Annotated in this window: 49 protein-coding genes, 4 tRNA genes, 3 rRNA genes and 1 riboswitch (1 of these 57 only partly in view); of the genes, 27 read left to right on the forward strand and 29 right to left on the reverse strand. The window is 66.0% G+C overall.

What is annotated here, in order from left to right; all coding sequences use genetic code 11:
* Positions 1 to 154: 154 nt before the first annotated feature.
* The 6 genes from RBB34_RS12080 to RBB34_RS12105 form a co-directional block, all read right to left on the reverse strand.
* Positions 155 to 231, reverse strand: a tRNA-Met gene (locus RBB34_RS12080).
* Between the two features lie 126 nt (positions 232 to 357).
* Positions 358 to 472 (reverse strand): 5S ribosomal RNA (rrf, locus tag RBB34_RS12085).
* Between the two features lie 118 nt (positions 473 to 590).
* Positions 591 to 3,434: ribosomal RNA gene (locus RBB34_RS12090) — 23S ribosomal RNA — on the reverse strand.
* Positions 3,435 to 3,753: 319 nt separating this feature from the next.
* Positions 3,754 to 3,829, reverse strand: a tRNA-Ala gene (locus RBB34_RS12095).
* Positions 3,830 to 3,915: 86 nt separating this feature from the next.
* Positions 3,916 to 3,992, reverse strand: a tRNA-Ile gene (locus tag RBB34_RS12100).
* 178 nt (positions 3,993 to 4,170) lie between these two features.
* Positions 4,171 to 5,657 (reverse strand): 16S ribosomal RNA (locus RBB34_RS12105).
* The 16S, 23S and 5S rRNA genes sit together here with 3 tRNA genes alongside, the layout of an rRNA operon.
* Before the next feature lie 562 nt (positions 5,658 to 6,219).
* Between RBB34_RS12105 and RBB34_RS12110 the strand changes: the two genes are divergently transcribed.
* Entirely contained in the window at positions 6,220 to 8,193 is a 1,974-nt protein-coding gene (locus RBB34_RS12110; protein ID WP_306119484.1) for a M23 family metallopeptidase, read from the forward strand.
* Positions 8,194 to 8,292: 99 nt separating this feature from the next.
* Here the strand turns inward: RBB34_RS12110 and RBB34_RS12115 are convergent, their stop codons facing one another.
* The 7 genes from RBB34_RS12115 to RBB34_RS12145 form a co-directional block, all read right to left on the reverse strand.
* A complete protein-coding gene (locus RBB34_RS12115; protein WP_306119485.1) occupies positions 8,293 to 9,816 on the reverse strand; it encodes an MFS transporter in 1,524 nt (507 codons plus the stop codon).
* Between the two features lie 86 nt (positions 9,817 to 9,902).
* Positions 9,903 to 10,832 carry an electron transfer flavoprotein subunit alpha/FixB family protein gene (locus RBB34_RS12120; protein ID WP_306119486.1) on the reverse strand — a complete coding sequence of 310 codons (930 nt, stop codon included), beginning with the start codon at positions 10,830 to 10,832 and terminating at the stop codon, positions 9,903 to 9,905.
* A gap of 15 nt (positions 10,833 to 10,847) precedes the next feature.
* Complete coding sequence (locus tag RBB34_RS12125) at positions 10,848 to 11,597, reverse strand: electron transfer flavoprotein subunit beta/FixA family protein (RefSeq protein WP_306119487.1); 750 nt, start codon at positions 11,595 to 11,597, stop codon at positions 10,848 to 10,850.
* 181 nt (positions 11,598 to 11,778) lie between these two features.
* Positions 11,779 to 12,543 carry a rhomboid family intramembrane serine protease gene (locus tag RBB34_RS12130; RefSeq protein ID WP_306119488.1) on the reverse strand — a complete coding sequence of 255 codons (765 nt, stop codon included), beginning with the start codon at positions 12,541 to 12,543 and terminating at the stop codon, positions 11,779 to 11,781.
* Between the two features lie 42 nt (positions 12,544 to 12,585).
* On the reverse strand, positions 12,586 to 13,164 hold the full coding sequence (locus tag RBB34_RS12135; protein WP_306119489.1) for a cob(I)yrinic acid a,c-diamide adenosyltransferase: 579 nt from the start codon (positions 13,162 to 13,164) through the stop codon (positions 12,586 to 12,588).
* Between the two features lie 14 nt (positions 13,165 to 13,178).
* Positions 13,179 to 13,376, reverse strand: a complete 198-nt coding sequence (locus RBB34_RS12140) for a twin transmembrane helix small protein (protein WP_306119490.1) — start codon at positions 13,374 to 13,376, stop codon at positions 13,179 to 13,181.
* 50 nt (positions 13,377 to 13,426) lie between these two features.
* Complete coding sequence (locus RBB34_RS12145) at positions 13,427 to 14,260, reverse strand: SDR family NAD(P)-dependent oxidoreductase (protein ID WP_306119491.1); 834 nt, start codon at positions 14,258 to 14,260, stop codon at positions 13,427 to 13,429.
* Positions 14,261 to 14,337: 77 nt separating this feature from the next.
* Between RBB34_RS12145 and RBB34_RS12150 the strand changes: the two genes are divergently transcribed.
* Positions 14,338 to 15,210: a YihY/virulence factor BrkB family protein gene (locus RBB34_RS12150; protein ID WP_306119492.1), complete on the forward strand. Its 873-nt coding sequence runs from the start codon at positions 14,338 to 14,340 to the stop codon at positions 15,208 to 15,210.
* A 126-nt stretch (positions 15,211 to 15,336) separates the two neighbouring features.
* Positions 15,337 to 15,630 carry a hypothetical protein gene (locus tag RBB34_RS12155; RefSeq protein WP_306119493.1) on the forward strand — a complete coding sequence of 98 codons (294 nt, stop codon included), beginning with the start codon at positions 15,337 to 15,339 and terminating at the stop codon, positions 15,628 to 15,630.
* 15 nt (positions 15,631 to 15,645) lie between these two features.
* Here RBB34_RS12155 and gluQRS read toward each other — a convergent pair whose 3' ends face one another.
* Positions 15,646 to 16,542 carry a tRNA glutamyl-Q(34) synthetase GluQRS gene (gluQRS, locus tag RBB34_RS12160; protein ID WP_306119494.1) on the reverse strand — a complete coding sequence of 299 codons (897 nt, stop codon included), beginning with the start codon at positions 16,540 to 16,542 and terminating at the stop codon, positions 15,646 to 15,648.
* A 65-nt stretch (positions 16,543 to 16,607) separates the two neighbouring features.
* On the opposite strand from gluQRS, the gene RBB34_RS12165 reads away from it, so the two are divergent.
* The gene (locus RBB34_RS12165) at positions 16,608 to 17,258 is read left to right on the forward strand and encodes a DNA-3-methyladenine glycosylase 2 family protein (RefSeq protein ID WP_306119495.1); all 651 of its coding nucleotides are present in this window, start codon (positions 16,608 to 16,610) and stop codon (positions 17,256 to 17,258) included.
* Between the two features lie 134 nt (positions 17,259 to 17,392).
* Positions 17,393 to 17,950: an HNH endonuclease gene (locus RBB34_RS12170; RefSeq protein ID WP_306119496.1), complete on the forward strand. Its 558-nt coding sequence runs from the start codon at positions 17,393 to 17,395 to the stop codon at positions 17,948 to 17,950.
* A gap of 9 nt (positions 17,951 to 17,959) precedes the next feature.
* On the opposite strand, the gene RBB34_RS12175 is transcribed toward RBB34_RS12170, so the two are convergent.
* A complete protein-coding gene (locus RBB34_RS12175; RefSeq protein WP_306119497.1) occupies positions 17,960 to 18,475 on the reverse strand; it encodes a disulfide bond formation protein B in 516 nt (171 codons plus the stop codon).
* Between the two features lie 39 nt (positions 18,476 to 18,514).
* The gene (locus RBB34_RS12180; RefSeq protein ID WP_306119498.1) at positions 18,515 to 19,156 is read right to left on the reverse strand and encodes an exopolysaccharide biosynthesis protein; all 642 of its coding nucleotides are present in this window, start codon (positions 19,154 to 19,156) and stop codon (positions 18,515 to 18,517) included.
* Positions 19,157 to 19,345: 189 nt separating this feature from the next.
* Between RBB34_RS12180 and RBB34_RS12185 the strand changes: the two genes are divergently transcribed.
* Both RBB34_RS12185 and RBB34_RS12190 read left to right on the forward strand, forming a co-directional pair.
* Positions 19,346 to 19,430, forward strand: a tRNA-Leu gene (locus RBB34_RS12185).
* Positions 19,431 to 19,484: 54 nt separating this feature from the next.
* Positions 19,485 to 21,098: an AMP-binding protein gene (locus tag RBB34_RS12190; protein WP_306119499.1), complete on the forward strand. Its 1,614-nt coding sequence runs from the start codon at positions 19,485 to 19,487 to the stop codon at positions 21,096 to 21,098.
* A 9-nt stretch (positions 21,099 to 21,107) separates the two neighbouring features.
* Here RBB34_RS12190 and RBB34_RS12195 read toward each other — a convergent pair whose 3' ends face one another.
* The 3 genes from RBB34_RS12195 to secA all read right to left on the reverse strand — a co-directional run bounded on the left by RBB34_RS12195 (position 21,108) and on the right by secA (position 26,801).
* On the reverse strand, positions 21,108 to 22,382 hold the full coding sequence (locus tag RBB34_RS12195; protein WP_306119500.1) for a GNAT family N-acetyltransferase: 1,275 nt from the start codon (positions 22,380 to 22,382) through the stop codon (positions 21,108 to 21,110).
* 4 nt (positions 22,383 to 22,386) lie between these two features.
* A complete protein-coding gene (locus RBB34_RS12200; RefSeq protein WP_306119501.1) occupies positions 22,387 to 23,793 on the reverse strand; it encodes a lipopolysaccharide biosynthesis protein in 1,407 nt (468 codons plus the stop codon).
* A 137-nt stretch (positions 23,794 to 23,930) separates the two neighbouring features.
* Complete coding sequence (secA, locus tag RBB34_RS12205; RefSeq protein ID WP_306119502.1) at positions 23,931 to 26,801, reverse strand: preprotein translocase subunit SecA; 2,871 nt, start codon at positions 26,799 to 26,801, stop codon at positions 23,931 to 23,933.
* Between the two features lie 254 nt (positions 26,802 to 27,055).
* On the opposite strand from secA, the gene RBB34_RS12210 reads away from it, so the two are divergent.
* The 6 genes from RBB34_RS12210 (at position 27,056) to RBB34_RS12235 (ending at position 31,155) form a co-directional block, all read left to right on the forward strand.
* The gene (locus RBB34_RS12210) at positions 27,056 to 27,985 is read left to right on the forward strand and encodes a peptidylprolyl isomerase (protein ID WP_306119503.1); all 930 of its coding nucleotides are present in this window, start codon (positions 27,056 to 27,058) and stop codon (positions 27,983 to 27,985) included.
* A gap of 12 nt (positions 27,986 to 27,997) precedes the next feature.
* Positions 27,998 to 29,230, forward strand: coding sequence for a bifunctional glutamate N-acetyltransferase/amino-acid acetyltransferase ArgJ (argJ, locus tag RBB34_RS12215; protein ID WP_306119504.1), 1,233 nt, complete (start codon positions 27,998 to 28,000; stop codon positions 29,228 to 29,230).
* 10 nt (positions 29,231 to 29,240) lie between these two features.
* Complete coding sequence (locus RBB34_RS12220; protein ID WP_306119505.1) at positions 29,241 to 30,002, forward strand: GNAT family N-acetyltransferase; 762 nt, start codon at positions 29,241 to 29,243, stop codon at positions 30,000 to 30,002.
* Positions 29,968 to 30,420: a (deoxy)nucleoside triphosphate pyrophosphohydrolase gene (locus RBB34_RS12225; RefSeq protein WP_306119506.1), complete on the forward strand. Its 453-nt coding sequence runs from the start codon at positions 29,968 to 29,970 to the stop codon at positions 30,418 to 30,420. Before RBB34_RS12220 ends, RBB34_RS12225 begins: the two co-directional genes overlap by 35 nt.
* Positions 30,421 to 30,560: 140 nt before the next feature.
* On the forward strand, positions 30,561 to 30,866 hold the full coding sequence (locus RBB34_RS12230; RefSeq protein ID WP_306119507.1) for a hypothetical protein: 306 nt from the start codon (positions 30,561 to 30,563) through the stop codon (positions 30,864 to 30,866).
* A 121-nt stretch (positions 30,867 to 30,987) separates the two neighbouring features.
* On the forward strand, positions 30,988 to 31,155 hold the full coding sequence (locus RBB34_RS12235) for a Flp family type IVb pilin (protein ID WP_306119508.1): 168 nt from the start codon (positions 30,988 to 30,990) through the stop codon (positions 31,153 to 31,155).
* A 38-nt stretch (positions 31,156 to 31,193) separates the two neighbouring features.
* On the opposite strand, the gene RBB34_RS12240 is transcribed toward RBB34_RS12235, so the two are convergent.
* A complete protein-coding gene (locus tag RBB34_RS12240) occupies positions 31,194 to 32,033 on the reverse strand; it encodes a methyltransferase domain-containing protein (RefSeq protein ID WP_306119509.1) in 840 nt (279 codons plus the stop codon).
* 45 nt (positions 32,034 to 32,078) lie between these two features.
* Between RBB34_RS12240 and RBB34_RS12245 the strand changes: the two genes are divergently transcribed.
* The 4 genes from RBB34_RS12245 to RBB34_RS12260 all read left to right on the forward strand — a co-directional run bounded on the left by RBB34_RS12245 (position 32,079) and on the right by RBB34_RS12260 (position 34,453).
* Entirely contained in the window at positions 32,079 to 32,822 is a 744-nt protein-coding gene (locus RBB34_RS12245) for a ComF family protein (RefSeq protein ID WP_306119573.1), read from the forward strand.
* Positions 32,823 to 32,912: 90 nt separating this feature from the next.
* On the forward strand, positions 32,913 to 33,170 hold the full coding sequence (grxC, locus tag RBB34_RS12250; protein WP_306119510.1) for a glutaredoxin 3: 258 nt from the start codon (positions 32,913 to 32,915) through the stop codon (positions 33,168 to 33,170).
* Positions 33,171 to 33,176: 6 nt separating this feature from the next.
* Entirely contained in the window at positions 33,177 to 34,019 is an 843-nt protein-coding gene (locus tag RBB34_RS12255) for a carbon-nitrogen hydrolase family protein (protein ID WP_306119511.1), read from the forward strand.
* Entirely contained in the window at positions 34,016 to 34,453 is a 438-nt protein-coding gene (locus RBB34_RS12260) for a DUF1178 family protein (RefSeq protein WP_306119512.1), read from the forward strand. Before RBB34_RS12255 ends, RBB34_RS12260 begins: the two co-directional genes overlap by 4 nt.
* Before the next feature lie 65 nt (positions 34,454 to 34,518).
* Here RBB34_RS12260 and ubiG read toward each other — a convergent pair whose 3' ends face one another.
* The gene (gene ubiG / locus RBB34_RS12265) at positions 34,519 to 35,256 is read right to left on the reverse strand and encodes a bifunctional 2-polyprenyl-6-hydroxyphenol methylase/3-demethylubiquinol 3-O-methyltransferase UbiG (RefSeq protein WP_306119513.1); all 738 of its coding nucleotides are present in this window, start codon (positions 35,254 to 35,256) and stop codon (positions 34,519 to 34,521) included.
* Positions 35,257 to 35,412: 156 nt separating this feature from the next.
* On the opposite strand from ubiG, the gene RBB34_RS12270 reads away from it, so the two are divergent.
* The 7 genes from RBB34_RS12270 (at position 35,413) to RBB34_RS12300 (ending at position 45,977) form a co-directional block, all read left to right on the forward strand.
* Positions 35,413 to 36,687 (forward strand): aspartate kinase, encoded by a 1,275-nt coding sequence (locus RBB34_RS12270; protein WP_306119514.1) that lies wholly within the window; start codon positions 35,413 to 35,415, stop codon positions 36,685 to 36,687.
* A gap of 56 nt (positions 36,688 to 36,743) precedes the next feature.
* Positions 36,744 to 39,026 (forward strand): phosphoenolpyruvate--protein phosphotransferase, encoded by a 2,283-nt coding sequence (gene ptsP / locus RBB34_RS12275; RefSeq protein WP_306119515.1) that lies wholly within the window; start codon positions 36,744 to 36,746, stop codon positions 39,024 to 39,026.
* 33 nt (positions 39,027 to 39,059) lie between these two features.
* Positions 39,060 to 40,133, forward strand: a complete 1,074-nt coding sequence (prfA, locus tag RBB34_RS12280) for a peptide chain release factor 1 (protein WP_306119516.1) — start codon at positions 39,060 to 39,062, stop codon at positions 40,131 to 40,133.
* Positions 40,134 to 40,136: 3 nt separating this feature from the next.
* Entirely contained in the window at positions 40,137 to 41,000 is an 864-nt protein-coding gene (gene prmC / locus RBB34_RS12285) for a peptide chain release factor N(5)-glutamine methyltransferase (protein WP_306119517.1), read from the forward strand.
* A gap of 280 nt (positions 41,001 to 41,280) precedes the next feature.
* Positions 41,281 to 42,066: a DUF4167 domain-containing protein gene (locus RBB34_RS12290; protein WP_306119518.1), complete on the forward strand. Its 786-nt coding sequence runs from the start codon at positions 41,281 to 41,283 to the stop codon at positions 42,064 to 42,066.
* Between the two features lie 219 nt (positions 42,067 to 42,285).
* Positions 42,286 to 44,901, forward strand: a complete 2,616-nt coding sequence (gene clpB, locus RBB34_RS12295) for an ATP-dependent chaperone ClpB (RefSeq protein WP_306119519.1) — start codon at positions 42,286 to 42,288, stop codon at positions 44,899 to 44,901.
* Positions 44,902 to 45,095: 194 nt separating this feature from the next.
* The gene (locus RBB34_RS12300; protein ID WP_306119520.1) at positions 45,096 to 45,977 is read left to right on the forward strand and encodes a 3-hydroxybutyryl-CoA dehydrogenase; all 882 of its coding nucleotides are present in this window, start codon (positions 45,096 to 45,098) and stop codon (positions 45,975 to 45,977) included.
* Between the two features lie 6 nt (positions 45,978 to 45,983).
* On the opposite strand, the gene RBB34_RS12305 is transcribed toward RBB34_RS12300, so the two are convergent.
* Positions 45,984 to 46,190, reverse strand: a complete 207-nt coding sequence (locus tag RBB34_RS12305; protein WP_306119521.1) for a hypothetical protein — start codon at positions 46,188 to 46,190, stop codon at positions 45,984 to 45,986.
* A gap of 311 nt (positions 46,191 to 46,501) precedes the next feature.
* Positions 46,502 to 46,579: riboswitch (SAM riboswitch) on the forward strand.
* A 49-nt stretch (positions 46,580 to 46,628) separates the two neighbouring features.
* On the opposite strand from RBB34_RS12305, the gene metA reads away from it, so the two are divergent.
* Both metA and RBB34_RS12315 read left to right on the forward strand, forming a co-directional pair.
* Complete coding sequence (gene metA / locus RBB34_RS12310) at positions 46,629 to 47,558, forward strand: homoserine O-succinyltransferase (RefSeq protein ID WP_306119522.1); 930 nt, start codon at positions 46,629 to 46,631, stop codon at positions 47,556 to 47,558.
* A complete protein-coding gene (locus tag RBB34_RS12315) occupies positions 47,555 to 48,001 on the forward strand; it encodes a GNAT family N-acetyltransferase (RefSeq protein WP_306119523.1) in 447 nt (148 codons plus the stop codon). Before metA ends, RBB34_RS12315 begins: the two co-directional genes overlap by 4 nt.
* Here the strand turns inward: RBB34_RS12315 and RBB34_RS12320 are convergent.
* Complete coding sequence (locus tag RBB34_RS12320) at positions 47,985 to 49,310, reverse strand: DUF4147 domain-containing protein (RefSeq protein WP_306119524.1); 1,326 nt, start codon at positions 49,308 to 49,310, stop codon at positions 47,985 to 47,987. The genes RBB34_RS12315 and RBB34_RS12320 overlap by 17 nt on opposite strands.
* Before the next feature lie 97 nt (positions 49,311 to 49,407).
* Between RBB34_RS12320 and RBB34_RS12325 the strand changes: the two genes are divergently transcribed.
* Positions 49,408 to 50,565: an Mrp/NBP35 family ATP-binding protein gene (locus RBB34_RS12325; RefSeq protein WP_306119525.1), complete on the forward strand. Its 1,158-nt coding sequence runs from the start codon at positions 49,408 to 49,410 to the stop codon at positions 50,563 to 50,565.
* Positions 50,566 to 50,603: 38 nt separating this feature from the next.
* Here the strand turns inward: RBB34_RS12325 and RBB34_RS12330 are convergent, their stop codons facing one another.
* The 6 genes from RBB34_RS12330 to RBB34_RS12355 all read right to left on the reverse strand — a co-directional run.
* Positions 50,604 to 51,794: an amino acid permease gene (locus RBB34_RS12330; RefSeq protein WP_306119526.1), complete on the reverse strand. Its 1,191-nt coding sequence runs from the start codon at positions 51,792 to 51,794 to the stop codon at positions 50,604 to 50,606.
* 559 nt (positions 51,795 to 52,353) lie between these two features.
* Complete coding sequence (gene ugpC / locus RBB34_RS12335; RefSeq protein ID WP_306119527.1) at positions 52,354 to 53,424, reverse strand: sn-glycerol-3-phosphate ABC transporter ATP-binding protein UgpC; 1,071 nt, start codon at positions 53,422 to 53,424, stop codon at positions 52,354 to 52,356.
* Positions 53,425 to 53,434: 10 nt separating this feature from the next.
* A complete protein-coding gene (locus tag RBB34_RS12340) occupies positions 53,435 to 54,430 on the reverse strand; it encodes a hypothetical protein (RefSeq protein WP_306119528.1) in 996 nt (331 codons plus the stop codon).
* Positions 54,431 to 54,453: 23 nt separating this feature from the next.
* Positions 54,454 to 55,332, reverse strand: a complete 879-nt coding sequence (locus RBB34_RS12345) for a carbohydrate ABC transporter permease (RefSeq protein ID WP_306119529.1) — start codon at positions 55,330 to 55,332, stop codon at positions 54,454 to 54,456.
* Position 55,333: 1 nt separating this feature from the next.
* On the reverse strand, positions 55,334 to 56,401 hold the full coding sequence (locus tag RBB34_RS12350; protein ID WP_306119530.1) for a sugar ABC transporter permease: 1,068 nt from the start codon (positions 56,399 to 56,401) through the stop codon (positions 55,334 to 55,336).
* Between the two features lie 84 nt (positions 56,402 to 56,485).
* On the reverse strand, positions 56,486 to 56,775 hold the final stretch of the coding sequence (locus RBB34_RS12355) for an extracellular solute-binding protein (protein WP_306119531.1). Its footprint extends 976 nt past the window's final position; the window shows 290 of its 1,266 coding nt (coding positions 977-1,266); the start codon falls outside the window, past its right edge; it ends in the stop codon at positions 56,486 to 56,488.

Raw genomic sequence — 56,775 nt, forward strand, 5'->3', positions numbered from 1 at the left:
GAAATTGATTGCGAAATCAGCTTCGAAATCTGCACAAAGACCACGATCGCTCAAAGAAGGCTTGGCCGGACGCTTACAGTGCTTCCACGGGTGCCTCAAACGCAAACGCCGCCCCGGAGGGCGGCGCGTAAGCGCTTGATGACGCGTGAAGATTTGGTTGCGGGGGTAGGATTTGAACCTACGACCTTCAGGTTATGAGCCTGACGAGCTACCGGGCTGCTCCACCCCGCGCCATGACCAAGGAAGCGGTATTTACCGGCGGTGAGGCCGGCGCGGGCTACCATGGTCGTATCGAGGTGCTGTGCCAATGCGCGCGAATGCACGCATCCGATCGAGAAGCTGTCATGCGTTCGGCAGACCTGGCAGCGACCTACTCTCCCGCGTCTTGAGACGAAGTACCATCGGCGCTGGGGCGTTTCACGGCCGTGTTCGGAATGGGAACGGGTGCAGCCGCCCCGCAATAACCACCAGGTCGGCAAAACGCATGACAACCGAGAAGCTGGAAAAATGTCGATCCGCACGCGCCATCAAGCGCGTAACGGACCGTGCCCGTTCGGCCATGGCGGCGCCATGGACATGAGCAATGAGAACGAATCAAGCCGATCGAGCTATTAGTACTGGTAAGCTTCATGCGTTGCCGCACTTCCACACCCAGCCTATCAACGTGGTCGTCTTCCACGGCTCTCAGGGACTACTCGTTTCTAGGCCGGTTTCCCGCTTAGATGCCTTCAGCGGTTATCCATCCCACACATAGCTACCCTGCAATGCCCTTGGCAGGACAACAGGTCCACCAGCGGTGTGTCCATCCCGGTCCTCTCGTACTAGGGACAGATCCTATCAATAGTCCTACACCCACGGCAGATAGGGACCGAACTGTCTCACGACGTTCTGAACCCAACTCACGTACCGCTTTAAATGGCGAACAGCCATACCCTTGGGACCTGCTCCAGCCCCAGGATGCGATGAGTCGACATCGAGGTGCCAAACAACCCCGTCGATATGGACTCTTGGGGGTCATCAGCCTGTTATCCCCGGCGTACCTTTTATCCGTTGAGCGATGGCCCTTCCACGCGGGACCACCGGATCACTATGACCGACTTTCGTCTCTGCTCGACTTGTCAGTCTCGCAGTCAGGCAGGCTTATGCCATTGCACTCAACGAGCGATTTCCGACCGCTCTGAGCCCACCATCGCGCGCCTCCGTTACTCTTTAGGAGGCGACCGCCCCAGTCAAACTACCCACCACACACTGTCCCGGACCCGGATGACGGGCCGCGGTTAGATATCCATGGCAACAAGGGTGGTATTTCAAGGATGGCTCCGCCCGAGCTGGCGCCCGGGTTTCAAAGCCTACCACCTATCCTACACATGTCGTCACGAATACCAGTGTGAAGCTATAGTAAAGGTGCACGGGGTCTTTCCGTCTAACCGCAGGAACCCCGCATCTTCACGGGGAATTCAATTTCACTGAGTCTATGTTGGAGACAGCGGGGAAGTCGTTACGCCATTCGTGCAGGTCGGAACTTACCCGACAAGGAATTTCGCTACCTTAGGACCGTTATAGTTACGGCCGCCGTTTACCGGGGCTTCAATTCAAGGCTTGCACCTCTCCTCTTAACCTTCCGGCACCGGGCAGGCGTCAGACCCTATACGTCGTCTTGCGACTTCGCAGAGCCCTGTGTTTTTGATAAACAGTCGCTACCCCCTGGTCTGTGCCACCCTCCCGCGGTTGCCCGCAAAAGGGTCACGCTTCTTCCGAAGTTACGCGTGCATTTTGCCGAGTTCCTTCAACATAGTTCTCTCAAGCGCCTTGGTATACTCTACCTGTCCACCTGTGTCGGTTTCGGGTACGGTCTTCACGGAGGAGCTATTTCCCGGAACACCATCACCGCCGCCCCAATCCGATAAGGGACAACGATTTACGGCATTCGTCACTACCTCCAGGTTGAGGAATATTAACCTCATTCCCATCGACTACGCTTTTCAGCCTCGCCTTAGGGGCCGACTAACCCTGCTCAGATTAACTTTAAGCAGGAACCCTTGGACTTTCGGCGAGGGGGTCTCTCACCCCCTTTGTCGTTACTCATGTCAACATTCGCACTTCCGGTATCTCCAGCAGTCCTCGCGGATCTGCCTTCACTGACTTGCGGAACGCTCTGCTACCGCTCTTGCGAGCCCGCGATTTCGGTGCATGGCTTTAGCCCCGTTACATTTTCGGCGCAGGAACCCTTATTTAGACCAGTGAGCTGTTACGCTTTCTTTAAATGATGGCTGCTTCTAAGCCAACATCCTGGTTGTTTTGGGGTTCCCACTTCCTTTCCCACTTAGCCATGACTTGGGGACCTTAATCGGCGGTCAGGGTTGTTTCCCTCTTCACGACGGACGTTAGCACCCGCCGTGTGTCTGCCAGCTATTACTTCCCGGTATTCGGAGTTTGGTTAGGATCAGTAAGACGGTGAGTCCCCATTACCCATCCAGTGCTCTACCCCCGGGAGTATTCGGCTGACGCTCTACCTAAATAGATTTCGCAGAGAACCAGCTATTTCCGAGTTTGATTGGCCTTTCACCCCTAGCCACACCTCATCCCAACCTATTGCAACAGGTACGGGTTCGGCCCTTCAGTTGGTGTTACCCAACCTTCAGCCTGGACATGGCTAGATCACTCGGGTTCGGGTCTAATGCGACGAACTGAACGCCCTGTTCAGACTCGCTTTCGCTACGCCTACACCTATCGGCTTAAGCTTGCTCGCCACATTAAGTCGTTGACCCATTATACAAAAGGTACGCCGTCACGCTTGCGCGCTCCGACTGTTTGTAGGCATTCGGTTTCAGGTACTCTTTCACTCCCCTTGTCGGGGTGCTTTTCACCTTTCCCTCACGGTACTGGTTCACTATCGGTCATGCACGAGTACTTAGGCTTGGAGGGTGGTCCCCCCACGTTCAGACAGGATTTCACGTGTCCCGTCCTACTCAAGGACGATTGATTGACTTACGCGTACGGGGCTGTCACCCACTATGGCCATCCTTTCCAGAATGTTCCGCTTTTCTTTCAATCGCCACTGGCCTGGTCCGCGTTCGCTCGCCACTACTAACGGAGTCTCGGTTGATGTCCTTTCCTACGGGTACTTAGATGTTTCAGTTCCCCGCGTTCCCTTCTTGACCCTATGGATTCAGGTCAAGATACCTTGTTTCGATACTTGGAAACCGGAGGAGTCGGTCGTTGGTCGCCGTTCGCCGGTCCGGATCATGCGACCCAACGCCTTCGAACAGCGAACGACTCATCCGATTTTCCAAGTATCTAAGGTGGGTTTCCCCATTCGGAAATCCACGGATCAAAGCGTATTCGCAGCTCCCCGTGGCTTTTCGCAGCGTATCACGTCCTTCATCGGCTGTGCATGCCAAGGCATCCACCAAATGCCCTTAAGACACTTGATCGTTCTCATTGCCAATGCCCACGCACGCGCGGACCTTGGCAGAAAAGACCAGCTTCTCGAGACCTGTCCGATGGCGCGGTTAGGCAACCAATCATGATGCCTGCCAGTTGGAGCATGGCAGGCGACCCCCGCCGGCAATCCGGGCCCGGCGCCGTTGCAATTGCAATCGACGAACCTGGCGCGGTGGCGGGGTCGGACAAATCTTCTCTTTACGATGTAGGCACAACAGGCGGCACGCGAACGCGCCGCAAACTCATTCCTCTTCAAGCAGATGACCATGATGCCCAACGACGCGCCGGGCATCGGGCCGGCGCGGAAATTGGTGGAGCGTATCGGGATCGAACCGATGACCCCCTGCTTGCAAAGCAGGTGCTCTCCCAGCTGAGCTAACGCCCCGTCGGCGCGAACGCCTGAAACACGAAAAGGCGGGCCCGGCGGGCTCGCATACCAAACGGCGACGCTATTTGCGTCGGCACAGGATTTGGTGGGCCGAGGAGGACTCGAACCTCCGACCTCACGATTATCAGTCGTGCGCTCTAACCACCTGAGCTACCAGCCCGGAATGTTCCACACCTTCGCCGGCGGTCGGCGCAAAGTGCACGGCATTTGTCATCTGCGAAGAAAGAGAAACGAAGACGGCGGTACGCGCGCTTTGTCTTGGTGACCGGACCCGAAGGCTCCGATCGTGTTTCCAGAAAGCTCCGATAAGGCGTGAGCCGATAAGGGAGCAGCCTTAGAAAGGAGGTGATCCAGCCGCAGGTTCCCCTACGGCTACCTTGTTACGACTTCACCCCAGTCGCTGACCCTACCGTGGCCCGCTGCCTCCTTGCGGTTAGCGCACGGTCTTCGGGTAGAGCCAACTCCCATGGTGTGACGGGCGGTGTGTACAAGGCCCGGGAACGTATTCACCGTGGCATGCTGATCCACGATTACTAGCGATTCCAACTTCATGCACTCGAGTTGCAGAGTGCAATCCGAACTGAGATGGTTTTTGGAGATTAGCTCGGCCTTGCGACCTCGCTGCCCACTGTCACCACCATTGTAGCACGTGTGTAGCCCAGCCCGTAAGGGCCATGAGGACTTGACGTCATCCCCACCTTCCTCTCGGCTTATCACCGGCAGTCCCCTTAGAGTGCCCAACTGAATGCTGGCAACTAAGGGCGAGGGTTGCGCTCGTTGCGGGACTTAACCCAACATCTCACGACACGAGCTGACGACAGCCATGCAGCACCTGTCACCGGTCCAGCCTAACTGAAGGTTACCATCTCTGGAAACCGCGACCGGGATGTCAAGGGCTGGTAAGGTTCTGCGCGTTGCTTCGAATTAAACCACATGCTCCACCGCTTGTGCGGGCCCCCGTCAATTCCTTTGAGTTTTAATCTTGCGACCGTACTCCCCAGGCGGGAAGCTTAATGCGTTAACTGCGCCACCGAACAGTAAACTGTCCGACGGCTAGCTTCCATCGTTTACGGTGTGGACTACCAGGGTATCTAATCCTGTTTGCTCCCCACACTTTCGCACCTCAGCGTCAGGTTCGAGCCAGTGAGCCGCCTTCGCCACTGGTGTTCCTCCGAATATCTACGAATTTCACCTCTACACTCGGAATTCCACTCACCTCTCTCGACCTCGAGACTGGCAGTATTGGAGGCAGTTCCGGGGTTGAGCCCCGGGATTTCACCCCCAACTGACCAATCCGCCTACGCGCGCTTTACGCCCAGTAATTCCGAACAACGCTAGCCCCCTTCGTATTACCGCGGCTGCTGGCACGAAGTTAGCCGGGGCTTCTTCTGTGGGTACCGTCATTATCTTCCCCACTGAAAGTGCTTTACAACCCTAGGGCCTTCATCACACACGCGGCATGGCTGGATCAGGCTTGCGCCCATTGTCCAATATTCCCGACTGCTGCCTCCCGTAGGAGTTTGGGCCGTGTCTCAGTCCCAATGTGGCTGATCATCCTCTCAGACCAGCTATGGATCGTCGCCTTGGTAGGCCATTACCCCACCAACAAGCTAATCCAACGCGGGCTCATCCAACTCCGATAAATCTTTCTCCCGAAGGACGTATACGGTATTAGCTGAAGTTTCCCTCAGTTATTCCGTAGAGCTGGGTAAATTCCCACGCGTTACTCACCCGTCTGCCACTCACCCCGAAGGGTGCGTTCGACTTGCATGTCTTAAGCCTGCCGCCAGCGTTCGTTCTGAGCCAGGATCAAACTCTCAAGTTGAATGAGAATTTGCCCGGCGTCGCTGACACGCTCGAATTGACGAGAACATATTTGTACACCGCTGCTTTCGCAGCGATTATGTCTCTGTCAGAAACGTGCTCGACACCGGTTGTCTCGTAACGTCGCAGCACCTTGGTGCCCGACGTTCCGCGCGAAACCGCCGTCCACGTTTCTCTTTCTTCTGTCTTCAATTGTCAAAGATCAGACAAGCCATAAGGCCTGTCCCGGCTCTCCACATGGAAGCTTTGAACCGTAGTCGAGGGTCGCGAAAGCGGCTCTCTGTGATAATCCCGAGAGCAAGGCTGTTCGCCGCCAGCGGCGAGACCGCCCTCGTTGGTGAGCGGTATATAGGCTCCGGCCCGTCGAACTGTCAATCATCCAAGGCGCATTTTTTTGCATTTTTTTGACAGCGCCGAACACGGCTTCCAGCCTGTGGAAATCGTCGCCTTGACGCCGCAATGACGCCTGCTTTCGGACCCGATCGCGCCGGGGCCTTGCGATTGACACATTCGCCCGCACAAGGCATTGACGGACGGGGATTAATAACGGTGTCATTGCCCGCATGAAGTCAGCCAAGCGAGGACCCAACGGGCTTGTCGGTGACGAACCGGCCATAGCGAGCGTCGGCGAACGCACGCCGGACCGTCGCGAGATTTCCCTGCGCTGGCTCGGCGGCACGTTCCTGACCGGGCTGACCTCCACCTCGCTGATGGGCTTTGCCCTTTTTGCGGCACTCGACGGCAAGCAGCTTCTGGCGACGCCGCCCGAGGTCATCTCCCGCGAGGCCGAGGACAACGGCCCCTCTGGCGACGCCGCCAAGGCGGGTCGCATCGTCACGGCCAGCATTCCGCCGACAACCGCCGACGACAATGGCCGGCGCCGCATGAGCGTTTCGACGGTCACGCGCACCGGCGATGCCGACGTCGTGCGCACCCGCCCGTTCGAGCATCTGACGATCGCGCTGGCGGCGCCCCATCAGGTGGATGCCGACTATCCGTCTTTCAACCCGCTGACGATCTTTGCCGACACCGATGCGGCCGAAACCGAGACCGCCGCTGCGAGCTCGGTTTCCGGCCTCATTTACGGGGCCAGCGTGGAGACCGGCGCGGCCATCCGCATGAGCGAACTGGTCTATGAGAGCGGCGGCGCCGACCAGGGCCGGTTCGAGATCAGCGAGTGGGAGGCCGAACAGGCGGTACGCGCCCAGGCCGAAGTGCTCACGGCCGGAACGGTGGAGATCGCTTCGCTGCAATATGTCGACCCGCGTCGTTTCGGCCTCGACGACGCCCTGCGCGCCGATATCGCGGAAATCGGCAACGGCGCGCGCATTCTGACCCAGAACATTTCGGTCGCCGAGCCCGACCGCGAGCACGCCGAGCCGCATTATGGCGAGGACCTCATCGAGATCCACGACAACGCCAATATCGCCGCGGTGATGGAAGATGCGGGGCACGACGGCGGCGCGCGCATGGCCAGGGCGCTCGAAACGCTGTTGAACACCCAGACGCTGAAGGCGGGACACGCCATCCGGCTGGGTTTGCAGAAGCCGGCGCAAAGCGAGACCGGCGCAATCGTGCGCGCCACGGTCTATTCGGGCGACAATCACGTGCTGACCATCGCGCTCAACGACCAGCAGCAATTCGTGCCGGCGCCCGAGCCGGTCGATCCGGGCATCATGGTCATGCGCGGGAAACAGGACACCGTGCCGGCGATCGTTCCGGCCCGCGAACGGCCTTCGGTCTATGATGCGATCTGGCGCGGCGTGCTCGCCTACGACATGCCGGACGCGGTCGCCGCGAAGATCGTGCGCATGGTCGCCTCCGATGTGGACTTCCGCTCTCCGGTGGGCGCCGAGGATTCGCTCGAGCTGTTCTATTCGGTTCCCGAGGAGGGCGCCGACGAGCCGCGCGAGGTGCTGTTCGTGCGCGCGACGTTCGGCGGACAGTCGCGCAAGTTCTACAAGTTCGTCGATCCGGACGGCAATTACGACTATTACGACGAGGACGGCCGCAGCGCCCGGCAGTTCCTGCTGCGCAACCCGGTTCCCAATGGCCGGCTGACCTCCGGCTACGGCATGCGACGCCACCCGATTCTGGGCTATTCGCGCATGCATTGGGGCGTCGACTGGGCCGGCCCGCGCGGCACGCCAATCATCGCGCCGGGCAACGGCACCGTCGTACGCGCCGGCTGGAACAGCGGCTACGGCAAGCAGACCGTGATCCGCCATGCCAACGGCTACGAGACGTCCTATTCGCACCAGAGCAATTTCGCCAAGGGCGTCAAGGCCGGCGCCAGGGTGCGCCAGGGCCAGGTGATCGGCTATATCGGATCGACGGGCCTGTCGACGGGCCCGCACCTGCACTACGAGATGCGGGTCAACGGCAAGCGGGTGAACCCGCTGCGCGTGCGCCTGCCCGAGGGACGCAGCCTTACGGGCGAACAGCTCGAAGCCTTCAAGCGCGAGCGCGACCGTATCAACACGCTTCTGGCCATCGACACCGAGGAAACCACCGAAGTCGCCCGCGCCGAGGGCTGATCGGGACGTTTGGACACGCCCGGCGCCGCCGGGTTGGTTCGGGATCGGTTCGCATCGCGCGCGGTTCCCCCGATCACTGAAGGTTCCCGACCCCGATGCTCAGCCCTTGCCCTCGCTCGCCGTGCCGGTTCGCGGCAGGGTCGTCCAGCCGATGATCGCCGACAGCACGGAAAGCGCCGCGGTCACGCCCGCCATGACGGCAAAGGTCGTCGTCGTTGCGGCCGAATGGGCCTGCTGCACGGCGGGATCGACATCGTCGAGCGATTCGCCGAAGCTCAATCCGCCCGCCGTGGCTACATCGATGATGGCCGGATAGAGTGTCGCCGCCAAAAGGCCCATCGCGGCCACCGCGACCAGGCCAGCCATGCGCGACATGGCGTTGTTGATGCCCGAGGCCGTGCCGGTCTCCTCGTCATCCACCGCGTTCATGACGGCCGTCGACAGCGGCGAGACGAGCAGCGCCATGCCGAAGGCGGCCAGCGTCATCAGCGGCAACACGCCGAACCAGAAGCTTTGCAGATGGACCGTCGCCGCCAGCAGGCCATAGGCGAGCGCGACGACCAGCGAGCCGATGGCGACCGGCATCGCCGGCCCGTGCCTGTCGGCCCAGTCGCCGGTCCTGCTGGACAAAAGGCCGATCATCACCGTCAGCGGCACGAACATCAGCGAGGCATACGCTTCCGGCACGCCCCAGCCGCCGATCACCGTCATGGGCAGATAGAACAGCATCGAGGACAGGCCGAAATACAGCCCGAAGGTCAGCAGATTGGCGCCCGAAAACGCGCGATCGGCGAACAGTCCCAGCGGGACCATGGGATGGTCGAAACGTCGCTCCCACCAGATGAAGACGGCAAGCAGGCCAAGGCTGAGCGCCAGCGCCGGCAGCAGCAGAGACATCTCCGGCGTGCTGCCTTCGCCGCCCGAACCGGTCAGCCCCCAGGCGAGGATCAGCAGCGCCAGCGTGATCAGCGCGCCGCCGACAATGTCGAGTCGGCGCCGGCCTTCGGCGCTGTCGGGCGGCACGAGGAACCACAGCATGGCCAGCGCGAGGGCGCCCAGCGGCAGATTGATGGCAAACAGCAGCCGCCACGCACTGTCGCCGAGCCCGCTCAGCACGAGCCCGCCCAGCACCGGTCCGGCCGCCGTGGTCAGCGCCGAGGCGGCCGCCCAGGTGCCGATCGCCTTGCCGCGCTCGGCCGCCGGATAGGCCTTGGCGATGATGGCGAGGCTGCCCGGCACCATGAGTGCGGCGCCGATGCCCTGGATGGCGCGCGCGCCGATCAGCACTTCGGCGTTCGGCGCGATCGTGCAGATCAGCGATGCGGAAACGAAAACGCCGATGCCGATCATGAACACCCGGCGCAAGCCGTAGCGGTCGCCCGCCGCACCGCCGATCAGGATCAGCGAGGACAGGAACAGCATGTAGGCGTTGTTGATCCAGAGCGCCTCGGCCAGCGTTGCCGGCAGGGTCGACCGGATCGCCGGCGTCGCAATCGAGATGACCGAGCCGTCGATGAAGCCCATGGACGATGCGAGGATCGCCGCGATCAGAACGAATCGGCGCCGGCGGCGCGGACAGAACGTCCGGCTGGCTTGAGATGATTCGATTGCCGCTTCGGCCATGGCGCGCCCCGGTTCCCCGGGACGCTATGCGAGCGCGCCGTGCGACACAAACACAATCTGGCGAAGGCGTGGGCCGGCCGCCTCCGTTACAGTTTTTGTTCCAGCTCCGGCAGGACCTCGAACAGATCGCCGACCAGCCCGTAATCGGCGACCTGGAAGATCGGCGCGTCCTCGTCCTTGTTGATGGCCACGATGACACGCGAATCCTTCATGCCGGCCAGATGCTGAATGGCACCGGAAATGCCGCAGGCGATGTAAAGATCGGGCGCGACAACCTTGCCGGTCTGGCCGACCTGCCAGTCATTGGGCGCATAGCCCGCATCGACCGCGGCGCGCGAGGCGCCAACGGCGGCGCCGAGCTTGTCGGCGACGGGCAGGATCACCTCTTCGAACTTCTCGCTCGAGCCCAGCGCGCGGCCTCCGGAGATGATGACCTTCGCCGAGGTCAACTCGGGCCGGTCGCCGCCCGAAAGCTCGGTCGACACATAGCTCGACAGCCCCGGATCGGCGGGCACGTCCACGGTGCCGATCTCGGCCGAACCGCCCTCGCCCGCCGCGCTGAACGAGGCCGTGCGCACGGTGATGACCTTCTTGGCGTCGGTCGACTGCACCGTCTGGATGGCGTTGCCCGCATAGATCGGCCGCTTGAAGGTGTCGGCCGAGACGACCTCGGTGATGTCGGAGACCTGCATCACATCGAGCAGGGCGGCGACGCGCGGCATGATGTTCTTGCCATTGGTCGTCGCCGGGGCGAGCAGATAGTCGTAATCCCCAGCCAGGCTGACGATCAGCGCCGCCATCGGCTCGGCGAGCTGGTATTCGAGCGCTGCGTCCTCGGCGAGCAGCACCCTGGCCACGCCATCGAGCCTTGCAGCCTGTTCGGCGGCGCCGCGAGCGTCCTTGCCCGCGACCAGCACGTGGATGTCGCCACCGATGGCGATGGCCGCGCTCAGCGCCTTGGCGGTCTGATCGGACAGGTTCGCATTGTCGTGTTCGGCGACCAGCAATGTCGTCATGGTTCTCTCCCGCCCTTACAGCACGCCTGCTTCGTTCTTCAGCTTGTCGACCAGCTCAGCGACATCGGCCACCCTGACACCGGCCTTGCGACCCTCGGGTTCCTCGGTCTTGAGCACGGTCAGACGCGGCGCGACATCGACGCCGAGATCTTCCGGCGACCTCTCGTCGATGGGCTTCTTCTTGGCCTTCATGATGTTGGGCAGAGAAGCATAGCGCGGCTCGTTCAGTCGCAGGTCCGTCGTCACGATGGCGGGCATGGCGATCTCGACGGTCTGCAGGCCGCCATCGACCTCGCGCGTCACCTTCGCCTTGTCGCCTTCGACCTCGATCTTCGAGGCGAAGGTGCCCTGGCTCCAGCCCAGCAGCGCGGCCAGCATCTGGCCGGTCTGGTTGGCATCGTCGTCGATCGCCTGCTTGCCGAGGATCACCAGACCCGGCTCCTCGGCCTCGACCACGCCCTTGAGAATCTTGGCGACGGCGAGCGGCTCGACGATCTCGTCATGCCGGATCAGGATGCCGCGATCGGCGCCCATGGCGAGCGCGGTCCGGATCGTCTCCTGGCTCTGCTGCGGGCCGATCGACACCACGACGATCTCGGTGACCTGGCCGGCCTCCTTCATTCGGATCGCCTCTTCGACGGAAATCTCGTCGAACGGGTTCATGCTCATCTTCACATTGGCGAGCTCGACGCCCGTCCCGTCCGGCTTGACCCGGATCTTCACATTGTAGTCGACAACCCGTTTGACGGGCACGAGCACTTTCATCGCGTCACTCCAAAAACTGTCCGGCGAGCGGTGCGATCCGGCCGCCCCTTGGCATGGTCTTCCTGCGCCGCCCTGTGCATGCACAGTTTTCGGCCAGGCGCAAGGCCGTTGCGGACGATGCACATGCCGGCCTGCTAGATGACGTTCACGTCAACGTCAATGGCGCGGGTGTCGGGCCGGATCACCCGCGGCCCCAGGGGCCGTGGCGCGGCGGGCCGGGCGGTGCGCGCGTGTCGACCTCGACGGCGCGCGGGGTCTGCACCTGCCGGTCCAGAAGCGGCACGCCGCGCCGGCGCAGGACGACGATCAGCGCCAGGCCCGCCAGCAGCCCGCCGATATGCGCCGCCCAGGACACCTGATCCTCGGGCATGGCGGCGATCATGTAGAACTGCAGGACGATCCAGAAGCCCAACGGTATCCAGGCCGGCAGCGGCAGGGGAATGCGGCCGAGCGCCAGGATCCACACGCGCACCCGCGGATGCAGCAGCAGATAGGCGCCGATGACCCCCGAAACCGCGCCCGAAGCGCCGATCAGCGGCGCCTGCGAGGCCGGATCGATGAGCCCGTGAGCGAGCGCTCCGGCGACCGCGCACAGCGCGTAGAACAGCGCGAAACGCACATGGCCCATGGCGTCTTCGACATTGTCGCCGAAGACCCAGAGGAACAGCATGTTGGAGCCCAAATGCCAGAAGTCGCCATGCAGGAACGAATAGCTGATCAGCGACAGCTCCTCCGGAATCCAGACGAGCTCGGGCGGCAGTTCGGCGAAATCGTTGACGACGGCCGGCGTGTAGCCCAGCGAGACCACCGTGGCGATGAGCGCGTTCTCGGGCAGGCCCAGATTGACGAGCAGATACACCGTCACATTGGCGACGATGATGGCCAGGGTGACGTATTGCAGATCGATATGCTTGAGCCGGTTGGCATCGTGCAGCGGGACGAACATGCTGGGTCCTTTTCAGCCGTGCCCGAAGGGCATCGGTCCGCGTTACCGGTTCTTGCCCGGCACCCACAGAACGTCTCGCGCCCCGTTGTCGTTGACCACCCGCGCGGCGACGAACAGGAAGTCCGAAACCCGGTTCATGTATTTCAACGCCGCTGGGTTGACGTGCTCGCCGGGCTTTTCGGCCAGCTCCACCATCATGCGCTCGGCCCGCCGCGCCACCGTGCGCGCCAGGTGCAGCGCGGCCGAGGCGGCCGACCCGCCCGGCAGGACGAACGACCGAAGCGGTTTCAATCCGGCATTGAGCGCGTCGATATCGGCTTCGATCCGCGACACCTGCGCGTCGCTGACCCGCAAGGGTTCATAGTCGAGCGCCTCCTCCGTCTCGGGCGTCGCGAGATCGGCCCCCAGATCGAACAGATCGTTCTGGATGCGCGACAGCATGCGGTCGAGGTCGGGATCGGCGCCGGTCTGCAGCCGCGCCAGGCCGATGCAGGCATTGGCCTCGTCCACCGTGCCGTAGGCGGCAATCCGCAAATCGTATTTAAGGCGCCGCTCGCCGGTGCCCAGCGCCGTCGTGCCGTCGTCGCCGGTCTTGGTGTAGATCTTGTTCAAAACGACCATTGGCCGGACTCTCCTCAGCTGCCCTGCCGCGCAAGATAGACGACCAGCACGATGACGACCACCGCGATGAACTGCAAAAGCACCCGCAATTGCATCATCTTGTTGGAAAAGTTGGCATCGCCCTGCCGCATCATGTTGCGCAGTCCGGCCAGAAGGACGACCGCGACCGCGACCATGACCGCAATGGCCACATAAAAGAGTGCACCCGACATGAAAACTCCGGTTCGGACTGGTTCGTGTTCCGCGCGCCCTGCCCTACCAACTAGGCGGCGCGCGCCAACAGTCGATACAGCGTGTCCCATGGCAACAGGCGCTTGCCAAGGGCCGCCGCACGGGTCTGCGACGTGATCAGATAATGCGCCCGCGGCGCAGCGTCGTTCAGGGCACGCGCCAGCGCCCGATAGACCGCATCGAGCCGCCGGCCGCCATCCTCGCCCGTGCCGCCGGCACGCAGTTCGGCCAGCCGCCGGCGATAATCCGCCGCGTGCACCGAGCCTTCGACGTCGATATATTTGTCCACATAGGCGATCGCGTTGACGGCGATGCGCGAGGGCACGGGCCCGGTGTCGAGCTGGCTGACCGCGATGCCGCTGCCCGCCAGTTCCTGCCGCATGGTCAGCATCAGCCCCTCGAGCGCCCATTTCGATGCGGTGTAAACCCCGCGCAGGGGAACCGGCACCAGCGCCAGCACTGAGGAATTGTTGACGATGCGGCCATGACCCTGTCGCCGCATGACCTGCACGCAATGGCGTGCCAATTGATGCCAGCCGATCACATTGGCCTCCAACTGCTCGCGCAGCGCCTGGGCGGGCACGTCCTCGACCGCGCCGGGCTGGCTGTAGCCGCCATTGTTGAACAGCGCGTCGAGCCGGCCGTCGCAGGCCTCGATCGCCTGTTCGAAGAACGAATCGATGGAATCGGGCTCGCGGTAGTCGAGGTAATGCGCGTCGAACCCGCCCTCGACGAGCCGCTCGAGATCGGCCCGCTTGCGCGCCGAGGCGAACACGTGCCAGCCATCGGCGCGCAGCCGACGCGCGCAATGCGCCCCGATCCCGGAGGAACAGCCGGTCACGATGATCGACCGCTTGCTTGTCATGGCGCATCCTGAAGCGATAATCCGACGCGCACCGTGTTTCACATTCATCCCGGACGCGCAAACCGGCACGATTGGACATGCTCAGACAGTTCCTGATCACGAGGCGGATCCTGCGCGATGCCATTGGCCACTTCAACGAGACCGATGGCTGGGCACTGGCCAGCCACGTCGCGCTGTCGACATTGCTGGCGATCTTCCCCTTCCTGATCTTCGCGACGACCCTGGCCACCTTCCTGGGCGCGGACCGGTTCGCGGAGGTCGCCGTGCATCTTGTCTTCGACACCTGGCCCGAGCGCATCGCCGAACCGATCGCCCGCGAGGTCGAAAGCGTGCTGACCGTTCCACGCGGCGGCCTGCTCACCGTTTCGGTGATCACGGCGGCGGTGTTCGCCTCCAACGGCATCGAGGCGCTGCGCGTCGCGCTCAACCGCGCCTACCGCGTCCAGGAGACCCGATCGTTCATCTTCAATCGGCTGCAAAGCGTGTTCTTCGTGCTGATCGCGACCATCGGATTCATGGCGATCAGCCTGCTTCTGGTTCTGGCCCCGCTCGCCTATCGCATTGCCGAGCAATGGGTCCCGGCGATCGAGACCGTCTCGTTCACGTTCGGCTTCTGGCGCTATGTGATCGCCGTCGCTGTGCTGGTGGTCGGCCTGTTCGTGGTCCACAAATGGCTGCCCGACGGCCGGCGCAGCCTGGGCTCGCTGGTGCCGGGCATTGTCGTGACGATCGCCGCCTGGGTGCTCGGCGCCAGCATGTTCGCGGTCTATCTGGAAAGCTTTGCGACCTACGTGACCACCTATGCCGGCCTCGCCTCCATCATGATCGCGCTCGTCTTCCTGTACATCGTCTCGGCGATCTTCATCCTGGGAGCGGAGATCAATGCCGCGATCATCCGCTATCGCGACGCCCGCGCCCATGTCGTGCCGCATGGCAGCGAAGCCGCATGAGCGACACGCGATATGGTTGATCGCCGGTTAACGGGCCGCGCGCAATGCCGGCTTTGGAGTTGACGACCGGTTAATGCATCTGTGCGAGACTGGCACGGCATAGGACTATGCAATCGGGAAAATGCCATGTTCGCATACATGGATACCAACACGTTGATCGTCGTCGGGCTGGCCATTGCGGTGTCCGCCTTCTTTGCCGGCGCAGCCATGCACGGCGTGATGGAAGATGACGGCTTCGGCCCGGTCGGCAACATGATCATCATGATCGCCGGCGCCATTGTCGGACTGTATCTGGGCCCGATGTTCGAATGGCCGATCGACCGCAATTCCGCCGACGCGGTTGCAGCGGTCAGCGGCGGTTTCATCGCCCTGGCCGTTCTCGCCATCATCAAGAGCTACCTTGTCAAGCTGGGATTGTAGCGGCCGCATCTGAGCCTATCGCGGTGCGGGCAGGCCGACCATGGCGCGGATGTCCGCCGGCGTGAGCCCGGCGGCGCGCAGTGCTCCCAGCGCCGTGTCGCCGCGGCTCTTGGAGAGCTTGCGCCCGACGCGGTCGTCGACAATCAGATCGTGATGGGTGTAGACCGGACGCGGCAGGCCGAGCAGGTCCTGCAACAGCACATGGGCGGCGGTCGCATGAAACAGATCGCGCCCGCGCACGACATGGGTCACGCCCTGAAGCGCATCGTCGACGACCACCGACAGGTGATAGCTCGTCGGGATATCGCGCCGCGCCAAGAGAAAATCGCCCCAATGTTCGGGCCGTGCCACCTGCCAGCCGGTCTCTCCCTCGGGGCCCTGCCCCTCCTCCCGCCAGCCCGGCACGGTGCCGCAATGGTCGAGCGCCGCCCGGACATCCAGCCGCCAGGCCGCCGAACGGTCGGCCTCCGTTGCGTCCTCGTGCGCCCGGCCGGGGAACAGCGGCGCACCGTCCGGATCGCGCGGCCAGATCGTTCCTTGCATTTCCTGCGCCTCGGCGAAGCGGCGAATATCGCCCCGGCTCATCGTCGAGCGGTAGGCGAGCCCTGCCTCGGCAAGCGCTTCGAGCGCGCGCGCATAGTCGGCGAAATGCTCCGACTGCCGTCGCACGGGCTCCTCCCATTCAAGCCCCAGCCAGGCAAGATCGTCCAGCATCAGCGCCTCGAGTTCTGGCGTGCAGCGTGCGGTGTCGATGTCCTCGATCCGCAACAGGAAGCGCCCGCCATTGGCGCGCGCCAGATCGAAATTGACGAGCGCCGAATAGGCATGGCCCACATGCAGCCGCCCGTTCGGGCTGGGCGCGAAGCGGTAGATGGGACGGTCGGCTATGGTGGCGGGGGTCGCGTCGGTCATCGGGACGTGTTTTCGTTGCCGTCAATATGTGCTTGATTGCGCGCTGCCGCAAACCGCGATCCGCCATGCCCGCCGCTTGCACAACCATCGAGTCTCACGCCGACATCGAGGCCGGACTTGCCGATCTCGCCCGTCGCGACCCGCGCCTTGCCGCAGTGCGGGCGCGCGCTGGCGCGGTGCCGCTGCGCCGCACGCAGCCCGGATTTGCCGGCCTTGCCGACATCATCATCGCCCAGCAGGTCTCCAAGCAGAGCGCCGAGGCGATCAGCGGCCGGCTTGCCCGTCTCGTCGATCCGCTGACGCCGGACAACTATCTCGCAGCCGGCGAAACCGCCTGGCGCGAGGCGGGCCTGTCGCGACCCAAGCAACGCACGCTGACCGGGATCTGCGCGGCGATCCGTGACGACGGCCTCGATCTGACCGGACTGTGCGCGCTGCCCGCCGACGCGGCCATCGCGGCGCTGACCGCCATCAAGGGGGTCGGGCCGTGGACCGCCGAGGTCTATCTGCTGTTCGCCGCCGGCCATCGCGATGTCTTCCCCGCCGGCGATCTGGCCCTTCAGGCCGCAAGTGCCACCGCCTTCGGCCTTTCCGCGCGGCCCGACGAGAAAGCCCTGCGCGCCATGGCCGAATCATGGTCGCCCTGGCGCGGCGTCGCCGCACGGCTTTTGTGGGCCTACTATGCGCAGTGCACCGGCCGCGCCGTCATGCCGTAGCGGCGCCCGCCGCACAAACATTTGATTTGCGGCGTCTTTCGGCTACATTCAAGGAAGTGCGACCGGCTTCACAAGCCTGTCACACGGCGCTTAGTATAAGGCGCCCACGAAGCTGAACTGAAAAGGGGTCAGTTTTGACGATCGCGGTTTCGCCTGAGGCGTTGCCTTCATTGGTGCTTAACGCGGACTATCGTCCCTTGAGCTACTACCCGCTTTCGATCTGGTCCTGGCAGGATGCCATCAAGGCGGTGTTTCTGGACCGCGTCAACATCGTCGCCGAATACGAGCACGAAGTCAGCTCGCCCTCGGCCTCGATGCGCCTGCCCAGCGTCGTCTCGCTCAAGCAATACGTCAAGCCGGCCCTTTATCCCGCGTTCACCCGTTTCAACGTCTTCCTGCGCGACCGTTTCGAGTGCCAGTATTGCGGCGCCGAGGAAGACCTGACCTTCGATCATCTGGTGCCGCGCCGTTTCGGCGGCCAGACCACCTGGCAGAACATCGTCACGGCCTGCTCGTCCTGCAACCTGCGCAAGGGCGGCCGCATGCCCGACAAGACCGACATGCAGCCCCGCCAGATGCCGTTCCAGCCCACCGTCCACCAGCTGCACAACAATGGCCGCAGCTTTCCGCCCAACTATCTGCACGAAAGCTGGATGGACTATCTTTACTGGGACGTCGAACTGGAGCCGTAATCGTCGGCCCTATCGCGCCGGGCGCGTGGCGAGGACAAACGCCATGCCCGCCAGCGCTGCGCTGGCCAGCACGTTCCAGCCGGCAAAGGAAAGGCCCAGAAACCGGCCCGCCGCCTCGTCGCAGGCCGGTGGGGTGACCGCGTCGAGATCGGCCAGCAGGCTGCCCGCATCGAGCGCGATGCCGCTTTGCGCAGCGGCGCCGCAATCGGCCGGGCCCGGCCAGAACGCCCACTCGACGCCGGCGTGATAGACCCCCAGCGCCAGCCCGTAGACCATCACGAGCCCGGCGACGACCAGCGCCGCGCGCGCGATGATGGCCGGCCACCCGACAAGGGCGGCAAGAGCGCCGAACAGCGCGATCGGCACGCCCCAGTAATAGGGGTCGCGCTGGTCAAGGCACAGCGCGCACGGAATGAAGCCGCCGATCACCTCGAAGCCGATGGCCGTGCCGACCACCGCCGCCATCGCGGCGGCGAGCGCCAGGCCGCCCAGGGCCAGACTTTGACCGGCATTGCGTGTCGACATGGGACCTGTCTTGGCGAGGATTGTGGCGCAGGCGTGGTATCAGCCCACGATCAGGTCGACAAGCAGGTAGATCAGTGCCGGCCCGCCGACCGCCAGCAGCAGCACCCAACTCAGCGCGACGATCAGCCCGCCGATCAGCGCCAGCCCGTCGCGCTCGATCAGTCCGACCGCCGCAAGCGCGACGCCGACGCCCGGCACGGTGTTGGTCAGCGGCAGCGGCACCAGGATGGAAAGGCATGGCACCACGAGCAGCGCGCCGACGACCCGGGTGCCGCGATCGCCGCTCAGCGGCAGCAGGCGCGGATGCACGAAGCGCTCGATCCAGCCGCCATAGCGTCTGGTGCGCGCCACCACGTCGAGAAGCCCGGAAACGGGCAGGGTGCGTTTGCGCAGCGCCTCGGGCAGCCAGGGCGAGCGCCGTCCGGCCGCCATCTGCCAGGCGAGCACCACCATGGGCAGCGCCACCAGTTGCGGCAGCAGGTAGACGAAGGGCAGGCTGCACGGCAGCGCCAGCATCAGCAGCAGCAGGCCGAAGGCGCGCTCCCGCATGGCGTCGCTCAACGCGCCCAGCGTGATGGTTTCGGCCCCGGCATCGTGACCCTCGAGCACCTGCTCGATCTTGGCAAGCGCGCCGCGGGGTTGATGGCCCCCCTGTCCGATCGTCTCGTCCATCACTGCCATGTCCCGATGCCTTGCGCTCCGTGCCGTTCGCCAGACAATGAACGGCAAGGGCAAAGAAATCGCTAAACGAAACGATGACGGCCGTCACGCACCGTGATCGGTCAGGCGGAGCGGCATGCGGCAGACCGGCACGGGCGCCTTGACGCTCGGCTGCGGCGGACCTAAACCAACGCCATATAGTCGCTGGCAGCCCCTTTGGCGGAATTGGTAGACGCGCCGGACTCAAAATCCGGTTCCTTCGGGAGTTCCGGTTCGACCCCGGAAGGGGGCACCACGGCATTCCTGATCGCGCCGGGGCGCAACCGCGCCAGGCGCCCGATTTTCCAAGATGCTCCCAGACAGTCCACACTCCCATAACGACCTGCGGGCACGATTTGCCTGGCAGATCCCCGCCCGGTTCAACATCGGCATCGCCTGCGCCGATGCGCACGCCGCCCATAGCCCGCGCAAGCCCGCCATAATCGACGTCAACGCCAGCGAGCCACAGGTTCTGACCTTCGGCGATCTGGCCAGCCGCTCCTCGGCGCTGGCCGCCGCCCTCGACGCCCACGGCCTGAGGCGCGGCGACCGCATCGCGATCATGCTGCCGCAATGCTTCGATGCGGTCATCGCCCATCTGGCGGTCTACAAGCTCGGCGCCATCGCCGTGCCTCTGGCCACCCAGTTCGGACCCGACGCCATCGCCCACCGGCTTTCGGTCTCCGGCGCCAGGGCCCTGATCGGCTATCCGACCGCGCTCGCCCGCGCCCAGCCCTTTGTCGGCGCGTGCGAGACCCCGCCGCTGAGCATCGTTTCGGGCGGCGCCGCGCCGGGCGCGGTCAGGCTGGATGCGCTGATCGAAAAGGGCCGCGACGAATTTGCCGCCGCGCCGACCGCGCCGGACGATCCGGCCATGATGCTGTTCACCTCCGGTACCACGGGCCAGCCCAAGGGCGCCCTGCACGGCCATCGCGTGCTGCTCGGCCATCTGCCCGGGATCGCGCTGTCGCAGGACCTGATGCCGCGGCCCGGCGACCGGCTGTGGACGCCGTCGGACTGGGCCTGGGCCGGCGGCCTTTTGAACGCGCTTCTGCCGGCGCTCCATCACGGCGTGCCGGTCATTGCCGCGCGCGCCCCGCGTTTCAGCCCCGAATGGGCGGTCGACGTGATGGCCCGCTCGGGGGCGACCAACGCCTTCATGCCGGCCACCGCGCTGCGCCTGATGCAGTCGATGAATGCACGCACGCTGCGCGACCGGCTGACGCTGCGCGTCATCGGCACCGCCGGCGAGGCGCTCGGTCGCCAAACGCTGGCGGCGGCGACCGAGGCGTTCGGCGTCCCGGTCAACGAGTTCTACGGCCAGACCGAATGCAACGCCGTGCTGGCCAATTGCGCCGCGCTCGGCATCGGCCGGGCCGGTTCGATGGGCCTGCCCGTACCCGGCCACGAGGTCGCGATCCTGCGCCAGGACAGCAGCCCGGCCGATGCGGACGAGCCCGGCGAGATCGCGGTTCGCGCCCCCGATCCGGTGATGTTCCTGAACTACTGGAACGAGGAGGCGGCCACCCGCGCGCGCTTTTCGGGCGACTGGCTGATGACCGGCGACCAGGCGCGGCGCGATGCGGACGGCTATGTCCATTTCATCGGGCGCGGCGACGATCTGATCACCTCGGCCGGCTACCGCATCGGGCCGGGCGAGATCGAGGACTGCCTGATGGCGCATGAGGATATCGAACTCGCCGCGGTGATCGGCGAGCCCGATCCGGTGCGCACCCAGATCGTCAGCGCCTACGTCAAGCTGCGCGCCGGCGCGCCGCCGGAGGCGCAGACGCGCAAGTCGATCGCCGATTTCGTCAAGCGCCGGCTGTCGGCGCATGAATATCCGCGCCGCATCACCTTCGTCGACCATGTCCCGCTGACCGAATCGGGCAAGGTCATCCGCCGGCATTTCCGGCGCGATTGAAGGGCGCCTTCAGCGCCGCCCCAGCAGCGTGCCCAGCCGGTCGCGCACCTGCTTGGCGGTCTTGCGCGTCGAGCTGTAAAGGTCGATCTGCGCCGCTGCCTGCCGCACCTCGCGATCGCGGCCCTCCTGCAGGCCGATGACGACCGTCACCAGATCGCGCCGGCCCTGCCAAAGCCGGCTCATGACCGGGTGGTCCTCGCGCGCGCAGCTGTCGGCCTGTTCGATGTTCGGGTCGTCGAGCAGCGCCTCGGTGGTCCGCATGACCAGCAGCGTGCCCGGCGAATAGGCCGACAGACCCTCCGCGAAGGCGGTCTTCCACGTCCAGGCGCGACCGGCATCGACGAACACGATCAGCGCGGCGATGACCTGGTCGTCGAGCTTGAGCTGGTGCACGCGGCATTTGTCGCGCTGTGCCAGCGCATTGACCGCCTCGCGCGCGAATGCGGCCCGGTAGCGGTCCGATGCCAGCGAGGTGCGCTGCCGCCCCTTCCAGCCGGCATGTTCGAGCAGCAGGAACTCCTCCATGGCGAGCCGCACCGCCTCGGGCGCCCGCGCCACCTCGTGGACGAGCGTGCCCTGCTTTTCGAGCCGTCGCCAAAGCCGGCCGAAATTGCGCCGGTGGTGGCCACCAAGAACGGTGCCGAAATACGCCTCGGCCTCCTGCGTTGCGTCGAGCACGGGCCGTCCGACGGGTTTTGTGGTCGCGATCGGCAGATTGTTGGCGAGCGCCACGGAGCGGAACAGCGAGACGACGCGGCTGTCGACGAACACATCGGGCAGAGCCAGCACCTTGGGCAGCGGCAGCGAGGGCAGGGCAAGCGTCTGCAGCAAGTCGTCGATGATCTGCGCGCTCTCGCGGCGCTCGACCAGGGGCACGCCATAGGGGCCGAATGGGTTGGCCCAGGCGCGGATCAGGTCCGGCCCGACGCGAAAGCCGGGCTTTTCCACCGAATAGGGCATGACGAACCGCGTATTGGCCTGGCTCGGTTCGCGGTCTTGCAGCACCATCAGGTAGACATTGCGGTCGTCAAGGCGCGGCATGGCCGGCACGCAAAAGCGCGGCGCAAAGAACACGTTCGGCTCGAGCGCATAATCGCTGAGCGGATCGACGTCGTCGAACACCTCGAACCCGGCCGTGGCCGGATAGACGACGAATTTGCGGTTGCCGCGCGTCAGCCGGCTCTCGGGTGCCGGCGGCGCGGCGGTCGGCGCCGGGCCGGTGCCCGACAGGATCAGCGGGATGCCGTCGACGACATCCTCTTCGATAACCGGTATGGCGGACATGCGGCTAGCCCTCTTCTGGCCGGGTGCGCGCGAACACGAACATGGCGACCCCAATACGCCACCGCACCAATTGAAAAAGCGCAAACGCCTCGACGATCGTCGCCAGAAATGTCGCCATCGCCGCGCCGTAAAGACCGTGGACCGGGATCAGCACCGCGTTGAGCGCCACATTGAGCATCAAGATGGCGCCGAACAGCGCCGCGCAGATGCCGTGATGGCCGGACATGGTCAGAAGGCTCTCGGCCGGGCCGACCGCCGCGCGGATGACGACACCGGCCGACAGGATGAACAGCAGCGGATAACCGGCGCCGAATTCACCGCCGAACATGGCCAGCAGCACCGGCCCGACGGCAAGCACGACGCCGGCCATGGCCAGCGACGGCCAGAACGTCCAGCTCACCGTGCGCCGGGCAAGCGCGCGCAGCCGCGTCTTGTCGGCATCCTCGATGCGCGCGGCGAAGCGGTGGGCGACACCGGCCTTGACCGCGAAATAGACGAAGTGGACGAGCGCCAGCGTCTTCACCGTCGCGAAATAGACGGCAACGTCGTCGGGCCGCATCAGCGCCCCGACCATCAGCACGTCGGCATTGATCAGAAGGAAGAAGAAGCCCTCGACCAGGAAGATCGGCAGCGCGACCGACAGCCACAGCGGGAACGCGGTGCGGCGCGCCCCGTCCGGATAACGCCGGCCGAGCGAGGACGAGACGACGACGAATTGCCCGACCGTCGTCGCATAGGTGGCCAGCACGGCGCAGACCAGGCCCGTTACCGCGTCGATGGCCACGCCCATCGCATGGGCCGCCGCCAGGAAGGCCAGGATCAGCAGCGGCCGGACGATATAGGTCGGCCCAAGCGCCCTCACCGGCCAGCCATTGGCGCGCGCCGTGCCGTCGAGGGCGTCGCCGAGCGAGATCATCGGCAATGCCAGCGCGCCGATGACGAAAGGCAGAACGTAGTGAGCGTCGAAATGCGCGCGGCCGAGCCAGGCGATCGCGATGGTCAGCGCGGCGATGGCGGTGGCCGTCGTCAGGACGAACGCGCGCCCCGACACGATCAGCCCGCGCAGATGGTCGAGGTCGGCCCTTGCGCGGTATTGCGGCAGGAAGCGGATGACGGCGGTCTGAAAGCCAAGGCACGACAGATTGCCGATGATGATCATCGCCACCCAGACGAAGACGAAGACGCCGTAGTCGAACACGCCCATCAGCCGGGCGAGCGCGACCTGGGTCAAAAAGGCGATCGCCGCGCTGACGATGCGGATCGCAAAGACGGTCAGGCTGGCCCGTTGCGCCTGGCTGGCATCGTCCTCGCCGCCAAGCACCGCGTCCATGGCGCGCGCCAGCGGCTCCAGCCGCGCGGTCAGCGCAGACGGCAATACCTGTTCGATCGTTCGGGCAGCGGAGAAACGCAAGAAACAACAACCCGCGCATTGTCATGCAACGGGTTCCGGTCTAGCGCGCCGCGCTTAAGATTTTATTGGCCGGCGGCGCGCGCACGCAAGTGTGATCGGCCGGCGCGGGGATCCCCGCGGGTAAACGGCTTGCGACCCTATACGAACGCGCCGTGGCAGTGCTTGAATTTCTTGCCCGACCCGCACGGACACGCCTCGTTGCGGCCCACCTTGCCCCAGGTGCTGGGATCGTCGGGATTGCGCTGTTCGGGCGCCACCTGACCGGTCGCCGCCGCGATAATGCCGGCGGCGGTCGCCGAGGTGCGCGCCTCGCGCCCCATTTCTTCCTCGCCCGTCTGCGGGTCGGCGTGATGGCCGACCATTTCCGGCACCTCCGGCTCGGGCGCCTTTGCCGCCTCCTGCACGATCTCGACGCGCATCATCTGCGCGGTGACCATCTTGCGCAGATTGGCGAGCATGGCCTGGAACAGCTCGAAGGCCTCGGACTTGTACTCCTGCAGCGGGTCGCGCTGGCCGTAGCCGCGGAAGCCGATCACCGAGCGCAGATGGTCCAGATTGACCAGATGCTCGCGCCACAGATGATCGAGCGTCTGCAGGATGATGGACTTTTCGACATAGGCCATGATCTCGGCGCCGAAGCGCTCGCTGCGCTCGGCGGCGGCCTTGTCGGCGGCCGCGGTCAGCCGCTCCAGGATGTCGTCCTCGGCGATGCCCTCCTCTTCGGCCCAGGCCTCGATCGGCAGGTCGAGATTGAGCGTCTTGAGCACCTCTTCCTTCAGGCCCTTGACATCCCACTGCTCGGCATAGGCCTTTTCGGGAATGTGCTCGGTGACCATGGTCTCGATCACCTCGTGGCGCATCTCGGTGACCGTCTCGGCGACGTTTTCGCCGTCCATCAGCTCGAGCCGCTGCTCGAAGACGACCGTGCGCTGGTCGTTCATCACATCGTCGAACTTGAGCAGGTTCTTGCGGATGTCGAAATTGCGCGCCTCGACCTTCTTCTGCGCCTTCTCCAGCGCCTTGTTGATCCAGGGATGGACGATCGCCTCGCCCTCCTGCAGGCCGAGTTTCTTGAGCATGCCGTCCATGCGGTCCGAGCCGAAAATGCGCATCAGGTCGTCCTGAAGCGACAGGTAGAACTTCGACTTGCCCGGATCGCCCTGCCGGCCCGACCGGCCGCGCAACTGGTTGTCGATGCGCCGGCTTTCGTGCCGCTCGGTGGCGAGCACATACAGCCCGCCGGCTTCCAGCGCCTGCTGCGTGAGCTTTTCGACCTCGGCCTCGATCGCCTCCTGCCGGGCCCGGCGCTCGTCGCCCTCGGGCATGTCGCCCAGCTCCTGCGCCACGCGCATCTCGGCATTGCCGCCCAGCTTGATGTCGGTGCCGCGCCCGGCCATGTTGGTGGCGATCGTCACTGCGCCGGGCACGCCGGCCTGGGCGACGATGAACGCCTCGCGCTCGTGCTGGCGGGCATTGAGCACCTCGTGCTTGACCCCACCGGCCTTGAGCGCCGCGTTGACGTGCTCGAGCGCACCTTCAAGGAACGAGCGCAACTCCGGCTCCTTGCCGGCCTTGAGTGCATCGAGCCGTTTCTTCAGCCGCTCGGCGAGCTCCTTGAGGAACTTCTTGTCGGTGAGCATGCGCGACAGCACTTCCGACTTCTCGATCGAGGTCGTGCCGACCAGGACCGGCTGGCCGCGGCTCTGGCTGTCGATGATGTCGAGCACCACCGCATCGTACTTCTCCTCGACCGTGCGATAGACCTCGTCATCCTCGTCGGCGCGGATCACCGGCACGTTGGTCGGGATCTCGACCACGCCCAGCCCGTAGATGTTGCCGAACTCCTCGGCTTCGGTCGCCGCCGTGCCGGTCATGCCGGCCAGCTTGTCGTACATCCGGAAATAGTTCTGGAAGGTGACCGAGGCCAGCGTCTGGTTCTCGGGCTGGATCGTCACCTGTTCCTTGGCCTCGAGCGCCTGGTGCAGCCCTTCGGAGAAGCGGCGGCCGGGCATCTGGCGGCCGGTGAACTCGTCGATGATGATCAGATCGTCGCCCTTGACGATGTAGTCCTTGTCGCGCTGGAACAGCTTGTGCGCCTTGAGCGCATTGTTCAGGTGGTGGACCACCGAGACGTTCTCGACGTCATAAAGGTTCTCGCCCTTCAGAAGACCGGCTTCCTCGAGCATGCGCTCGACCTTCTCGGTACCCTCCTCGGTGAAGGTCGCCGAACGCTGCTTCTCGTCGATGGTGTAGTCGTCTTCGGCGAGCCCGGGAATGAACTTGTCGATCTGGACATAGAGCTCGGAGCGGTCCTCGAGCGGACCGGAGATGATCAGCGGCGTGCGCGCCTCGTCGATCAGGATGGAGTCCACCTCGTCGATGATGGCATAGGCATGGCCGCGCTGAACCATCTGCGCGCGCTCGTACTTCATGTTGTCGCGCAGATAATCGAAACCGAACTCGTTGTTGGTGCCATAGGTGACATCGCAGCCATAGGCCGCCTTGCGCGCCGCATCGTCCATGCCGTGCACGATCACGCCGACGCTCAGGCCGAGAAACCCGTAAAGCCGCCCCATCCACTCGGCGTCGCGCCGGGCCAGATAGTCGTTCACCGTGACGACGTGAACTCCCTTGCCGGTCAATGCATTCAGATACACAGGCAGGGTGGCGACCAGCGTCTTGCCCTCGCCGGTGCGCATTTCCGCAATGGAGCCCTCATGCAACACCATGCCGCCGATCAGCTGAACGTCGAAGGGACGCATGCCGACCGCGCGCACCGAAGCCTCGCGAACGACCGCGAATGCCTCGACCAGAAGGTCGTCGAGCTTGGCGCCCTGCTCGAGCCGCTCGCGGAACTCGCCGGTCTTGGCGCGCAGTTCCTCGTCGCTGAGGGCCTGCATCTGCGGCTCGAGGGCACTGATCTGGGCAACGCGCGGCCGCTCGGATTTCACACGCCTGTCATTGGAGCTTCCGAATATCTTGCGGGCAAATCCGGCAAAACTGACCATGGACTACGGCCTTTCGATCAATTGAAGGGCGACCTTGCAGAATCCGGGCGGCACGCAATCAACGAAGGCGCAGCGCGCCTTGTCAGAACACCCAAAATGCACGGTGGACGCCGGGTTGGGGGACAGATAAGAGTGGCACAAATGCTTGTCAACGCTGCCCGGCCGCCCCGCTCCCGGGTGATCGCCGCCGGTCGCGCCGGTGGCACCAGACCAATCAAGGAACCCGAACCGAACCCGCAAAGGACCGGTGAACCATGAATTTACGCCTCCACTCGACGAAACGCCACGGGATCGCCAAGGCGTTCGCCCTCGCCATGAGCCTGGCCGTGCCGCTGGGAATCGGCGGCACCGCCCACGCCCAGGACGAGACCGAGGCCGCCGCGCCCGATCCGGACGCGGTGATCGGCACGATCGCCGGCGAGGAGGTGACCAATCGCGACATCGCCTTTGCGATCGGCGATCTGGCCGACCAGCTCGGCCAGGTGCCGCCCGCCCAGCAGCGCTTCGCCGCGCTGATGGCGCTGATCGACATCAAGCTTATGGCTGAGGGCGCCGAACGGGCCGAGATGGACGAGACCGAAGCGTTTCAGGCCCGTCTGGACTTCCTGCGCGACCGCGCCTTGCACAACGCCTACTTCCAGTCCGAGGTCGTCGACGAGATCGACGAGGAAGACGTACGCGCCCGCTATGACAGCGAGATCGCTTCGGCGCCCGCCGAGAACGAGATCCGCGCGCGGCACATTCTGGTCGAGACCCGCGAGGACGCCGAGGCGGTCATCGACGCGCTCGAGGGCGGCGCCGACTTCGCCGAACTGGCCGCCGAACGCTCGACCGGGCCGTCCGGACCGCGCGGCGGCGATCTGGGCTACTTCACGCGCGGCCGCATGGTCGAGCCTTTCGAGCAGGCCGCGTTCGAACTCGATCCGGGCAGCTTCACGCAGGAGCCGGTGCAGACCGATTTCGGCTGGCACGTCATCAAGGTCGAGGATCGCCGCCCGGTGCAGCCGCCGCCATTCGAACAGGTCTCGCAGCAGGTCCGCTCGCTGCTTCTGCGCGAGAGATACATGGATCTTTTGCAGGATCTGCGCGAGAGCGCCGAAATCGACATCAACGATCCCGAGCTCAAGGCCGCCTATGACGCGGCGATCGCCGCCGGCGTCAACGCGCCGTCCGAGCCCCAATAAGGCTCGCCGCCGATGACGCTGCCGCGATCGCCTCTGGCGCCGGCCGTGCCGGCGACACTGCCGGCAATCGATGGCGTGCGACTGGCCGCCGCCGAGGCCGGCATCAAGTATCGGGGCCGCAAGGACCTCATGGTGATGGTGTTCGACGCCCCGGCGGCCGTCGCCGGCGTGTTCACCCAGTCGCGCTGCCCGTCGGCGCCGGTCGACCTGTGCCGCACCCATCTGGCCGGCGGTGTCGCGCGCGTGCTCGTCGTCAATGCCGGCAACGCCAACGCCTTCACCGGCAGGAAGGGTGTCGAGGCGACGGCGCTGACCGCCGCGATGGCCGCGGCGGCCACCGGCTGCGAGACGAACGCGGTGTTCCTGTCCTCGACCGGCGTCATCGGCGAACCGCTCGACGCCTCGCGCCTGGACGGGGTGCTGCAGGCAACCCTTCAGGCGGCAGGGCCCGATGGCTGGCGCGCCGCCGCCGAGGCCATCATGACGACGGACACCTTTCCCAAGCTGGCAACGCGCAGCGTTGCGCTGGGCGAGGGCAGCGTCACGATCAACGGCATCGCCAAGGGCTCGGGCATGATCGCCCCGGACATGGCGACCATGCTGGCCTATGTCGTCACCGATGCGCCGATCACTGCCCCGCTGCTTCAGGCGCTGCTCGACGGCCATGTGACGACGACGTTCAACGCCATCACCGTCGATTCCGACACCTCCACCTCCGACACGGTGCTCGCCTTTGCCACCGGCACGGCGGGCATCGCGCCGATCGAGCATGTCGACGATCCGCGTTTCCTGCGGTTTTCCGAAGCGTTGCATGCGATCATGCAGGATCTGGCGCTTCAGATCGTGCGCGACGGCGAGGGCGCGCGCAAGCTGATGCGCGTTGAGGTCTCGGGCGCGGTCTCGGACGGCTCGGCGCGCCGCATCGCGCTGTCGGTTGCCAACTCGCCGCTGGTCAAGACGGCGCTGGCCGGCGAGGACGCCAATTGGGGCCGCATCGTCATGGCCGTCGGCAAGGCGGGCGAGCCGGCCGAACGCGACCTTCTGGACATCGCCTTCGGCGACCTGCCGGCCGCGCAGGCCGGCGAGCGTGCGGCGCACTATGACGAAGCGGCGATGAGCCGGTACATGAAGTCCGCCGAGATCGTGATCGCGATCGATCTTCATCTGGGCGAGGGCGCGTTCACCGCCTGGGGCTGCGACCTGACCAAGGACTATGTTGCCATCAATGGCGATTATCGGAGTTGAAAGGCCGCAAATGCCCAACCTCGCCACGGTTCGCCGCATGGAAGCGATCGGCTTTCGCGCCTGGCCGGCGGCGAGCGTGCATTATGACGGCAGCTGGGCGATCCGGCTGACGGCCAGCCATCCCTCGCGCCGGCTGAACTCGGTCAATCCGCTCGACCCGGCCGACAGTCGCGACATCGAGCAGCGCATCGCGCGCATCGAGAAGCGCTTTGAAGCCTATTTGCGACCGGTCGTGTTCCGGCTGTCGCCGCTGGCGCCGGCCTCGCTGCAGGCGCATCTGAACGCCGAGGGCTGGCTGCGCGCCGACGAGACCCGGGTGATGACCGCCCGGCTCGACGAGATGGATCTGCACGGCAGCTACGACCTTCTTCCGCTGCGCGATGTCGGCCACTTCGTGGACGCCTCCATCGCGTTGCACGGTGCCGGGGCAGTCAGCAAGGCCGGCATGACGGAACTGCTGGAGTCGATCCGGCCGCGCCGGGGCATGTTCGTGCTCGCCGACGCGGAAGGGCCCACGGCGACCGCCCTGTGCGTGCACGACAACGAGATGGCCGGCCTGTTCGACATCACCGTCCGACGCGGCGCCCGCAATCGCGGCTATGGCCGTTCGATCGTGCGCGCCGCGCTCAGATGGGCTGCGGCGCAGGGCGCGCGGACCGGCTGGCTGCAGGTCGAGGACGCCAACACCGCCGCCGTGGGCCTGTACGAGCGCATGGGGTTCGAGGAGATCTATCGCTATGTCTACCGCACCCGCCCCGACCAGGACCCCTGACGTGCAGGCAACGTCGCGCTTGCCGCTCATGCTCGTCGCCGCCTGCGCGCTCGTGGACCGGGACAACCGCGTGCTGATCAGCCGGCGACCGGACGGCAAGGCGATGGCCGGGCTTTGGGAATTCCCGGGCGGCAAGTTCGAGGCCGACGAAACGCCCGAGGCGGCGCTGGTGCGCGAGCTGCGCGAGGAACTGGGCATTCTCACCGAACCGGCCTGCCTGGCGCCACTGACCTTCGCCAGCCACAGCTATACCGACTTTCATCTGCTGATGCCGCTTTACGTCTGCCGCAAATATGACGGCATCCCGCGGCCGCTTGAGAACCAGACGCTGAAATGGGTGCGTGCGCGTCAATTGCGCGAGTATCCGATGCCCGAGGCCGATGCGCCGCTGATTCCGGCGCTCGAGGAGCTTCTTTAGCGACCCCGTGCAACCGCGCCGCCACCGTCGCGTGAAACCGGCGTTAATCAATCATTTAGCGTGTCGTGGCAATTTGATTGACACGGGGTCGTTCGGGCAAGGTTGCGTCCCCGGTTTGCGCGGTATACGGGGTGCGTCCGATGCAAGACGACGATCAATGGCTTGAAACGAGCGCCTGGACACGCTCGCGCATGCTCGACTGGAGCAACGGGGCGATCCGCGCCAGCATGCTGTTCGGCGTTCTTGCCATCGCCATGGCGCTGTTCGTGACGCCGCTGCTCGACCGCGGCGCGCGCAACCTGACTGGCGCGGCCGGGATCGACATGATCACCACCGCCTCGACACCGAACCGTTCGAGCTACACGGTTCGCCGCAGCGTGCTGCAGCCCTCGCCGGCATCGGTGTGCATCATACGCGCCGACGGCACGCGCTCGGGCGACTGTTGAATCCGATCGCTCCGGTCAATCGCCCGTTCACCAATTCGGCAAAGGCCTGCTGGCTTCGGCGCGGCCATTAACCACTTTTAACCGACGCACCTTACGATGACGTCGCGTGAGAGAGGTTAGCATGCTGCATCGGTTCTTCACAGACGAGCAAGGCGCGACCGCGGTCGAATACGCGCTGGTCGCCAGCCTTGTGACGCTGGTCGCCCTGGGCGGTTTCCAGTTCGTCGGCACCTCGGTGACCAACATGTTCAACTCCAACGAGTCGCAGATTCTGCAGGCGATGGACTGACCGGCCGAGACCGGGTCCCGCCCTTCCCCCTTCACCGGTCAACCGCCACTGCGGTCCTTCAGAGCATCGGCCAGGCTGTGCGTCGCACTGCCCGGCGCCAGCGGCCGGGGCTGGCTCTCCGAGGGCGCCCATCCCGACATCCACACGAAGGCGAAGCTGGCGCGCACCCGCCCGTCCGGGTCGGCGTGATCGTCGGCATAGCGCCGCTCCGCCTCGAAGAAGACCCGCCTGGGCGTCGGGTTGCGGCGCCGGGCCAGCAGCGTGTTGGTGGCGCCCATCGCACGCAGATCGGCCATCAGATCGAACATGGTGTCATAGCGCACATCGATCGCATCGGTGTCGGTCACCGGCATGGCCAGGCCCGCCCGTTGCAGAAGCGCGCCGGCATCGCGCACATCCATGAAGGGCAGCACGCGCGGGCTCGCCCCGCCCGTCACCGCCGTCTCGGCCTCGAGCAGGCTCTTGCGCAGTTCGGCGAGCGTCCCGCTCGCGGGCACGCAGGCCAGCAGCAGGCCGTCGGGCTCGAGGACCCGCCGCATCTGGATCAGCAGGCCGGGCACGTCGTCGACCTGGTGCAGATGCATCAGCGAAACGATCAGATCGGCCGAGCGCGGGTCCGCGACGAGCACCTCCGCCTCGTCCACGACCGCCGGTTCGGCCTTTGCCACCTTTCCCGAGGCGGCAAGCCGCGCGCACACCCTTTCGGCCAGTGGCCCGACGGCCAGCGCCCGCGCGAAATCGCGCCGGACGACGGCCAGGCGGTCGGACAGCTCGTCGAGCGCGCGCGCGAACAGGACATCGGCGCCGGGCACCGCCAGCCGCTCGGCGCGCGCCCGGTTTGCCGCCACCTGCTTTTTGTCGATAATGGGTTTGGTCAAGACCGCTGGCTCCGATCGGGTGCGGGAGGCGATGAATTGTTGCAGATGCGTCAATGGGCGCACAAGGCAAGCCGTGCAACCGCCGCGGTGCTGTTCCCCGACGCTTGCCTTGCCTGTGGCCGGCATGTCGACCGCCAGGGCGGACTGTGCACGCAGTGCTGGCCGCAGATCGCCTTCATCGAGCGTCCCTATTGCGCCGTGACGGGCGCGCCCTTCGCCCATGATTTCGGCGACATGCTGGTCTCGGCCGAGGCAATGGCCAACCCGCCCGACTACGAGCGCGCACGGGCGGCGTGCGTGCATGCCGCCATTGCACGGCAGTTGGCCACCCGCCTCAAATATGGGGACCGGACGCACCTTGCGCCATGGATGGCGCGATGGATGGTCCGCGCCGGGGCCGATCTGCTCGCCGACTGCGACGTCATCGTGCCGGTGCCGCTGCACCGGCTGCGGTTCTGGCGGCGACGCTACAACCAGTCCGCCGAACTGGCCCGAGCCGTCGGCGCACGCACGGGCCTGCCCATGCAGCCGGCCGCGCTCGTGCGCCGCCGCGCGACCCGGCCGCAGGTCGGCCTGACCGCAAGACAGCGCGACGCCAATGTGCGCGGCGTCTTCGCCGTGCCCGAGGGCGGGCGCATCGCTGTGGCCGGCCGGCGCATCCTGCTGATCGACGACGTGCTGACGACGGGCGCGACGATCAACGCCGCCGCCCGCGCGCTCAATCGGGCCGGCGCCACGGGGGTGGACGTGCTGACGTTTTCGCGCGTCGTGCCCGGCCGCGACGGCTGAAGCGCCCGCCCGGCGGCACGCGGGGCCTTTCCCGGCGCGCCAGGCCCGCCTATATGCGGTGCGAAACCAACGCGATCGGGATCGAGCGACATGGCGCAAGTGACCATCTACACCCGCAAGATGTGCGGCTTTTGCACCGCGGCCAAGCGGCTTCTCGACGCCAAGGGCGTGGCCTATCGCGAGCATGACGCGACCTTCGATCCCGCCCTCAAGCGCGAGATGATCCAGAAGGCGAACGGCCGGTCGACCTTTCCGCAGATCTTCATCGGCCAGACGCATGTCGGCGGCTGCGACGATCTGATGGCCATGGAACGGGCGGGCAAGCTCGACCCGCTCCTGGCCGCATAGGCCCCCATGCGCGTCGCCGCCATCCAGATGCGCTCGGGCACCGATGTCGCCCGCAACGTCGCCGATTTCACCGAGCTGGTGGCCGAGGCGGCGGCCGGCGGCGCGGACTATGTGCAAACGCCCGAAATGACCGGCCTGGTGCAGAAGGACCGCGCCGCGCTGATGGCCGCGATCGCCGATCAGGCCGGCGATCCGCTGTTCGCGCGCGCCTCGCAACTGGCGGCCGATCACCGCCTGTGGCTGCATGTCGGCTCCACCCCTGTCGCCCGCGATGGCGGAAGGGTCGCCAACCGGGCGGCGCTCTTTGCGCCCGATGGCGGGCTTGCGGCGACCTATGACAAGATCCACATGTTCGATGTCGATCTGGACCATGGCGAGAGCTGGCGCGAATCGGCCATCTACGCGCCGGGCGACCGCATGGTGATCTGCGGCATTGACGGCACCACGGTCGGACTTGCGATCTGCTATGATCTGCGCTTTGCGCATCTGTTCCGCGACCTGGCGATGGCGGGCGCGACGGTCTTGACCGCGCCGGCGGCCTTCACCCGGCAGACCGGCCAGGCGCACTGGCACGTGCTGCTGCGCGCCCGCGCGATCGAAAATGGCGCCTTCATGATCGCCGCCGCGCAGGGCGGGGATCATGAGGACGGGCGCCAGACCTATGGCCATTCGATGATCGTCGATCCCTGGGGGCGGATCGTTGCCGAAAAGGCCGATGACGAACCCGGCGTGATCGCCGCCACGATCGACCTTTCGGAAGTCGGCGCCGCGCGCGCCAGAATACCCAGTCTCAGGAACGCCCGCGGCTATGGCGGCCAACCTGAACAAGAAGATGGGACGAACCGGTGAAATTCACGCTGCATTGCGACAACGCCCATGATTTCGAGGCGTGGTTCCGCTCGAACGACGATTACGAGACGCAGGCCCGGCGCGGCTTCGTCGAATGCCCGGTCTGCGGCTCGAACCAGGTGCAAAAGGCGCTGATGGCGCCGGCCATCGCCACCGGCCGCGCCAAGGACGAGCGCAAGCAGGCGATCATGGTCGCCGCCGGCAAGGCGATGCAGCGCGAACTGATGCAGAAGATGCGCGAGATCACCCGCCAGGTGAAGGACAATGCCGACAATGTCGGCGCGCGCTTTCCCGAGGAGGCGCGCAAGATGCATTATGGCGAGACCGACGCCAAGCCGATCTACGGCACGGCGACGACCGACGAGGTCGAAAGCCTGGTCGACGAGGGTGTCGAGATCATGCCGCTGGTCGATCTGCCCGAGGAGCAGAACTGACGGCGTGATGGCGATGCATGACCGATCGGCGCGAGCGCGTCGGGCGCTCATCGGAATTGCCCGGATCACTTTGCCCGCTTCGCCACGACCATGTAGTTGACGTCCATGTCCCTGGACAACCGCCACGCGTCGGCGAGCGGGGCGTAGGACACGCCCGAGCGCGCAAAGACCTGCATGCCCGTGCCAGACAGCGCGGCGTCGATCTCGCCGGGTCGGACCAGCCGCTCGTATTGATGCGTGCCCCTCGGCAGCCAGCCCAGCACGTATTCGGCGCCGATGATCGCCAGGCCCCAGGCCTTCATCGTGCGGTTGATGGTGGCGATGAACATCAGCCCGCCCGGCCGCACCATCGCCGCGCAGGACTTCAGGAACAGCTCGACATCCGCGACGTGCTCGACGACCTCCATGTTCAGGATCACGTCGAACGTCTCGCCGGCCTCCTGAAGCGCTTCGGAGGTCGTGGCGCGGTAGTCGATGCCTAGGCCCGAATAGTCGGCATGCAGCTTCGCCACCTCGATATTGGTTTCCGACGCATCGGCGCCCACGACCTCGGCGCCGAGCCGCGCCATCGGCTCGCTGAGCAGCCCGCCGCCGCAGCCGATGTCGAGAAGCCGCAGGCCCGCCAACGGCTTCTCGCCCTTGGGATCGGTGCCGTAATGTGTCGCCACGGTGTCACGGATATAGGTCAGCCGCACCGGGTTGAACTTGTGCAGCGGTCTGAATTTGCCCTTGGGGTTCCACCACTCCTCGGCAAGCTTGGAAAAACGGTCCACCTCGGCCTGGTCGACGGTGGTTTCGGTCATCATCGCGCTCCGTCCTGCGTTTTCCTATCAACTCGGGCGCCCGCCGCGGCAAGTCAAGCCGTCCACGGCGACGCATGAGCGCCCTGCTTGCGGGCGCGGGCGCATTTCGCTATGCACCGCCCAACCCCGATCCGCCGCACGCGCACGCTTCATCCAATGGCCCGCATCGTCATGAAATTCGGCGGCACCTCCGTCGCCGATCTGGACCGCATCTGCAATGTGGCCCGCCACGTCAAGCGCGAGGTCGATGCCGGCCACCAGGTCGCCGTGGTGGTGTCGGCCATGGCCGGCAGGACCAACGAACTGGTCGGCTGGGTCGAGAAGATGCCGATCGTCGCCGGCGCCAATGCCTCCTTCTACGACGCGCGCGAATACGACACCATCGTCTCTTCCGGCGAACAGGTGACCAGCGGCCTGCTCGCCATCGCGCTGCAATCGATGGGCGTCGACGCGCGTTCCTGGCAGGGCTGGCAGATTCCGCTGAGGACCGACAGCGCCCACGGGGCGGCGCGCATCGACGCGATCGACAGCGCCCGGCTGATCGAGCGCTTCGAGATGGGCCAGGTGGCGGTCATAGCCGGCTTTCAGGGCATCGGCCCGGACAACCGCATCGCCACGCTCGGCCGGGGCGGTTCGGACACCAGCGCGGTCGCCGTCGCCGCCGCCGTCGGCGCCGACCGCTGCGACATCTACACCGATGTCGACGGCGTCTACACCACCGACCCGCGCGTCGAACCCAAGGCGCGCCGGCTCGCCCGGGTATCGTTCGAGGAAATGCTGGAAATGGCCTCGCTCGGCGCCAAGGTGCTGCAGGTGCGCTCGGTCGAAATGGCGATGGTCCACAATGTGCGCACCTTCGTGCGCTCCAGTTTCGAGGCCCCCGACGCGCCGGGCATGGGCGATTTCGACAATCCGCCCGGAACGCTGATCTGCAGTGAGGACGAGATCTTGGAACACGAAACCGTCACCGGCATCGCCTATGCCAAGGACGAGGCCCAGATTTCGCTGCGTCGCCTGGAAGACCGGCCCGGCGTTTCGGCGGCGATCTTCGGTCCGCTGGCCGAAAGCGGCATCAATGTCGACATGATCGTTCAGAACATCTCCGCCGACGGCACCTACACGGACATGACCTTCACCGTGCCCTCGGGCGATGTCGACAAGGCACTGGTCGCGCTCGAGGCCAACAAGGACGCCATCGGCTATGACACGGTCCAGTCCGAGACCGGGCTGGCCAAGGTCTCGGTCATCGGCATCGGCATGCGCAGCCATGCCGGCGTTGCGGCGACCGCCTTCCGCGCGCTTGCGGACAAGTCGATCAACATTCGCGCCATCACGACGTCCGAGATCAAGATCTCGATCCTGATCGACGGTCCGTATGCCGAACTGGCCGTGCGCACGCTTCATGGCGTCTACGGGCTCGACAAGGTCTGACGCCCCGGTCCAGATTGGCACAGGACCAGACCCGGCGTCATGAGGGGCCGAACGCGATGCGCGACCAATTGCGCGACAAGGATGCCAGCTCGCGGCTGCTGCTCAAGCGGATCCGCGAGATCATGGCCGAGCCGCTCGCCCCGCAGGACCGGCTCGACCGCATGGTTGGCCAGATCGCCCAGTCGCTGGTCGCCGAGGTGTGCTCGGTCTATGCGCTGCGCGCCGACGGCGTGCTCGAGCTCTATGCCACGATCGGTCTGAACCCCAACGCGGTGCACCTGTCGCAGCTGCGCCTCGGCCAGGGCCTGGTCGGCACCATTGCGGCCGCCTCGCGCCCGCTCAACCTGGCCGAGGCGCAAAAGCATCCCGCCTTCGAATATCTGCCCGAGACCGGCGAGGAGCTCTATCACTCCTTCCTTGGCGTGCCGATCCTGCGTGCCGGCCGCACGCTGGGGGTGCTCGTCGTGCAGAACGAGGCGCACCGGGTCTATGGCGACGACGAGGCCGAAGCGCTGGAGACCGTCGCCATGGTCATCGGCGAGATGATCGCCACCGGCGACCTGAAGAGCCTGTCGTCGACCGGGGTCGAACTCGATCTCGCCAAGCCGGTCACGCTGCACGGCGCCGCTTTGTCCGAGGGCATCGGCCTTGGCCATGTGGTGCTGCACGAACCACGCGTGGTCGTCACCAACCTGTTCAACGACGACACCGAGGCCGAGCTCGGCCGGCTCGCCCGTGCCCTGTCCGGCCTGCGTCTGACCATCGACGACATGCTCTCGCGCGGCGATGTCGCGTTCGAGGGCGAGCATCGCGATGTTCTGGAAACCTATCGCATGTTCGCCCATGACAAGGGCTGGGTCGACCGCATGGAAGAGGCGATCCGCAACGGGCTGACCGCCGAGGCGGGCGTCGAGAAGGTGCAAAGCGACATGCGCGCGCGCATGGGCACCATCACCGACCCCTATCTGCGCGAGCGCATGAGCGATTTCGACGATCTGGCCAATCGCCTGCTGCGCCAATTGATCAGCGGCGATGCCAGCCATCGGGCGCGCTCGCTTCCGGGCGACGCCATCATCGTGGCGCGCAATATGGGGGCGGCCGAACTGCTCGACTATCCGCGCGAACGGGTGCGCGGGCTGGTGCTCGAGCATGGCGCGCCGACAAGCCATGTGGTGATCGTCGCGCGCGCCATGGGCATTCCCGTCGCCGGCCACATCAAGGGCGTCGTCGCCATGGCCAACGCCGCCGACGAGATCATCGTCGACGGCCTTGCCGGGCAGGTGCATCTGCGCCCGCAGCCCGATGTCGAGGCGGCCTATGCCGAAAAGGTGCGGTTCCGCGCGCGGCGCCAGGCCGAATACCGTTCGCTGCGCGCCGAGCCTTCGCTGACCGCCGATGGCGAGCCCTTCTCGCTGCTGATGAATGCCGGCCTGCTCGTCGACCTGCCGCAACTCGAGCAGTCCGGCGCGCAGGGCATCGGGCTGTTCCGCACCGAGTTGCAGTTCATGATCGCGGCCACGTTTCCGCGCGCCGAGGCACAGGAGCGGCTCTACGGCTCGGTCCTCGATGCCGCCGGGCAAAGGCCCGTCACCTTCCGCACGCTCGATATCGGCGGCGACAAGGTGCTGCCCTATTTCCGCAATGCGCCAGAGGAGGAGAACCCGGCGCTCGGCTGGCGCGCCATGCGCCTGGCGCTCGACCGGCCCGGCCTTCTGCGCACCCAGGTGCGCGCGCTGCTCAAGGCGGCGGCGGGCCGCGAGTTGCGCCTCATGCTGCCCATGGTCACCGAACTGGCCGAGATCGACAGGGCGCGCGCCATGATCACGCGCGAGGTCAAGCATCTGTCGCGCTTCGGCCACGGCCTGCCGCTCAAGCTGCGCATCGGCGCCATGCTCGAGGTGCCGTCGCTGCTGTTCGATCTGGACGGGCTGATGGGCAAGGCCGACTTCGTCTCGATCGGCTCGAACGATCTGTTCCAGTTCATGCACGCCGCCGACCGCGGCAATACGCGCATCGCGGACCGGTTCGACACGCTCGGTCCGACATTCCTGCGCGCGCTGAAATCGGCCGCCGACGCCGCCCGCCGGCACGGCACGCCCCTGGCGCTGTGCGGCGAGATGGCAGGCCGGCCGGCCGAGGCGCTGGCGCTGGCCGCGTTGGGGATCACGACACTGTCCATGTCGCCTGCGGCGATCGGGCCGGTCAAGGCGGCACTGATACGGGCCGAGATCGGCACGCTCAGGCAGCGCATGACCGACGCCCTTGAAAGCGGGTCCACCGCCACCGATATCCATCGTCTGATCGGCGAAAGTGCCGACAGCAGCGGCATTGCGCTTTGACTGTCCGCCAAAGGCGGATATCAACCCCACGCCATGATGGAACTGCCGACCGACAAACTCGACCGGATGGTCAAGCGCTTCGACATGCTCGAAGCGCAGATGGCCGAAGGGCCCGACAGCGAAACCTATGTGCGCCTTGCCGCCGAATATGCCGAACTGGAAGGCATTGCCGGCCGGATCCGCGCCTATCGGCACGCGCTGAAGGAGCGCGACGACATCGAGACCATGCTCGACGATCCCGATACGGATGCGGAGATGCGGGCGCTGGCCGAAGCCGAACGGGCCGATATCGCGGCGCGCATCGACGCGCTGGCCGCCGAGATCCGTCTCATGCTGCTGCCGCGCGATGCCGCCGATACGCGCGATGCGATCCTCGAGATCCGCGCCGGCACTGGCGGGCTCGAGGCGGCCCTGTTCGCGGGCGATCTGTTTCGCATGTACGAACGCTATGCCGCCGATCATGGCTGGAAGGTCGAGATCGTCTCGGCATCCGAAGGCGATGCGGGCGGCTACAAGGAGATCGTCGCCCAGGTGTCGGGCCGCGGCGTGTTCTCGAGGCTGAAGTTCGAGTCCGGTGTCCATCGCGTCCAGCGCGTGCCCGAAACCGAGACCGGCGGGCGCATCCATACCTCGGCGGCCACCGTTGCGGTGCTGCCCAAGGCCGAGGAGGTCGACGTCGAGATCAGGAACGAGGACATCCGCATCGACACCATGCGCGCCTCGGGCGCCGGCGGCCAGCACGTCAACACCACCGATTCGGCGGTGCGCATCACGCACGTTCCAACGGGCATCGTCGTCATCCAGTCGGAGAAGTCGCAGCACCAGAACCGTGCCCGGGCCATGGAGATCCTGCGCACCCGGCTTTATGACGAAGAACGCCGCAGGGCCGCCCAGGAGCGCTCGGAGGCGCGGCGGCTGCAAGTGGGTTCGGGCGACAGGTCCGAGCGCATCCGTACCTACAATTTTCCGCAGGGGCGCGTGACCGACCATCGCATCAACCTCACCCTCTACAAGCTCGACCGGGTGATGATGGGCGATCTCGACGAGATCATCGACGCGCTGACCGCCGACCATCAGGCGCAACTCATGACCGGCCAGGACGCCTAGGCCTTGAACGACACGCTTTCACTGCAGGACGCCTATGACGACGCTGTGGCGCATCTGTCGCGGGCCGGCTCGCCCACGCCCGATCTCGACGCGACGCTGCTGGTCGAACACGCAACCGGCCTGACCGCGCTCGACCGGCTCACGCGACCCGGCCAGGCGATCGAACCGCGCCGGCTGCAGACGCTGCGCGATGCCCTCGCCCGGCGCATGGCGCACGAGCCGGTGCACCGGATCATCGGCCGGCGCGAGTTCTACGGGCTGCCGCTGGCGCTGAACGCGCACACGCTCGTGCCGCGTCCGGACACCGAAACGCTGGTCGACCTGGTCCTGCCCTTCGTGCGCGAGCGCGCCGCGGGCAATGGCCGGTGCCGTATCCTCGATCTGGGCACGGGCAGCGGCGCCATCGCGCTGGCCATCCTCAAACAGGTGCCCGAAGCGGTGGCGACCGGCACCGACATTTCGGCCCAGGCGCTCGACATGGCCAGCGCGAATGCCGCCGCGCTCGGGCTTGTGGACCGGTTCACGCCGCTGGTCTCGGACTGGTTCGCCCATGTCGGCGGCGAGTTCGACCTGATCGTCGCCAACCCGCCCTATGTGCCAACCGCGACGATCGCCACGCTCGATCCCGATGTGCGCGACCACGATCCGCTGCGCGCGCTCGACGGCGGCACGGACGGGCTGAACGCCTATGCCATCATCGCCCATGACTGCATCGGGAACCTGGCGCCGGGGGGCCGCGTTGCCGTGGAGATCGGGGCGGGACAGAAACCCGATGTCAGGCGCATCTTCGCCGATCACGGCTTCAAAGCGCTGGCGGTCGCACGGGATCTAAATGGGCGGGATCGCGCACTTTTTTTCGCGCCTTAGGGCTTTTTTGGCGAATTGTCCGCAAAAAGGCCTTGGCAAGCACCGATCCGCTCGCTACCACTAGAGCAGCAAGCCGGCGTCAGCGACGTCTGGCCGACAGGCAATCGACAACAATACCTTTGATATCCGTGTGCGGCGCAGGCGCTGCCGGAGTTCGGTTGCATATGTGTTCATTCGCAGGGGCGATCTGACGATCAGTGGACAGTGCAAGTGTAAGGCTTGCTCAGCATGAGAACCAAGACGATTGGGCCGTTCGCAGTGTTCGAGACGGCGCAATGCGATGGGTCGCGAGACCGAAAGCCTGGACTGCAAGGGCAAAATCGCAAAAGACACGATTGCAGACAATGAGAGTTTGATGAGACCACAACAACAAGGACGCCGCTCCCGCAACCGCGGTGGCGGACGGCGCAGCCAGAATCCGCTTCAGCGCAGCTATGAGAGCAACGGTCCGGACGTGAAGATCCGCGGCAATGCGCAGGTGATCGCCGACAAGTACGCCACCCTGGCCCGCGACGCCCAATCGTCCGGCGACAGCGTGATGGCGGAGAACTATCTTCAGCACGCCGAGCACTACAACAGGATCATCCTGGCGGCCCAGCCCCAGCCGCGCGATGGCGACGACGATACCGACCAGCCCTCGGCCAGGGACGGCGGGGACGCCAGCGGCGCGGCCGATGGCGATCAGCAGCCAGGCCGGCGCGGCCGTGACGAGCGTGGCCGCGGCAATGGCAGGACCGACGCGGCGTCCGAAGGCAATGGCAAGGCCGAGGCCCGGCCGGAGGCCGACGACAGGTCCGAAGCCACGTCGAACGGCAACGGCAAGTCCGGTGCCGGCAAGAAAGAGCGGAAGGTCGACCCCGATGGCGACCAGCCGGTGATCGAGGGCATGCCCGCCGAAGCGCGCGAGGAGCAGGCCGAGCAGTCCGGAAAACCCAAGCGCGCCGCACGCCCGCGCAAGCCGCGCAAGAAGGCCGAAGCCACGGCCGAAGAGGCGCCCGAAAACGCCGATGGGGCCGACTCGGAAACCGCCGGCGATGCGCAAGAGCGCCCCGTGGCCGCCGAGTAGCCCACGCGGGAAGGTCGAGCCGCCCAGACGCTCGTAACGAGCGCCCAACGGCGCCGAACACCGGCCGCCGCCGCGAAATCCGCGCGCGGCGGTCTTTTTTTGCCGGTGTCACACACCCATATCGACTTACGACCGGGGTTCGCTGCACGGCAGGGACCCGTCATCGATCGCCCTTGACCGGTCGCCTTTCGGGGCCGGCAGAGATTGGAGACACACGATATGAATCTGGAGAACTATTCCGAGCGCGTGCGCGGCTTCATCCAGGCCGCCCAGACGCTGGCACTCGGCTCGAGCCATCAGCAGTTCACGCCCGAACACATCTTGAAGGTTCTGGTCGACGACAATGAGGGGCTCGCCGCTTCGCTGATCGAGCGCGCCGGCGGCAATGCCAGGGACGTCCGCATGGGCGTGGAGGCGGCGCTCGGCGCGCTGCCCCGGGTCGAGGGCACGGGCGGCCAGCTCTATCTCGCCCAGCCGCTGGCCAAGGTCTTCACCACCGCCGAAGAAATCGCCAAGAAGGCCGGTGACACCTATGTCACCGTCGAGCGCCTGCTGCTCGCGCTGGCAATGGAGAAATCGGCCAAGAGCGCCGACATTCTCGCCAAGGCCGGCGTCACGCCGACAGCGCTCAACCAGGTCATCAACGATCTGCGCAAGGGCCGCACCGCCGACACCGCCAGCGCCGAGGAAGGCTATGACGCGCTGAAGAAATATGCGCGCGATCTGACCGCCGACGCCCGCGAAGGCAAGCTCGACCCGGTCATCGGCCGCGACGACGAGATCCGCCGCGCCATTCAGGTCCTGTCGCGCCGCACCAAGAACAATCCGGTGCTCATCGGCGAGCCCGGCGTCGGCAAGACCGCCATCGCGGAGGGACTCGCCCTGCGCATCGTCAATGGTGACGTGCCCGAGAGCCTGCGCGACAAGCAGTTGATGGCGCTCGACATGGGCGCGCTCATCGCCGGCGCGAAATATCGCGGCGAGTTCGAGGAACGGCTGAAGGCCGTGCTCTCGGAAATCGAGAGCGCCGAAGGCAACATCATCATGTTCATCGACGAGATGCACACCCTCGTCGGCGCCGGCAAGGCCGATGGTGCGATGGACGCCTCCAACCTGCTCAAGCCGGCCCTCGCCCGGGGCGAGCTGCACTGCGTGGGCGCGACCACGCTCGACGAGTATCGCAAGCATGTCGAAAAGGATGCCGCCCTCGCCCGGCGCTTCCAGCCGGTCTTCGTCGGCGAGCCGACCGTCGAGGATACGGTCTCGATCCTGCGCGGCCTGAAGGAGAAGTACGAACAGCACCACAAGGTGCGTGTCTCGGACTCCGCACTCGTCGCCGCGGCAACCCTGTCCAACCGCTACATCACCGACCGTTTCCTGCCCGACAAGGCGATCGACCTTGTCGACGAGGCCGCCTCGCGCCTGAGGATGCAGGTCGATTCCAAGCCCGAGGCGCTCGACGAGATCGATCGCCGCATCATCCAGCTCAAGATCGAGCGCGAGGCGCTCAAGGTGGAAACCGACCAGGCCTCGAAGGACCGGCTCGAGAACCTGGAGCGCGAGCTTGCCGGGCTGGAAGAGGAATCGGCACGCATGACCGCGACCTGGCAGTCCGAAAAGGAAAAGCTCGGCACCGCCGCCGACCTCAAGCGCGAACTGGACGAGGCCCGCAACGAACTGGCGATCGCCCAGCGCTCGGGCGAGTTCCAGCGCGCCGGCGAACTGGCCTATGGCCGCATTCCCGAGCTCGAAAAGAAGCTCGAGGAAGCCGAGCGGCGCGAGGAGGGTGCGACCGGCTCGATGGTCGAGGAGACCGTCACGCCGGACCATGTCGCCCATATCGTCTCGCGCTGGACCGGCATCCCCGTCGACAAGATGCTGGAGGGCGAGCGCGAGAAGCTGCTGCGGATGGAGGACGAACTGGCCAGACGGGTCGTCGGCCAGGGCGAGGCGGTCCAGGCCGTCTCCAAGGCGGTGCGCCGCGCCCGCGCCGGCCTTCAGGACCCCAACCGGCCGATCGGCTCGTTCATCTTCCTGGGCCCGACCGGCGTCGGCAAGACCGAATTGACCAAGGCGCTGGCCGACTTCCTGTTCGACGACGACCAGGCTATGGTGCGCATCGACATGAGCGAGTTCATGGAGAAGCATTCGGTCGCCCGTCTGATCGGTGCGCCGCCCGGCTATGTCGGCTACGAGGAAGGCGGCGTTCTGACCGAATCGGTGCGTCGCCGGCCCTATCAGGTGATCCTGTTCGACGAGATCGAAAAGGCCCACCCCGACGTCTTCAACGTGCTGTTGCAGGTGCTCGACGATGGCCGGCTCACCGACGGCCAGGGCCGCACCGTCGATTTCCGCAACACGGTCATCATCATGACCTCGAATCTGGGCGCGGAGTATCTGGTCAACCTCGCCGAGGGCGAAACTGTCGACAAGGTGCGCGGCGATGTCATGAACGTCGTCCGTGCCGCCTTCCGGCCCGAATTCCTAAACCGCGTGGACGAGGTGATCCTGTTCGATCGCCTGCGCCGCGAGGATATGGGCGCGATCGTCGACATCCAGCTGGGCCGGCTCGAAAAGCTGCTCGCCGACCGCAAGATCAGCCTGCAGCTCGACGCCGCCGCCCGCCAGTGGCTGGCCGACAAGGGCTACGACCCCGCCTATGGCGCACGCCCGCTCAAGCGCGTCATCCAAAAGCAGGTACAGGACCCGCTGTCGGAGAAGATCCTGGCCGGCGAAATCGCCGACGGGGCGACCGTCAAGGTGCTCGAAGGCTCCGACCGGCTGAACTTCCGGCCCGTCGCGGCCGCCAATGAGGACCGCGAGCAGGCGGCCTGAGCGCTGCCAGCGTCGATCGACAAACGCGGCGTCCGCCTTGCGGGCGCCGCTTTTTTGTGTCGCGACGGCGTGGCGCGAATGTCACATTGGGTGCCATAAGGCTGATTTTTCTGGCGATATCGCAATGCACAGATTTACATTGCACCGCAACATCACCACAATTTGCGAAAACACAAAGAACGGGATGAACGAGCATGCTTACGCAGATCGAGACCGTCGGCGTCATCGGCGCCGGCCAGATGGGACAAGGCATCGCCCAGGTGTCCGCCGATGCCGGCCTGAACGTGGTGATGTCCGATGTCAGCGCGGACGCCGCCAGGGCGGGCCTGGACAGGATCGGAGAGGCGACCGAGCGCGCCGTCGAGGGCGGCAAGATGGATGCGGCCCGGCGCGACGGGCTGCTCGGGCGCATCGAGGTGACCGGAGCGCTGGCCGATCTGGGCCATTGCGATCTGGTCATCGAGGCGGCCAGCGAGAACGAGGCGGTCAAGACCGCGATCTTCAGCGAGCTGTGCCCGCAGCTCAAGCCCGAGGCGGTGCTGGCCACCAACACATCGTCGATTTCGATCACGCGCCTTGCCGCGGCCACCGACCGCCCCGAGCGCTTCATGGGCATTCACTTCATGAACCCTGTCCCGCGCATGAAGCTTGTCGAACTGGTGCGCGGCATCGCGACCGCCGATGCCACCTTCGAGCTGGCGCGCGGCTATGTCGACAGGCTCGGCAAGACCGCCACCGTGTCCGAGGACTTTCCGGCCTTCATCGTCAACCGCATCCTGCTGCCGATGATCAACGAGGCGATCTACACGCTTTATGAGGGCGTCGGCACGGTCGAGGCGATCGATACCGCCATGAAGCTGGGCGCCAATCACCCGATGGGGCCGCTGGAGCTGGCCGATTTCATCGGGCTCGATACGTGCCTGGCCATCATGCAGGTACTGCATGACGGGCTCGCCGATTCCAAGTACCGGCCCTGCCCGCTGCTGGTCAAATATGTCGAGGCCGGCTGGCTCGGCCGCAAGACGGGCCGCGGCTTTTACGACTATCGCGGCGAAACGCCGGTGCCGACGCGCTGAGCGGCGTCAATAGAGCGGCGAAATGCTGCGCGGCGGAAGCTTGCCGCGCCGCGCTACGCCCAGGTGGCGGTAGGGCACCATGCTGTGCAGGAACGCGGCCACGGCGCCCATGCCCGGATCGGGAAAGTCCGCATCGCCACGGCTGACCGGCGCCCGCCGCCCGGATGCCGGAGCGGGCCTCGCATGGGGCTCGTTGCGACGCGAAAAGGTCACGGCAGTCTCCTGTAACGTCACCCTCCCGGCATGCAGGTTAGATCGATATTGCGGCGCGTCAATGACATATTGCGTCGCACAAGACGATTGCCGGATCGGCCCCCGCGGCAAGACGGCGGCAGGGCACCGCGCCATCGATGGGGCATTGACGATGGCGCGGTGGTCCCACACCGGGGAGACAGCCCGTCATGGTCCTGATCGGGCAACCGGCTGCCTGACCGTCGGACACCCCGCGCTCATGCACTGTGCAAAAACGCACAGCGCGCGCCGTCCGGCACGATTTGACCGCACCGCCGAAGGGCGTTATGCAATGGCCGTTCCGTGGTGATTTGGCCGGTCGGCTTGCAGCCACGTAAAATAACTCGCTAAAGGACCGAATGGTTGGACCGGCGGCGATGCACTCGCGGCCGGTTTTTTTGTTGCAAGTGAGACCCGACGATGCCCATCAAGATCCCCGACGCCCTGCCCGCTCGCGAAACGCTTCAGCGCGAGGGCGTCATGGTGATGGACGAGCACACGGCCACGCGTCAGGACATCCGGCCGCTGCAGATCGGCCTTCTGAACCTGATGCCCAACAAGATCCGCACCGAAACCCAGATCGCGCGGCTGGTCGGCTCCACGCCGCTGCAGGTGGAACTGACGCTGGTGCGCATCGGCAGCCACGAGGCCAAGAACACCTCGCGCGAGCATCTGATCGCCTTCTACGAGACATGGGAGGAGATCCGGCACCGCAAGTTCGACGGCTTCATCGTCACCGGCGCGCCGATCGAGACGTTGCCCTTCGAGGAGGTGACCTATTGGCCCGAGCTTCAGGCCATCTTCGACTGGACCGTGACCAATGTGCATTCGTCCTTCTTCATCTGCTGGGGCGCGATGGCGGCGGCCTGGCATTTCCACCGGGTGCCCAAGCACACGCTGGACACCAAGGCTTTCGGCGTCTACCGGCACCGCAACCTCAACCCGTCCTCGCCCTATCTGGCCGGCTTCTCCGACGACTTCCAGATCTCGGTGTCGCGCTGGACCGAGGTGCGGCGCGAGGATCTTCCGGCCGACGGGCGGCTCGAGGTGCTGATGGAATCGGCCGAGACGGGCCTGTGCCTGCTGCATGAAAGGTTCGGCAACCGGCTGTATATCTTCAATCATATCGAATACGACTCGGGCACGCTGGCCGAGGAGTACTTCCGCGACGTCAAGGCGGGCACCCCGATCGCGGTGCCGCACAATTACTTCCCCCAGGACAACCCGCAGGCGCCGCCGCTCAATCGCTGGCGCAGCCACGCCTTCCTCTTGTTCGGCAACTGGATCAACCAGGTCTACCAGACCACCTCCTACGATCTCGACGGCATCGGCAAGGACCGCGCGGCGTGAGCGTCGAGGTCATCATCCGGCCGCTCGCACCGGGCGACCGCGATCCGTGGCGGGACCTGTGGCGGGCCTATCTGGCCTTCTACGAGACCGAGGTGCCCGACGAGAACTATCAATCGACCTGGGAGCGGCTCCTGGGCGGCGCGCCCTACGACCCCTCCGGCCTGATCGCGGTGGTCGGCGACCGGCCGGTCGGCCTTGTCCACTATCTGTTTCATCGTCATTGCTGGCGCGTCGAGAATGTGTGCTACCTGCAGGACCTTTACGCCGACCCCGCCGTGCGTGGCCACGGTGTCGGCCGCGCGCTGATCGAGGCCGTCTACAAGGCGGCCGATGACGCGGGTTGCCCCTCGGTCTACTGGATGACGCAGGACTTCAATGCCACCGCGCGCCGGCTCTATGACCGCTTGGCGACGCTGACGCCCTTCATCAAGTATCAGCGCTGACGCGGTCCGGCGCCATCAGCACGATCTGAAGGTCGGCGACATTGGTGCCCGTCGGCCCGGTCATCAACAGGTCGCCGGACGCCTTGAGCGCCCGATAGGCATCGTTGTCGGCAAGGCGATCGGCCGGCGCCATGCCCGCATCAGTCATTCGACTGACTGTGCCCGGATCGACCAGTCCGCCCGCCGCATCGGTCGGCCCGTCGCGCCCGTCCGTGCCGCCCGACAGCATGACCCAGGGCCCGCCCGGCACCATTTCGCCAGCGGCCAACGCAAACCGCAGCGCCAGCTCCTGATTGCGGCCGCCCTTGCCGTGACCGACGACCCGGACCGTCGTCTCGCCGCCGGCCAGCACCGCCAGCCGCCGCGCATGTCCGGCCGCCGCCTCAATTGTTGTCCCGATCAGCAGCTCGGCCGCCTCGGCCACATCGCCATCGAGCCATCGGGCGGCGATCACCGTGTCGTAGCCGAGCGCCCGCGCCCGTTCTTCGCAGGCCGCAAGGCTGATGGCGTTCGAGCCGATCACGCGGTTTTCGATCCCCTCTTCAGGCGCGGCGGCGCGCGGCGGCGCGGCGCGCAGATGGTCCATCACGCTGGCCGGCATCGAGACCGCCAGATCGTAGCGGTCGATGACATCCAGGGCCTGCCGCGGATCGATGTCGCGCGGCACGGTCGGCCCGCTGGCGATCGTCGCCGGGTCGTCGCCCGGCACGTCCGACAGGATCAGCCCGAGCACCCGCGCCGGGCTCGCAGCCCGCGCAAGGCCGCCGCCCTTGAGCCGCGACAGCGCCGTGCGCACCGTGTTGACCTCGCAGATGTCGGCGCCCGAGCGCAACAGCGCGCCGGTCGCGGCGATCTTGTCGTCGAGCGAAACGCCGGCGACCGGCGCCGGCATCAGCGCCGAGGCGCCGCCCGAGATCAGGCAGATCACCAGATCGCCGGCTGCGGCCTGGCTTGCGGCCGCCTCGATGGCCGCTGCGCCCGCGGCGCCACCCGCATCGGGCAGCGGATGGCCGCCGACATGGATGTCGACGCGCGCAAGACCGTCTCGCGAACCCGCGTTTTCGGGGTTGGTCACCGCCACGGCCCGCGTGACGCGATCGCCGGGGACGATTGCGAGCGCGGCGCGCATCATCGCCAGCGACGCCTTGCCCCCGGCGAGCAGGAAAACGCGCCGCGCCGCGTCGATCGCCGATTTGTGCTCGAGCAGGGCATGGCGCGTCGCATCGTAGGGGTCGGCGGCGGCAATGCCGGCACTGAAGATCGCGCGCGCATCGGCGCGCATGGCGGCCACGGTGTTGGGATCGGTCATTGCGGCACATTACCCGGCGCCCGCCGGGACGCAACGGTGCGCGCATCCATCGCAAAGCCTGCTTGGCAGGCGGCGGCGCGGCGATTATGTCATGGCCATGACCGAGCAGCCAACCCGACACGCCGTCACCGAGGTCCTGCGCGCGATCGATCTGCCCGACGGGCGGAACCTGGTCGAGGCGGGCCTCGTCTCCGACATCTTCATCGCCGACGACAAGGTGTTCTTCTCCATCACCTGCGAAGCCGACCAGGCGCAGCGCTTCGAGCCGGTGCGCGCGGCCGCGCAGGCGGCCGTCGAGCGCATGGCCGGCGTCGCCGCCGCGATGGTCGCGCTGACCGCCGAGAAGAAGGCCGGCACGCCTTCCGCTCCGCCGGACCGTCCGGCCCCGCCGCGTGCGGCCCCGCAACCGGCCACCGCCGAAAGGCGGCCCGCGACGGACCGGCCCAAGCCGGAGGTCGCCGGCGTCCGCCACATCATTGCGGTCGCCTCGGGCAAGGGCGGGGTCGGCAAGTCGACGACGGCCGTCAACCTGGCGCTTGGGCTCGCCGCGGCCGGCACCAGGACCGGCATCCTGGACGCCGACATCTACGGGCCCTCGCTGCCGCGGCTGCTCGGCCTGAAGGACGCCAAGCCCGAACAGATCGAGGGCCGCATTCTCAAGCCGATCGACAAGTTCGGCCTTCAGGTGATGTCCATCGGCTTTCTGGTCGAGGAGGAAACGCCGATGATCTGGCGCGGGCCGATGGTGGTCTCGGCGATCACGCAGATGCTGCGCGAGGTCGCCTGGGCCGATCTCGACGTTCTGGTCGTCGACATGCCGCCGGGCACGGGCGACGCGCAGCTCACCATGGCGCAGAACGTGCCGCTATCGGGCGCGGTGATCGTGTCGACGCCGCAGGACCTTGCGCTGATCGATGCGCGCAAGGGGCTGAAGATGTTCGAAAAGGTGCAGGTGCCCGTGCTCGGCATCGTCGAGAACATGAGCTATTTCATCGCCCCCGACACCGGCAAGCGCTACGACATCTTCGGCCATGGCGGAGCGCGCGAGGAGGCCGGCCGGCTCGGCGTGCCCTTCCTGGGCGAAGTACCGCTGGTGATGGCGATCCGCGAACTGTCGGACGCCGGAACGCCGATCACGGCGGCCCAGCCCGACGGCCCCCACGCGGCGGTCTTCAAGGCGATCGGCGCCCAGCTTGCAGACGCGCTGTCGGAGGGAGCGGGCGCAAGACCGGCCCCGGCGATCGTGTTCGAGTGACCGAAACCGCCGGGCGCTGGCCGGCCGGCAGATGGCGATCACGCGCCGACCCACAGCCAGATCTGCCCGCCGATCGCGCCAAGGCAGAACACCAGCCCCAGGATCGGCACGCCGATCGAGATGTCGGGCACGGCTTCCGGCTGGCCACGCCGCTTGAGCGCCCACAGCGCGGCATTGACGCCGGCAAAGACGATCAGGATGGCAAGGCTTGTGGCGCTGGCGAGCCCCTTGAGCGGGATCAACAGGGCCAGCGCCAGCACGAGGGCGAGCACCACGAGCGTTGCCCGCACGGGCGTGTCCGTGGCGGGGTTCACATAGCCGAAAAAGCCCGGCATGCCGCGCCCGTCGCGCCCCAGATCGAGGATCAGCCGGGCGGCGGCGATGATCTGCGTGAGCCCGCCATTGACGATCACGAACAGGCTGGCGATCGCCACCGGCAGGCCCGGCCAGCCTTCGCGCTCGACGACGGCAACGAGCGGCGCCTGCGCCTGGGCGATCTGCGAAAGATCGTCATGGCCGACGAGCGCCGCCGAAATGGCGAGATAGAAGAAGAAGACGATGCCGATGGCGATCATGATGGCGCGCGGCAGCGTGGTCTTGACGTCGTGGACCTCCTCGGCGGTCTGCGCCATGTCGCCGAAGCCGATGAAGGAGTAGATGGCGAGAAAGGCGCCGGCGAACAGCCCCGCCATCGCCGTGCCGTCGAACTGACCGAGTCCCTCGGCCATGCGGCCGGGCGCGGCCACGAGCGCATCGCGCGACACGAACAGGATGAACACCAGCGTCAGCACGCCGACCGTTGTCGTCACGTTCATGAACACCGCGCTCTGCTTCATGCCGGCGATGGAGATCGCGCCGAGAACGGCGATCAGGCCGACCGTTGCGAGCCAGCCGGGCATGGGCGCAAAGCTTTGCAGATAGCTCACGAAGCCTGTCGTGATGGTCGCGCCGGAGACGATGTTGGCGATCGTCAGCAACCAGCCGGCGAGCGAACCGAGCCTGCGGCTGCCGAAGCCTTCCTGCACGTAGTCGATGGCGCCGGCGGCGGTGGGGATGCGTGCGCCCACCTCGGCAAAGGAAAGTGCCGTGGTCACCGCCACGAGCCCTGCCAGCAGATAGGCGAGCGGCGACAGCAGGCCGGCCTCGCCGACCACTTCGCCGATGACCACGAAGATGCCGGCGCCCAGGATCGTGCCCGAGCCGTACATGATCAGGCTCTTGAATCCCATTTCGCGCCGGAGGCTGCCGCCGGGCGCGGGCGCATCCGCCCGGCCCGATGGCGACGACCCGAGCGCGCGCGAAGCCCCGCCGCCTGCGGACGAGGCCTGCGCGGACCCCTGCCCCTGACTGGATGGTTCGGTCATGTCCCGTCAACACGCAAGGGCCGGCTCCGGTTCACCAACGATGCGAAACGGCGTTCGGCGCATGCGGTCCCTTCAAATCAACGCGCAGAACGCGAGCGGCCGGCATCAAAGGCGCGAACCGGCGGCAGGCTGGCCATTACCATGGCCGCCCCACCCGGGTCATCGGGTCCTGACAGTTGGCACGGGCGAGTGGATCGGCATGGATCATCGCGCCGACCGGTAGCGATGCGCCTTTCACCGCATGCGCCGGGGCACACCGCATCTGCTATTCCAGGTTTCAAGCGCTTGGGCAGGGATCGCAGCTCCGCCTGCCAAGCACGGCCGACCTGCAAAAAATTCCGACCAAGACATGCGCCAGCATCGTTGCCCGCACAAGAAGCGTGCGGAAGGGTCGCGCTGCGCGCGGTCATGACCTCCCCGCGGCTTACGTCTTTGCAAACAGGTGGGCCCTTTCGGGGGCGAAGCCCAGCGCGATCTGCGAGCCGAGCTGCAGCGGGCGATCCTCGGCGAGCGCGGCGACCACCTTTCCGCCGCGCGTCAGCGTGACATCGACCACGGTCTCGGTGCCGAGCCGCTCGACGAGCGCGACCTCGCCATGCAGCGCTCCGGCCGCCGCATCCTCGTACACCTCCAGATATTGCGGCCTGATGCCGAGCCTTGCCGTGGAGTGAGCGGCAAACCCGCCCTCTTCGATCGGCAGCGTCACCGGATCGAGCCCCGGCGCCCTGACGGTGACCGCGCCGGGCCGCGCCTCGACCACCTGCACATCCATGAAGTTCATCGACGGCGAACCGATGAAGCCGGCCACGAACATGTTGGCCGGCTTGTGGTAGAGATCCATCGGCGCGCCGACCTGCTGCACCGTGCCGTCCTTGAGCACGACGATCTTGTCGGCCAGCGTCATCGCCTCCACCTGGTCGTGGGTCACATAGACCATGGTGGCGCCCAGCTCCTGGTGCAGCTTGCCGATCTCCATGCGCATGTCCATGCGCAGCGCCGCATCGAGGTTGGAAAGCGGCTCGTCGAACAGGAACACGGCCGGATCGCGCACGATGGCACGGCCGATGGCGACGCGCTGACGCTGGCCGCCCGAAAGCTGGCTGGGGCGCCGGTCGAGCAGATGCTCCATCTGCAATATGCGCGCCGCCTCCATCACCTTGCGCTCCTTTTCGGCCTTGGGCATGCCGGCGATGGTCAGGCCGAAGGCGACGTTCTCGCGCACCGACATGTGCGGGAAGATCGCATAGGTCTGGAACACCATGGCGATGCCGCGATCCTTGGGCTGCACCTCGTTGACGAGGCGGCCGCCGATCTCCAGCGTGCCCGAGGTGATGTCCTCGAGCCCTGCGATCATGCGCAGCAATGTCGACTTGCCGCAGCCCGATGGGCCGACGAAGACGACGAACTCGCCGTCGTTTATGGCAATGTCGACGCCCTTGATGACCTCGACCTTGCCGTAGCTCTTGCGCACATCGGTCAGCTTGACTTCGGCCATGGTCCGGTCCTCACGCTGGGTGGCGGGCGCCGGAAGCGACCCGCAGATACCCCTCGCCGTCGATGGTGACCGGCTCGGGATCGAGAATATGCCCGACGAACTCGCCGCCGTCGGGGCGATCGGCGAAGCCCATTATGCGCATCCCCGCATCGGTCCGGACGATGCGCGCGGCATAACGCCGGCACGGCAGCGATCCGTCGAGGAAGGGGCCGGGCGCGATTCTCCAGGGCCCGCGCGGGTCGTCGGCGATCAGATAATGGGTGCCCGTGACCGGGCCGCCGGGCATGGTTTCGGCCTGGTCCTTGGAAAAGTGCTCGGCCGCGGTACAGAACAGACAGTACCAGCGGCCGTCGACCTCGAAGACCTGCGGCACCTCGAGCTGTCCGAACCCGCCCACGAAGACCGGCGGGCGCAGCGTCCACTCCTGCAGGTCGGGCGAGGTCGCAAGGCCGATGGCGCCGCCGCCATTGGGTTCGGCGACGCCGGCCGCCCGGGCGGTGAAATACATCAGCCAGCCCCGGCCGGCGGGATCGCGCATCACCCAGGGATCGCGCATGGCCCGGTCGTGCCAGAACCCGCGCGCATGATCGGCCTCGTAGCGGTGCGCATCCGGGCCGGTCAGGTCGAGGCACGGCCCCTCGCCGAGCCGGCGCCAATGGTGCAGGTCCTCGCTGACGGCGTGGCCGATGCGCTGATAGAGCCCGTCCTCGGCGTGACACGAGCCGGTATAGAACAGGTGCCACAGCCGGTCCTCGCCACGCACCACCGAGCCGGTCCAGGTCGTGTAGTCGTCCCAGGCCGGGCCCGCTGCGGGCGCAAAGCAGGTGCCCAGATGATCCCAGTTCACCAGATCCTCGCTCACCGCATGCCCCTGGCTGACGTTCCAGTGGCGCAGTTCGGGTTCGCCGAGCGCCCTGTCGGCCTGCAGGAAGAAGGCGTGCCAGGTGGCACCGTCGCGGACATACCAGCTGTCCCATATCCATTTGTCTTTCAGTGCCAGGACCATGAAGCGTTCCGTTGACGGGTCGATCAGCCTTTCACGCCGGTCGAGGCGATCGAGGCGATGAAGGCGCGTTGCAGGACGAGATAGAAGGCCAGGACCGGCAAGGTGATGACGGTCAGATAGGCCATGATCTCGCCCCAGGCGGGGTTGAGCTGGAAATAGTATCCAAGGCCGACCATGACGGGGCGGTAGGTCTCCTGCTGGACGACAATGAGCGGCCACAGATACTGGTTGTACATGATCAGGAACTTCAGGATGGCCGCCGTCGCCAGAACCGGGCCGGATAGCGGGATGATCACCCGGTAGTAGACCTGAAACCAGCTCGCCCCCTCAACGCGCGCAGCCTCGACCAGTTCGCGCGGCAGGTCCTTGAAGTACTGCACGAACAGGAAAATGGTCAGCCCGTCGGCGATCCAGGGGATGATCTGGACCCGGTAGGTGTTCAGCCAGCCGATCTCGAACCCCTCAATGCCGATCCAGGGCAGCCGGGAGACGATCAGCAAGAGCGGTATGGCGATCGTCTCGAAGGGAATGATCAGCGTTGCCAGGATGACCGCCAGCACCAGCCCCTGTCCCGACCAGCGCAGGAAGACGAAGGAAAAGGCGGCCAGCGAGCAGATGGCCAGCGCCAGCAGCACGGTCAGCCCGGTCACCACAACGGAGTTGAAAATGAAAAGGCCGACCGGCGCGCGCGCGAAGGCGTCGGCATAATTGTTCAGCGAGATGTCGCCGACCGGCAGGAAGGCGCGCAACGAGGAGGTGTCCGACAAGAGCTGCTGGTCCGGCTTGAGCGAGGAGACCACCATGAAGACCAGCGGAAACAGGAAGATGACCGCGATCAGGATCAGCACGAGGTAGCGGACGGCCAGTCTCAGCCCACGGTTTTCGGGATTGACGGCGGCCATGTCAGCGCTCCCGGGTCAGCCAGCGCTGCAAGAGCGAGATGGCGAGCACGATCAGGAACAAGATGACGGAGATGGTCGAGCCGCCCGAGATGTCCTGCCTGCCATAGCCGCGCTCGACGGCCTGGAAGACGAGGACCTGGGTCGAATCGAGCGGGCCGCCATTGGTCATCACGTCGACCTGGGCGAACAGCGCGAAGGCTTGCATGGTGATGACGATCAGGATCAGGATCGCCGTATTGCGCAGCCCCGGCCAGGTGACATAGCGGAAGGCCTGCCATTTCGAGGCACCCTCGATGTCGGCGGCCTCGTAGAGCGTCGGCGAGATCGTCTGCAGGCCGGCCAGCCAGATCACCATGTGGAACCCGACCCCCTGCCAGACCGACATGGCCATGATGGCGCCAAGGGCGGTGTCGGGATTGCCGAGCCAGTCGACCGGCTCGAACAGACCGAAGGTCAGCCCGACGAGCATGTTGTTCAACAGCCCGTCATTGCCGTCATAGATGAAGCGCCACAACAGCGAGACGACGACGATCGAGACGACCACGGGCATGAAGTAGATCGCCCGGAAGACATTCACGCCGCGAAGCTTCTGGTTGATCAGCAGGGCGAGGACGAGCGCGAGCCCGGCCTGAACGGGGGCAACGACCACGACGAACGTCAAGGTGTTGACCAGCGCCTTCATGAAGACGACGTCCGAGGCGATCACGACACGCGCATTGTCGCCCGATTGCCAGCGGAACCACTCGCGCATGCCGCGATATTGCGGATAGTCGTCGCTGCGCGTCACGGTGCGCACGCGCGGATATGCGATGCCGCCGTCCGCCTCGCGCACGAGTTGTCCGGCCTCGTCGCGTTCGGGCTCGAGCGTGATGACGGCAAGGCCCAGCAGGTCGCGGTAGTTGGCAAATCCCACATATTCGGTCGGATTGGGCGAGATCAGCCGCTGGTTGGTCAGCGACAGGCCGAAGGCGAAGAAGAAGGGCAGGACGATGAACAGCGCTATCAGCCCGAAGCCGGGCAGCGCGAACGCCCATCCGGCGCCGTTGGACCGTGTCAGTTTCGATGCCATCGCAAATTCCCCGGACAGTCGGTCGGGTCGGGCTCCGCCGCAAAGCGGAGCCCGGTGGAGTTTGCGCCCCCAAAGGCAAGCCGATCAGTGGCCGTAGCCGCCATTGGCCTCGATGTCGGCATCGATTTCGTCGACGGCGGCATCGAGCGTGTCGGCGACGTCGGCGCCATTGGCGATATCGGCGAGCGCCTTTTCGAACACCTTGGCGGCGACGACATAGCCCGGCGAGACCGGCCGGACGAGCGCCTGGCGCTCGGACAGCTCGTAGAACACCTCGAGCGGGCCGCCCTCGGCATAGTTCTGCGTCATCTGCGCGGCCGACTTGGTGACCGGGATCAGGCCGGTCCCGTCGGAAAAGGCGGCGAACCATTCAT

Source organism: Roseitalea sp. MMSF_3546 (assembly GCF_030732865.1).
GTDB lineage: Bacteria > Pseudomonadota > Alphaproteobacteria > Rhizobiales > Rhizobiaceae > Roseitalea.

What these genes read in the sequence shown, in the direction of transcription:
- RBB34_RS12175 (WP_306119497.1), bottom strand. Translation starts at nt 18,475, where the DNA reads ATGTCGACACGCAATGCCGGTCAAAGTCTGGCCCTGGGCGGCCTGGCG.
- RBB34_RS12230 (WP_306119507.1), top strand. Translation starts at nt 30,561, where the DNA reads ATGCAAGACGACGATCAATGGCTTGAAACGAGCGCCTGGACACGCTCG.
- RBB34_RS12165 (WP_306119495.1), top strand. Translation starts at nt 16,608, where the DNA reads ATGCCCGCCGCTTGCACAACCATCGAGTCTCACGCCGACATCGAGGCC.
- ugpC (WP_306119527.1), bottom strand. Translation starts at nt 53,424, where the DNA reads ATGGCCGAAGTCAAGCTGACCGATGTGCGCAAGAGCTACGGCAAGGTC.
- RBB34_RS12145 (WP_306119491.1), bottom strand. Translation starts at nt 14,260, where the DNA reads ATGACAAGCAAGCGGTCGATCATCGTGACCGGCTGTTCCTCCGGGATC.
- RBB34_RS12300 (WP_306119520.1), top strand. Translation starts at nt 45,096, where the DNA reads ATGCTTACGCAGATCGAGACCGTCGGCGTCATCGGCGCCGGCCAGATG.
- secA (WP_306119502.1), bottom strand. Translation starts at nt 26,801, where the DNA reads ATGGTCAGTTTTGCCGGATTTGCCCGCAAGATATTCGGAAGCTCCAAT.
- grxC (WP_306119510.1), top strand. Translation starts at nt 32,913, where the DNA reads ATGGCGCAAGTGACCATCTACACCCGCAAGATGTGCGGCTTTTGCACC.
- RBB34_RS12255 (WP_306119511.1), top strand. Translation starts at nt 33,177, where the DNA reads ATGCGCGTCGCCGCCATCCAGATGCGCTCGGGCACCGATGTCGCCCGC.
- RBB34_RS12135 (WP_306119489.1), bottom strand. Translation starts at nt 13,164, where the DNA reads ATGGTCGTTTTGAACAAGATCTACACCAAGACCGGCGACGACGGCACG.
- RBB34_RS12320 (WP_306119524.1), bottom strand. Translation starts at nt 49,310, where the DNA reads ATGACCGATCCCAACACCGTGGCCGCCATGCGCGCCGATGCGCGCGCG.
- RBB34_RS12110 (WP_306119484.1), top strand. Translation starts at nt 6,220, where the DNA reads ATGAAGTCAGCCAAGCGAGGACCCAACGGGCTTGTCGGTGACGAACCG.
- RBB34_RS12225 (WP_306119506.1), top strand. Translation starts at nt 29,968, where the DNA reads ATGTCTACCGCACCCGCCCCGACCAGGACCCCTGACGTGCAGGCAACG.
- RBB34_RS12345 (WP_306119529.1), bottom strand. Translation starts at nt 55,332, where the DNA reads ATGGCCGCCGTCAATCCCGAAAACCGTGGGCTGAGACTGGCCGTCCGC.
- RBB34_RS12220 (WP_306119505.1), top strand. Translation starts at nt 29,241, where the DNA reads ATGCCCAACCTCGCCACGGTTCGCCGCATGGAAGCGATCGGCTTTCGC.
- RBB34_RS12195 (WP_306119500.1), bottom strand. Translation starts at nt 22,382, where the DNA reads ATGTCCGCCATACCGGTTATCGAAGAGGATGTCGTCGACGGCATCCCG.
- RBB34_RS12190 (WP_306119499.1), top strand. Translation starts at nt 19,485, where the DNA reads ATGCTCCCAGACAGTCCACACTCCCATAACGACCTGCGGGCACGATTT.
- ptsP (WP_306119515.1), top strand. Translation starts at nt 36,744, where the DNA reads ATGCGCGACCAATTGCGCGACAAGGATGCCAGCTCGCGGCTGCTGCTC.
- RBB34_RS12180 (WP_306119498.1), bottom strand. Translation starts at nt 19,156, where the DNA reads ATGGCAGTGATGGACGAGACGATCGGACAGGGGGGCCATCAACCCCGC.
- RBB34_RS12325 (WP_306119525.1), top strand. Translation starts at nt 49,408, where the DNA reads ATGACCGAGCAGCCAACCCGACACGCCGTCACCGAGGTCCTGCGCGCG.
- RBB34_RS12340 (WP_306119528.1), bottom strand. Translation starts at nt 54,430, where the DNA reads ATGGTCCTGGCACTGAAAGACAAATGGATATGGGACAGCTGGTATGTC.
- clpB (WP_306119519.1), top strand. Translation starts at nt 42,286, where the DNA reads ATGAATCTGGAGAACTATTCCGAGCGCGTGCGCGGCTTCATCCAGGCC.
- RBB34_RS12140 (WP_306119490.1), bottom strand. Translation starts at nt 13,376, where the DNA reads ATGTCGGGTGCACTCTTTTATGTGGCCATTGCGGTCATGGTCGCGGTC.
- RBB34_RS12150 (WP_306119492.1), top strand. Translation starts at nt 14,338, where the DNA reads ATGCTCAGACAGTTCCTGATCACGAGGCGGATCCTGCGCGATGCCATT.
- RBB34_RS12235 (WP_306119508.1), top strand. Translation starts at nt 30,988, where the DNA reads ATGCTGCATCGGTTCTTCACAGACGAGCAAGGCGCGACCGCGGTCGAA.
- RBB34_RS12245 (WP_306119573.1), top strand. Translation starts at nt 32,079, where the DNA reads ATGCGTCAATGGGCGCACAAGGCAAGCCGTGCAACCGCCGCGGTGCTG.
- gluQRS (WP_306119494.1), bottom strand. Translation starts at nt 16,542, where the DNA reads ATGACCGACGCGACCCCCGCCACCATAGCCGACCGTCCCATCTACCGC.
- RBB34_RS12210 (WP_306119503.1), top strand. Translation starts at nt 27,056, where the DNA reads ATGAATTTACGCCTCCACTCGACGAAACGCCACGGGATCGCCAAGGCG.
- metA (WP_306119522.1), top strand. Translation starts at nt 46,629, where the DNA reads ATGCCCATCAAGATCCCCGACGCCCTGCCCGCTCGCGAAACGCTTCAG.
- RBB34_RS12350 (WP_306119530.1), bottom strand. Translation starts at nt 56,401, where the DNA reads ATGGCATCGAAACTGACACGGTCCAACGGCGCCGGATGGGCGTTCGCG.
- argJ (WP_306119504.1), top strand. Translation starts at nt 27,998, where the DNA reads ATGACGCTGCCGCGATCGCCTCTGGCGCCGGCCGTGCCGGCGACACTG.
- ubiG (WP_306119513.1), bottom strand. Translation starts at nt 35,256, where the DNA reads ATGACCGAAACCACCGTCGACCAGGCCGAGGTGGACCGTTTTTCCAAG.
- RBB34_RS12120 (WP_306119486.1), bottom strand. Translation starts at nt 10,832, where the DNA reads ATGACGACATTGCTGGTCGCCGAACACGACAATGCGAACCTGTCCGAT.
- RBB34_RS12330 (WP_306119526.1), bottom strand. Translation starts at nt 51,794, where the DNA reads ATGGGATTCAAGAGCCTGATCATGTACGGCTCGGGCACGATCCTGGGC.
- RBB34_RS12130 (WP_306119488.1), bottom strand. Translation starts at nt 12,543, where the DNA reads ATGTTCGTCCCGCTGCACGATGCCAACCGGCTCAAGCATATCGATCTG.
- prfA (WP_306119516.1), top strand. Translation starts at nt 39,060, where the DNA reads ATGATGGAACTGCCGACCGACAAACTCGACCGGATGGTCAAGCGCTTC.
- RBB34_RS12155 (WP_306119493.1), top strand. Translation starts at nt 15,337, where the DNA reads ATGTTCGCATACATGGATACCAACACGTTGATCGTCGTCGGGCTGGCC.
- RBB34_RS12115 (WP_306119485.1), bottom strand. Translation starts at nt 9,816, where the DNA reads ATGGCCGAAGCGGCAATCGAATCATCTCAAGCCAGCCGGACGTTCTGT.
- RBB34_RS12290 (WP_306119518.1), top strand. Translation starts at nt 41,281, where the DNA reads ATGGGTCGCGAGACCGAAAGCCTGGACTGCAAGGGCAAAATCGCAAAA.
- RBB34_RS12125 (WP_306119487.1), bottom strand. Translation starts at nt 11,597, where the DNA reads ATGAAAGTGCTCGTGCCCGTCAAACGGGTTGTCGACTACAATGTGAAG.
- RBB34_RS12270 (WP_306119514.1), top strand. Translation starts at nt 35,413, where the DNA reads ATGGCCCGCATCGTCATGAAATTCGGCGGCACCTCCGTCGCCGATCTG.